At 42.5% G+C, this 57,671-nt stretch carries 51 protein-coding genes (2 of these 51 running past the window's edge); 24 read left to right on the top strand and 27 right to left on the bottom strand.

Annotation, left to right across the window (positions count from 1 at the left end; all coding sequences use genetic code 11):
- On the top strand, nucleotides 1–188 hold the end of the coding sequence (gene clpA, locus EXT48_RS08545; RefSeq protein WP_017219467.1) for an ATP-dependent Clp protease ATP-binding subunit ClpA. Its footprint begins 2,077 nt before the window's first position; 188 of the gene's 2,265 nt are visible here — the last part of the coding sequence; its start codon lies beyond the left edge, outside the window; its stop codon occupies nucleotides 186–188.
- A gap of 482 nt (nucleotides 189–670) precedes the next feature.
- Here clpA and infA read toward each other — a convergent pair whose 3' ends face one another.
- The 4 genes from infA to trxB form a co-directional block, all read right to left on the bottom strand.
- Complete coding sequence (infA, locus tag EXT48_RS08540; RefSeq protein ID WP_002962494.1) at nucleotides 671–889, bottom strand: translation initiation factor IF-1; 219 nt, start codon at nucleotides 887–889, stop codon at nucleotides 671–673.
- A 304-nt stretch (nucleotides 890–1,193) separates the two neighbouring features.
- Nucleotides 1,194–1,925 carry an arginyltransferase gene (locus EXT48_RS08535; RefSeq protein WP_130126462.1) on the bottom strand — a complete coding sequence of 244 codons (732 nt, stop codon included), beginning with the start codon at nucleotides 1,923–1,925 and terminating at the stop codon, nucleotides 1,194–1,196.
- Nucleotides 1,918–2,634, bottom strand: a complete 717-nt coding sequence (gene aat, locus EXT48_RS08530; RefSeq protein WP_130164205.1) for a leucyl/phenylalanyl-tRNA--protein transferase — start codon at nucleotides 2,632–2,634, stop codon at nucleotides 1,918–1,920. The genes EXT48_RS08535 and aat overlap by 8 nt, the downstream gene beginning before the upstream one ends.
- 89 nt (nucleotides 2,635–2,723) lie before the next feature.
- Nucleotides 2,724–3,677 (bottom strand): thioredoxin-disulfide reductase, encoded by a 954-nt coding sequence (gene trxB / locus EXT48_RS08525; RefSeq protein WP_017217521.1) that lies wholly within the window; start codon nucleotides 3,675–3,677, stop codon nucleotides 2,724–2,726.
- 286 nt (nucleotides 3,678–3,963) lie between these two features.
- Between trxB and pssA the strand changes: the two genes are divergently transcribed.
- Nucleotides 3,964–5,289, top strand: a complete 1,326-nt coding sequence (pssA, locus tag EXT48_RS08520; protein WP_045988084.1) for a CDP-diacylglycerol--serine O-phosphatidyltransferase — start codon at nucleotides 3,964–3,966, stop codon at nucleotides 5,287–5,289.
- 52 nt (nucleotides 5,290–5,341) lie between these two features.
- Here the strand turns inward: pssA and asnB are convergent, their stop codons facing one another.
- The 8 genes from asnB to EXT48_RS08480 form a co-directional block, all read right to left on the bottom strand.
- Nucleotides 5,342–7,012 carry an asparagine synthase B gene (gene asnB / locus EXT48_RS08515; RefSeq protein ID WP_130164204.1) on the bottom strand — a complete coding sequence of 557 codons (1,671 nt, stop codon included), beginning with the start codon at nucleotides 7,010–7,012 and terminating at the stop codon, nucleotides 5,342–5,344.
- Nucleotides 7,013–7,200: 188 nt separating this feature from the next.
- Nucleotides 7,201–7,863: a pyroglutamyl-peptidase I gene (gene pcp, locus EXT48_RS08510; protein ID WP_130164203.1), complete on the bottom strand. Its 663-nt coding sequence runs from the start codon at nucleotides 7,861–7,863 to the stop codon at nucleotides 7,201–7,203.
- A complete protein-coding gene (locus EXT48_RS08505; RefSeq protein ID WP_045988082.1) occupies nucleotides 7,863–8,873 on the bottom strand; it encodes a DUF979 domain-containing protein in 1,011 nt (336 codons plus the stop codon). The genes pcp and EXT48_RS08505 overlap by 1 nt, the downstream gene beginning before the upstream one ends.
- Nucleotides 8,870–9,628, bottom strand: coding sequence for a DUF969 domain-containing protein (locus tag EXT48_RS08500; RefSeq protein ID WP_010372454.1), 759 nt, complete (start codon nucleotides 9,626–9,628; stop codon nucleotides 8,870–8,872). Before EXT48_RS08500 ends, EXT48_RS08505 begins: the two co-directional genes overlap by 4 nt.
- The gene (locus EXT48_RS08495) at nucleotides 9,621–10,559 is read right to left on the bottom strand and encodes a biotin-dependent carboxyltransferase family protein (RefSeq protein WP_130164202.1); all 939 of its coding nucleotides are present in this window, start codon (nucleotides 10,557–10,559) and stop codon (nucleotides 9,621–9,623) included. The genes EXT48_RS08500 and EXT48_RS08495 overlap by 8 nt, the downstream gene beginning before the upstream one ends.
- Entirely contained in the window at nucleotides 10,553–11,203 is a 651-nt protein-coding gene (gene pxpB / locus EXT48_RS08490; protein WP_130164201.1) for a 5-oxoprolinase subunit PxpB, read from the bottom strand. Before pxpB ends, EXT48_RS08495 begins: the two co-directional genes overlap by 7 nt.
- Before the next feature lie 142 nt (nucleotides 11,204–11,345).
- Complete coding sequence (locus tag EXT48_RS08485) at nucleotides 11,346–12,860, bottom strand: leucyl aminopeptidase (RefSeq protein WP_130164200.1); 1,515 nt, start codon at nucleotides 12,858–12,860, stop codon at nucleotides 11,346–11,348.
- An 86-nt stretch (nucleotides 12,861–12,946) separates the two neighbouring features.
- Nucleotides 12,947–14,257 (bottom strand): MFS transporter, encoded by a 1,311-nt coding sequence (locus EXT48_RS08480; RefSeq protein ID WP_130164199.1) that lies wholly within the window; start codon nucleotides 14,255–14,257, stop codon nucleotides 12,947–12,949.
- Nucleotides 14,258–14,476: 219 nt separating this feature from the next.
- Here EXT48_RS08480 and msrA point away from each other — a divergent pair, with 219 nt between their 5' ends.
- Complete coding sequence (gene msrA, locus EXT48_RS08475) at nucleotides 14,477–15,730, top strand: peptide-methionine (S)-S-oxide reductase MsrA (RefSeq protein WP_130164198.1); 1,254 nt, start codon at nucleotides 14,477–14,479, stop codon at nucleotides 15,728–15,730.
- A 261-nt stretch (nucleotides 15,731–15,991) separates the two neighbouring features.
- Nucleotides 15,992–16,948, top strand: a complete 957-nt coding sequence (locus tag EXT48_RS08470; RefSeq protein ID WP_130164197.1) for an MBL fold metallo-hydrolase — start codon at nucleotides 15,992–15,994, stop codon at nucleotides 16,946–16,948.
- Nucleotides 16,949–17,269: 321 nt separating this feature from the next.
- On the opposite strand, the gene EXT48_RS08460 is transcribed toward EXT48_RS08470, so the two are convergent.
- Nucleotides 17,270–17,878 (bottom strand): hypothetical protein, encoded by a 609-nt coding sequence (locus EXT48_RS08460; RefSeq protein WP_130164196.1) that lies wholly within the window; start codon nucleotides 17,876–17,878, stop codon nucleotides 17,270–17,272.
- A gap of 161 nt (nucleotides 17,879–18,039) precedes the next feature.
- Between EXT48_RS08460 and EXT48_RS08455 the strand changes: the two genes are divergently transcribed.
- On the top strand, nucleotides 18,040–19,344 hold the full coding sequence (locus EXT48_RS08455) for a hemolysin family protein (protein ID WP_010372478.1): 1,305 nt from the start codon (nucleotides 18,040–18,042) through the stop codon (nucleotides 19,342–19,344).
- Here the strand turns inward: EXT48_RS08455 and EXT48_RS08450 are convergent.
- The 8 genes from EXT48_RS08450 to dapE all read right to left on the bottom strand — a co-directional run bounded on the left by EXT48_RS08450 (nucleotide 19,339) and on the right by dapE (nucleotide 37,142).
- Nucleotides 19,339–20,130 carry a thioesterase II family protein gene (locus EXT48_RS08450; protein WP_130164195.1) on the bottom strand — a complete coding sequence of 264 codons (792 nt, stop codon included), beginning with the start codon at nucleotides 20,128–20,130 and terminating at the stop codon, nucleotides 19,339–19,341. The genes EXT48_RS08455 and EXT48_RS08450 overlap by 6 nt on opposite strands.
- Nucleotides 20,127–21,500, bottom strand: a complete 1,374-nt coding sequence (locus EXT48_RS08445) for an MATE family efflux transporter (protein ID WP_239359447.1) — start codon at nucleotides 21,498–21,500, stop codon at nucleotides 20,127–20,129. The genes EXT48_RS08450 and EXT48_RS08445 overlap by 4 nt, the downstream gene beginning before the upstream one ends.
- A 4-nt stretch (nucleotides 21,501–21,504) precedes the next feature.
- On the bottom strand, nucleotides 21,505–22,461 hold the full coding sequence (locus EXT48_RS08440) for a sterol desaturase family protein (RefSeq protein ID WP_130164193.1): 957 nt from the start codon (nucleotides 22,459–22,461) through the stop codon (nucleotides 21,505–21,507).
- The gene (locus tag EXT48_RS08435) at nucleotides 22,454–24,118 is read right to left on the bottom strand and encodes an NAD(P)/FAD-dependent oxidoreductase (protein WP_130164192.1); all 1,665 of its coding nucleotides are present in this window, start codon (nucleotides 24,116–24,118) and stop codon (nucleotides 22,454–22,456) included. The genes EXT48_RS08440 and EXT48_RS08435 overlap by 8 nt, the downstream gene beginning before the upstream one ends.
- A 70-nt stretch (nucleotides 24,119–24,188) precedes the next feature.
- Nucleotides 24,189–24,725, bottom strand: coding sequence for a flavodoxin FldB (gene fldB / locus EXT48_RS08430; RefSeq protein WP_130164191.1), 537 nt, complete (start codon nucleotides 24,723–24,725; stop codon nucleotides 24,189–24,191).
- 24 nt (nucleotides 24,726–24,749) lie between these two features.
- A complete protein-coding gene (locus EXT48_RS08425) occupies nucleotides 24,750–26,405 on the bottom strand; it encodes an NAD(P)/FAD-dependent oxidoreductase (protein ID WP_130164190.1) in 1,656 nt (551 codons plus the stop codon).
- Nucleotides 26,406–26,461: 56 nt separating this feature from the next.
- Complete coding sequence (locus tag EXT48_RS08420) at nucleotides 26,462–35,803, bottom strand: hybrid non-ribosomal peptide synthetase/type I polyketide synthase (RefSeq protein WP_130164189.1); 9,342 nt, start codon at nucleotides 35,801–35,803, stop codon at nucleotides 26,462–26,464.
- A 34-nt stretch (nucleotides 35,804–35,837) separates the two neighbouring features.
- The gene (gene dapE / locus EXT48_RS08415) at nucleotides 35,838–37,142 is read right to left on the bottom strand and encodes a succinyl-diaminopimelate desuccinylase (RefSeq protein ID WP_130164188.1); all 1,305 of its coding nucleotides are present in this window, start codon (nucleotides 37,140–37,142) and stop codon (nucleotides 35,838–35,840) included.
- 727 nt (nucleotides 37,143–37,869) lie between these two features.
- Between dapE and EXT48_RS08410 the strand changes: the two genes are divergently transcribed.
- Nucleotides 37,870–38,184, top strand: coding sequence for a hypothetical protein (locus EXT48_RS08410; RefSeq protein WP_130164187.1), 315 nt, complete (start codon nucleotides 37,870–37,872; stop codon nucleotides 38,182–38,184).
- Nucleotides 38,185–38,267: 83 nt separating this feature from the next.
- Here EXT48_RS08410 and EXT48_RS08405 read toward each other — a convergent pair whose 3' ends face one another.
- Complete coding sequence (locus EXT48_RS08405; RefSeq protein WP_130164186.1) at nucleotides 38,268–39,194, bottom strand: DMT family transporter; 927 nt, start codon at nucleotides 39,192–39,194, stop codon at nucleotides 38,268–38,270.
- Nucleotides 39,195–39,308: 114 nt separating this feature from the next.
- On the opposite strand from EXT48_RS08405, the gene EXT48_RS08400 reads away from it, so the two are divergent.
- The 4 genes from EXT48_RS08400 (at nucleotide 39,309) to EXT48_RS08385 (ending at nucleotide 43,050) form a co-directional block, all read left to right on the top strand.
- On the top strand, nucleotides 39,309–39,788 hold the full coding sequence (locus tag EXT48_RS08400; RefSeq protein WP_069022524.1) for an Lrp/AsnC family transcriptional regulator: 480 nt from the start codon (nucleotides 39,309–39,311) through the stop codon (nucleotides 39,786–39,788).
- A gap of 158 nt (nucleotides 39,789–39,946) precedes the next feature.
- The gene (locus tag EXT48_RS08395; RefSeq protein WP_130164185.1) at nucleotides 39,947–41,146 is read left to right on the top strand and encodes a lipoprotein-releasing ABC transporter permease subunit; all 1,200 of its coding nucleotides are present in this window, start codon (nucleotides 39,947–39,949) and stop codon (nucleotides 41,144–41,146) included.
- Complete coding sequence (lolD, locus tag EXT48_RS08390) at nucleotides 41,139–41,828, top strand: lipoprotein-releasing ABC transporter ATP-binding protein LolD (protein ID WP_130164184.1); 690 nt, start codon at nucleotides 41,139–41,141, stop codon at nucleotides 41,826–41,828. The genes EXT48_RS08395 and lolD overlap by 8 nt, the downstream gene beginning before the upstream one ends.
- The gene (locus tag EXT48_RS08385) at nucleotides 41,821–43,050 is read left to right on the top strand and encodes a lipoprotein-releasing ABC transporter permease subunit (protein WP_130164183.1); all 1,230 of its coding nucleotides are present in this window, start codon (nucleotides 41,821–41,823) and stop codon (nucleotides 43,048–43,050) included. The genes lolD and EXT48_RS08385 overlap by 8 nt, the downstream gene beginning before the upstream one ends.
- A 162-nt stretch (nucleotides 43,051–43,212) precedes the next feature.
- Here EXT48_RS08385 and sbcB read toward each other — a convergent pair whose 3' ends face one another.
- Complete coding sequence (sbcB, locus tag EXT48_RS08380; RefSeq protein ID WP_130164182.1) at nucleotides 43,213–44,682, bottom strand: exodeoxyribonuclease I; 1,470 nt, start codon at nucleotides 44,680–44,682, stop codon at nucleotides 43,213–43,215.
- Between the two features lie 122 nt (nucleotides 44,683–44,804).
- Here sbcB and EXT48_RS08375 point away from each other — a divergent pair, with 122 nt between their 5' ends.
- Together EXT48_RS08375 and EXT48_RS08370 are read left to right on the top strand one after the other, a co-directional pair.
- A complete protein-coding gene (locus EXT48_RS08375; RefSeq protein ID WP_130164181.1) occupies nucleotides 44,805–46,004 on the top strand; it encodes a site-specific integrase in 1,200 nt (399 codons plus the stop codon).
- A gap of 103 nt (nucleotides 46,005–46,107) precedes the next feature.
- Nucleotides 46,108–47,598, top strand: a complete 1,491-nt coding sequence (locus EXT48_RS08370) for a P-loop NTPase fold protein (protein ID WP_130164180.1) — start codon at nucleotides 46,108–46,110, stop codon at nucleotides 47,596–47,598.
- An 18-nt stretch (nucleotides 47,599–47,616) separates the two neighbouring features.
- Here EXT48_RS08370 and EXT48_RS08365 read toward each other — a convergent pair whose 3' ends face one another.
- Nucleotides 47,617–47,946, bottom strand: a complete 330-nt coding sequence (locus tag EXT48_RS08365) for a hypothetical protein (RefSeq protein ID WP_130164179.1) — start codon at nucleotides 47,944–47,946, stop codon at nucleotides 47,617–47,619.
- A gap of 270 nt (nucleotides 47,947–48,216) precedes the next feature.
- Between EXT48_RS08365 and EXT48_RS08360 the strand changes: the two genes are divergently transcribed.
- The 4 genes from EXT48_RS08360 to EXT48_RS08345 all read left to right on the top strand — a co-directional run bounded on the left by EXT48_RS08360 (nucleotide 48,217) and on the right by EXT48_RS08345 (nucleotide 49,930).
- On the top strand, nucleotides 48,217–48,477 hold the full coding sequence (locus EXT48_RS08360; RefSeq protein WP_130164178.1) for a hypothetical protein: 261 nt from the start codon (nucleotides 48,217–48,219) through the stop codon (nucleotides 48,475–48,477).
- A 206-nt stretch (nucleotides 48,478–48,683) separates the two neighbouring features.
- Complete coding sequence (locus tag EXT48_RS08355) at nucleotides 48,684–48,980, top strand: hypothetical protein (protein WP_130164177.1); 297 nt, start codon at nucleotides 48,684–48,686, stop codon at nucleotides 48,978–48,980.
- Nucleotides 48,981–49,023: 43 nt separating this feature from the next.
- Complete coding sequence (locus tag EXT48_RS08350; protein WP_099029193.1) at nucleotides 49,024–49,578, top strand: hypothetical protein; 555 nt, start codon at nucleotides 49,024–49,026, stop codon at nucleotides 49,576–49,578.
- Nucleotide 49,579: 1 nt separating this feature from the next.
- The gene (locus tag EXT48_RS08345) at nucleotides 49,580–49,930 is read left to right on the top strand and encodes a hypothetical protein (RefSeq protein WP_099029192.1); all 351 of its coding nucleotides are present in this window, start codon (nucleotides 49,580–49,582) and stop codon (nucleotides 49,928–49,930) included.
- A gap of 420 nt (nucleotides 49,931–50,350) precedes the next feature.
- Here EXT48_RS08345 and EXT48_RS08340 read toward each other — a convergent pair whose 3' ends face one another.
- From EXT48_RS08340 to EXT48_RS08330, 3 genes are all read right to left on the bottom strand, one after another.
- Nucleotides 50,351–51,772: an ATP-dependent endonuclease gene (locus EXT48_RS08340; protein WP_130164176.1), complete on the bottom strand. Its 1,422-nt coding sequence runs from the start codon at nucleotides 51,770–51,772 to the stop codon at nucleotides 50,351–50,353.
- Nucleotides 51,773–52,945 carry a DUF262 domain-containing protein gene (locus tag EXT48_RS08335; RefSeq protein WP_130164175.1) on the bottom strand — a complete coding sequence of 391 codons (1,173 nt, stop codon included), beginning with the start codon at nucleotides 52,943–52,945 and terminating at the stop codon, nucleotides 51,773–51,775.
- Between the two features lie 378 nt (nucleotides 52,946–53,323).
- On the bottom strand, nucleotides 53,324–53,791 hold the full coding sequence (locus EXT48_RS08330; protein ID WP_165384101.1) for a DNA-binding transcriptional regulator: 468 nt from the start codon (nucleotides 53,789–53,791) through the stop codon (nucleotides 53,324–53,326).
- Between the two features lie 172 nt (nucleotides 53,792–53,963).
- Here EXT48_RS08330 and EXT48_RS08325 point away from each other — a divergent pair, with 172 nt between their 5' ends.
- The 8 genes in view from EXT48_RS08325 to EXT48_RS08290 are tightly spaced (at most 47 nt apart) and all read left to right on the top strand, a layout consistent with a single transcriptional unit that may run on beyond the window.
- Nucleotides 53,964–54,242 carry an AlpA family transcriptional regulator gene (locus EXT48_RS08325; RefSeq protein ID WP_130164173.1) on the top strand — a complete coding sequence of 93 codons (279 nt, stop codon included), beginning with the start codon at nucleotides 53,964–53,966 and terminating at the stop codon, nucleotides 54,240–54,242.
- Nucleotides 54,239–54,541: an AlpA family transcriptional regulator gene (locus EXT48_RS08320; protein ID WP_130164172.1), complete on the top strand. Its 303-nt coding sequence runs from the start codon at nucleotides 54,239–54,241 to the stop codon at nucleotides 54,539–54,541. Before EXT48_RS08325 ends, EXT48_RS08320 begins: the two co-directional genes overlap by 4 nt.
- Before the next feature lies 1 nt (nucleotide 54,542).
- Nucleotides 54,543–54,884 (top strand): hypothetical protein, encoded by a 342-nt coding sequence (locus EXT48_RS08315; RefSeq protein WP_130164171.1) that lies wholly within the window; start codon nucleotides 54,543–54,545, stop codon nucleotides 54,882–54,884.
- Between the two features lie 8 nt (nucleotides 54,885–54,892).
- Nucleotides 54,893–55,111, top strand: a complete 219-nt coding sequence (locus EXT48_RS08310; protein ID WP_130164170.1) for a hypothetical protein — start codon at nucleotides 54,893–54,895, stop codon at nucleotides 55,109–55,111.
- The gene (locus EXT48_RS08305; protein ID WP_130164169.1) at nucleotides 55,108–55,695 is read left to right on the top strand and encodes an SAM-dependent methyltransferase; all 588 of its coding nucleotides are present in this window, start codon (nucleotides 55,108–55,110) and stop codon (nucleotides 55,693–55,695) included. The genes EXT48_RS08310 and EXT48_RS08305 overlap by 4 nt, the downstream gene beginning before the upstream one ends.
- Before the next feature lie 26 nt (nucleotides 55,696–55,721).
- Nucleotides 55,722–56,015 (top strand): hypothetical protein, encoded by a 294-nt coding sequence (locus tag EXT48_RS08300; RefSeq protein WP_130164168.1) that lies wholly within the window; start codon nucleotides 55,722–55,724, stop codon nucleotides 56,013–56,015.
- Complete coding sequence (locus tag EXT48_RS08295; RefSeq protein ID WP_130164167.1) at nucleotides 56,012–56,563, top strand: 3'-5' exonuclease; 552 nt, start codon at nucleotides 56,012–56,014, stop codon at nucleotides 56,561–56,563. The genes EXT48_RS08300 and EXT48_RS08295 overlap by 4 nt, the downstream gene beginning before the upstream one ends.
- Nucleotides 56,564–56,610: 47 nt before the next feature.
- Nucleotides 56,611–57,671, top strand: partial view of a replication endonuclease gene (locus EXT48_RS08290; protein WP_240703366.1) — the 5' end (the start) only. The gene runs 2,089 nt beyond the window's last position; only the first 1,061 of its 3,150 coding nucleotides appear in the window; its start codon is at nucleotides 56,611–56,613; its stop codon lies off the right edge, out of view.

Here is a 57,671-nt window from a genome sequence, read left to right as displayed (position 1 = left end):
TGGCAGATCTGGGTTACGACAAGGCAATGGGGGCTCGTCCAATGGCGAGGGTTATTCAGGACAACCTGAAAAAGCCACTTGCCAATGAAATCTTGTTTGGTCATTTGTCTGATGGTGGGACAGTGAAAGTTACAGTGAAAGACAACAAGTTATCCTTTGATTACCAAACGGAAGCGGTGTCAGCATAAAACCTCTGAAGTATTTATAAAAGGCCCAGCGTTGCTGGGCTTTTTGTTATCACTCAGTTTGATGCGGCATTACCGTCTTTTAAACTCAGTGTTAGTCGTTCGTGTATACTAATTGCTTGAATGAACTTGGTATACCTAAGTAACATCAGTATGTTGAAGTCGCTTGGGTATCAACGAGTTTACGGCATCAACTTAGTATAAATCTACACACGCAGATTAACGAGCACGGAAGACGATGATGCTCCCTTTGAACGTTGGGATTAGAATAAAAAGTTTCACACGACAAAAAGCCCAGAATAGCTGGGCTTTTTGTTATCACTCAGTTTGATGCGGTATTATCGTCTCTCAAACTAAGTGCTAGTCGTTCGTGTATACTAATTGCTTGAATGAACTTGGTATACCTAAGTAACATCAGTATGTTGAAGTCGCTTGGGTATCAACGAGTTTACGGCATCAACTTAGTATAAATCTACACACGCAGATTAACGAGCACGGAAGACAATACGTCCCTTTGATAGGTCGTAAGGCGTCATTTCAACAGTAACTTTGTCACCAGTCAAAATACGGATGTAGTTTTTGCGCATTTTTCCAGAAATATGTGCAACAACCACGTGACCATTTTCTAGTTCAACACGGAACATTGTGTTTGGTAGCGTGTCAAGGACCGTGCCTTGCATTTCAATTACGTCTTCTTTCGCCATGTGTAGCGTATCACCTCTTGGTTAAATTAAACGATGCAGATTTTGCCCAAAAGCGGGGAATAAGTAAAGTTACAAGCTGATTTTTTGTTAATTTGGTCGTTTATTCAGCCAGTTTTACCAAAGTTTTTTGCTTCTATTCCTAACGCATCTCAAAATCTGGAGCCTTGTTGATAGGCAAGGGCGCTATTCTAGCATAGGAAAGTCTGCTAGTAACGCATGTTTTTTGTCCATGCTATAGGATAGTTGTGGTGTAAAAGGAGGTGTATTCCTGCATTTGAGCAAACGTATGCAGGAAAGCTAGGTATTAAGCACAAGGTTGTGAGACATCCGGATCAATATCTTGCCAAATATCTTTAACTAGCTTTTGTGCTGGAACAAATTGGGTTTTGTAACGCATTTTCTTGCAGTCGTCGATTTGATAACCCAAGTACAAATACGGTTTATTCTGTTTCGCTGCCTGTTCGAGCTGAGCCATGATCATGATAGTGCCGATACTTAGTGATTCATACTCAGGATCGAAAAAGGTATAAATAGCAGACAATGAATAAGGCATTGAATCAGTGACGGCTACTGCAATTAACTTATCTTTGTGCCATAGCTCGATAAAGACGATGTTCATCCAACGACAAAATAAGAAGCTTTCGTACTGGAGACGGTTAGGTGGGTACATAGAGCCATCGCTGTGACGTAGGCTGATATATTTTTCGTATAGCGGATAGTATTCAGGACGCTCCTGGTGGCTAATAATTAGCTGATAATCTTGCTTTAATTTATTGCGTTTGCGTTTTTGAGATTTACTCGGTTTAAATTCTTGAGTTAATACTCTTACTGATTGACAAGCTGAGCATGCGGGACAGTGTGGACGATAAATCTGGTCTCCACTGCGGCGAAACCCTAATGCTAACAATTGTTCAAATCTATCTGGGCTGTAACAATTTGGGTCTAGAATAACCAGTAACTGTTCCTTCTGCTCAGGTAAATAACTACAACTAAATTGTTGGCTCAGTCCGATTTTAGAAGGAAAGTGTTCATTCATAGATAGCTTTCAACTCCTGAGGCTGCCACATTGATGATGGGATCTCAAATCGATCCGCCAATTTAAGTCTAGTCAAAAACTCGCTCCTTGGTACAACTTTTAATCCCAAACTTGTTAAATAAGGATTTTCAAGTTGGCAATCAATAAAATGTGCCTGATGGGCTTTGAGCCAATTTACCAGTGCCCACATCGCCATTTTGGACGTATTAGGTAAGGTGTGGAACATAGATTCACCACAAAATACACCAGACTGCATGATGCCATATAGCCCGCCAACTAGGTTACCTTGATCCCATATCTCCACACTATGTGCTAACCCCTGAATGTGCGCTTGCTGATACGCAGCCAACATCGCATTTGTGATCCAAGTTCCTTCAGCGGCCATTCGTTGATTTCTACAAGCTTCAATCACTTGTGAAAAGGCGGTATTGATAGTGACGGTTGGACTGAGTTTACGTTGCGCTTTTCTTAGTGTTTTACCACAATGAAAATCTTGAAGCTCCAAAATCCCACGTTCGCTCGGGCTCCACCACATGATTGGTTCACCTTCATTGAACCAAGGAAAGATCCCATTGGCATAAGCGTTTTTCAGACGTTTTACTTGTAAACAACCACCAATAGCAAGCAGTCCATCTGGTTCAGACAAGGCATAGTGATTTGGTGGAAAACGAAAGTCATCGCAAGCGAGGTGGAACAGTTGTTGGATCATTGAACAAACTACAAGATTGTTATTTATTTCAATATAGCAAATTAAGGCAAGGAGGGAAGAGGGTCAGTCTAGACCGACCCATTTATCTATTATTTTTGGCTATCTAAGAAGCGCTCTGCGTCTAGTGCTGCCATACAGCCTGTACCTGCAGAAGTAATTGCTTGACGATAAATGTGGTCAGACACATCACCTGCTGCAAATACACCTTCAACACTGGTCTGTGTTGCGTTACCATTTAGGCCCGACTGCACGACCAAATAACCATCTTTCATCTCTAGCTGGCCCTCAAACATATCTGTGTTTGGTTTGTGACCAATCGCGATGAAAACACCAGCAAGATCAAGTTGCTCTGTCGCTTCGGAATCAGTATCTTTGATACGAATACCAGTAACACCCATATCATCACCTAGCACTTCATCAAGTGTGCGATTTAGGTGTAACACAACATTACCGTTCGCTGCTTTATCCATTAGGCGATCGGCAAGAATTTTCTCACTGCGGAAAGAATCGCGGCGGTGAATAACATGTACTTCTTCAGCGATGTTTGATAGATAAAGTGCTTCTTCAACCGCGGTATTACCACCGCCAACAACCGCAACCTTTTGACCACGATAGAAAAATCCATCACAAGTCGCACAAGCAGATACGCCACGGCCTTGGAACGCTGTTTCAGATTCAAGACCAAGGTATTTTGCTGATGCACCTGTTGCGATGATTAACGCATCACAAGTATAAGTACCTTGATCGCCAGTAAGTGTGAAAGGGCGCTTCGTCACGTCAACTTTGTTGATGTGATCGAAAATGATTTCAGTTTCAAAGCGCTCTGCATGCTCTTTCATACGGTCCATAAGTGCTGGACCCGTTAAACCATGTGCATCACCAGGCCAGTTTTCGACTTCAGTTGTTGTAGTCAGCTGACCACCTTGCTGCATACCTGTGATTAATACTGGGTTTAAATTTGCCCGTGCTGCGTATACCGCGGCAGTGTAACCCGCAGGACCCGAACCTAAAATCAACAGTTTGCAGTGTTTTGCATCGCTCATGTAATTTTCCTAACTAAATTCTAAAAAATGCTATTAAGCAAAAGTTTGTTCGATTCTATGTAATTCAATAGGGAAGTAAATAAAAAACCGTAATCCGATTTGGTATAAATTGGCAAGTTGTCAAAAAATTTGTACTGTTTTGTTTTAAATCGACTACAGATTGAGCAATCTTGTTCTGGACTAGCAAAAAACAGCAGTATTTCATGACCTCAGGTTTTTTTTTTGATATGTTTTAGAGAATTTTGTTTTGCTATCAAGAGTTGATAGCCTAATTGAAAAGGTACATATGGCATTTTGGCAGAATACCCCAGGCTTTGGGTTAAGTGCACAAGATTGTGAGGTGTTAACTGATGCTAAGCAATATCATCAGACGCTTTTACAACTGATCTCACAGGCAAAAACGCGTATTTATATCACCGCACTTTATCTTCAAGATGATGAGGCGGGTCGCGAGATATTGCACGCATTGCACGAGGCTGCACAGCAAAATCCAGACTTAACGGTAAAAGTGTTGGTTGATTTTCACCGTGCGCAACGTGGCCTCATTGGTGCTGAAAAGTCAGAAGGCAATGCCAAGCTATATTGTGATTTAAAAGAGCAGCTGGGCACTCAAGTTGAAGTGTATGGTGTGCCGGTAAAAGCAAAAGAGCTTTTTGGCGTGTTGCATTTAAAAGGCTTTGTTATTGACGACATCCTGCTTTATAGCGGTGCTAGTTTAAATAATGTCTATTTGCATCAAGATGAAAAATACCGCCTAGACCGCTATTTCGTGATTAAACAAGCACAGCTCGCGGATAGCTTTTGCCACTTTACCGATCATGTGCTGATAGCGTCTGACGCAGTACCTAGACTCGACATCCGCCCATTACCTACTTTACTCGACATTCGTACTGAGCAAAAACAGCTGATGAAACAGTTGAAAAAGGCCAGCTATGATATTTCAAAGGCGAACAGTCGAGAAGGTCTAACGGTTCGTCCATTTTTAGGTTTTGGTCGTAGAACTAATAAGCTAAACCGTCTTATTAAGGCGCTTTTCGATACCACAGAACAAGAGTTAGTACTTTACACTCCTTACTTCAATTTTCCGGCTCCTCTACTGCGCTCGCTACGTCGTTTACTGAAAACAGGTAAAAAGGTGACAATAGTGGTGGGGGATAAAACGGCAAATGATTTCTATATCAGTCCAGAGCAGCCATTTAGCCGAATTGGTGCGCTTCCTTATTTGTACGAAACCATTTTGTATAAATTTATCAAGTCGCAACGCCGCTTCATAACTGCCGGATTGCTGGATGTGTATCTGTGGCAAGATGGCAATAACTCGTTTCACTTGAAGGGAGTGAGCAAAGATGGCGATACGCATTTAATGAGTGGTCATAACCTCAACCCAAGGGCGTGGGGGTTAGATATTGAAAATGGCATTCTAATAGAAGATCCCGACAAAGTATTGTTGCCTCAAATTGAGTTAGAAAAGCAAGAGATCTTAAAACATTGCCGTCGCATCGAAAGCCACGATGATCTCGAGACACTAGCGGATTATCCAGCACCGGTGAAAAAACTCCTTGGTCAGGCCAAGCGTGTGAAAGTCGACTTTATCATCAAGCGTTTTATTTAACGCAAGAACTGATAATTTTAAAAAAGGGACGAGCGTCCCTTTTTTTACTTTCTTATTTTTGATTATATGCTTCGTTGTGTGAGCTCGCTGCGCGACCTGATGGATCGGCATTGCGCTGGAAAGACTCGTCCCAAGCAAGCGCTTCGGGCGTTGAACACGCCACAGACTTGCCGTGAGGAACACACTTAGCTGCCGCTTCTCCTGGGAAATGCGACTCAAAAATGGTGCGATAATAATAGGCTTCTTTGCTATCCGGTGTATTGATTGGATAGCGGTAGTGGGCGTTTTCAAGATCCGAGTCGCTCACTTGCTGACTAACATACTCTTTTAGTGAATCGATCCAGCTATAGCCTACGCCATCAGAAAATTGCTCTTTTTGGCGCCACAAGACGTCATCGGGTAAATAGCCATCAAACGCCTCACGGATAATGTGTTTTTCGATACGGCCATCTTTACACATTTTGTAGTCCGGGTTAGTACGCATGGCAATATCGACAAATTCTTTATCTAAGAAGGGCACACGTGCTTCAACCCCCCAAGCTGCCATCGACTTATTTGCACGTAAGCAATCAAACATATGCAGTTTCGAGACCTTTCGGTTTAGCTCGTTGTGAAACTCCTCAGCATTTGGTGCTTTGTGGAAATACAAATAGCCGCCAAATAGTTCATCGGCCCCTTCACCCGATAGCACCATTTTAATGCCCATTGCTTTAATGTAGCGTGCCATGAGGTACATAGGAGTAGAAGCGCGAATGGTTGTGACATCGTAGGTCTCTAGGTGATAGACCACTTCTTTAAGGGCATCAATCCCTTGTTGTACGGTAAAGTGAATGGGATGGTGAACTGTGCCGATTTTATCTGCTACCTTTTGTGCTGCAGCGAGATCGGGTGAACCTTCCAAGCCAATGGAAAATGAGTGAAGTTTTGGCCACCAAGCATCGGAAGCATCATCATCTTCGATACGCTTTGCTGCAAACTTTTGTGTGATAGCGGAAATCACAGAAGAGTCGAGACCACCAGACAACAACACGCCATATGGCACATCGCACATCAATTGGCGTTTTACTGCGGCTTCTAGCCCATTTTTAACCGCTTCGGGGCTGGCCTCATTGTCCTTTACTGCACTAAATGCTTGCCAGTCGCGTTGGTAATACTCTCTTGGACCACCTTCTTTTGAATACCAATAATGGCCGGGAGGAAACTCTTCAATTTGTGTACAAATAGGTGTGAGCGCCTTCATTTCGCTGGCGACATAGAGGTTACCGCTTTGATCACGGCCAGTGTAAAGTGGAATGATACCGATATGATCACGACCAATTAAAAAGGCATCTTCCGTTTCATCGTACAAACAAAATGCAAAAATTCCATTGAGATCATCTAAAAACTCAGGGCCTTTTTGCTTGTATAGCGCCAAGATCACTTCACAGTCTGACTCTGTTTGAAATTCAAATGGAACGGTCAGTGCTTTTGCAAGCTCTTTATGATTATAAATTTCACCATTTACCGCCAAAATATGTGTTTCTTCAGGGTTAAATAATGGTTGTGCGCCGCTAGAAACGCCAACAATAGCTAAACGCTCATGAACTAAAATGGCTTTTTCACTTGAATAGACCCCTGACCAGTCGGGGCCTCGGTGTCTTAGTTTTTTTGACATTTCGATCGCTTGCTCGCGAAGTGCAAGGGGATCGGTCTTGATGTCAAGTACGCCGAAAATTGAACACATATTTCCTCATTCCTATTGATGTGTTGATAATATCAACAAATTATTATTGCTCACGGAAGCATAGCTACCATGAGATAGTTTAAGTTCTACCAAAAATAATTTGATAAGTCACACAATGAAATAGAGAAAATGTGAATTTTTTGTGATGTGCAATGGTGCAAACTTGCACCATTGTGGGGCATTTTTTATTAGTGTGTCGTTCCAGCGACAAGCTTAATATCTTGCTTTTGTGTAATGGCACTGGTTAATAGGATTTTTATTCCTTTAACTAGGGTGTCAATGTCCATACTGGGTGCACCAGAGTGGTGCGCCGCTTGGGAGGGCAAGTATGGGATATGTACAAAGCCACCACGGCACGCTAAGTCATGTGTACTAAGATAGTGCAGTAATCCATACATCACATGGTTGCACACGTAAGTGCCCGCAGTATTAGAGATACTTGCAGGAACTCCCGCTTGAAGCGCACTACTTAGCATACTTTTTATTGGTAAAGAGGCAAAGTAAGCATCGGGTCCGTGTGTAACGACTGGTGTATCTATCGGCTGGTTTCCTGCGTTGTCGGCTATTCTGGCATCGTTAACGTTAATCGCGATACGTTCGATGGAGATATCACAGCGTCCACCAGCTTGGCCTAAACAGATCACGATGCTTGGGTGATACTTATCTATCGCTTGTGTTAAAGACTCAATACTTTTGTCAAATTCACAAGGTAACTCTTTTGTGTGGATCAGGTGGCCTTCAATGGTTTCACCTTCTAATAGCTGAGCTAATTGCCATGAAGGGTTGATGGACTCACCACCAAATGGGGTGAACCCAGTAACGAGGACACAAGGTTTACTGTAACTGGACATTAAAAAACGACTCCGTACATAAGAAAAATATTAATCACCAATAACGTTATAGCGGTTGGTATTTGCACTTTAATGACTTGGTATTTATCTTTTAAATCTAACAGTGCCGCTGGCACTATGTTGAAATTAGCGGCCATCGGTGTCATCAGTGTTCCACAATAACCCGAATACATGCCAATTGCGACGAGCGGCGCAGGATCAGCGCCATGCCCCTGGATCAAAAATGGTAGCGCAATACCCGCCGTCATTACCGGAAATGCGGCAAAAGCATTGCCCATTATCATGGTAAAGAGTGCCATGCCCACACAGTACAGTACAACGAGCATAAAACGGTTATCTGGCGAAATAAATAATGTCACTAAGTCTTGGATTGCAGTGCCTGTGTTAGCGACGATAAATACGCCGCCAAGCATTGCAAGCATCTGTGGCAATATCGCTGCCCAGCCTATTGAGTCGACCAAGCGACGAGACTCAGAAAGTGCTTGTAGTGGACTGCCTTTGGTTATTTTCCAGCTCACCAGCAATGCGATGGTGCAAGCGAGTGTCAGTGCTGAAAGCGTCACGTGATCTTGATCGAATAGATAAAAGTCGCCGAGCTGGATCTCACTTAAGATGATAGTACAGATCACGGTAACTATTGGAATAAGTACAGCAGGAACAAACAATTTATTACCAAACCGATTTGCGTCTTCTGTTTTGGCTCGTTCGCACGGCATTTCGTAATTTCCCATGGAAACCATATTCATACCTGCAAGCAGTGCGATGATCACCACGTTGATGCCAATCCATAAATATGTATTTCGCTCACCAATCAATGCGATAGAAGCATCGCCAAAGATAAAAACAGTGCCAAATAAAAACCAAAATAGTGCCGTCGTGAAACGCTTAGGATGGGCCTTATCTTGTAGCGTTTTTACCACCAGAAACATCACGATAAAACCAATCAATAAATAGATGTTGTCAATTGAAAGTAGGCTAGATTGCGCGTCAGAAGTGTTCATTAAGCTCATAATGACTCCTCCTTAAGCGCTGAATTTGTGTTGCTAGGTGTTTGCTCTTCTTCGCTTTGTTGCTGCTGACAGCGCGCAATTTCTGCCCGGATTTTTGCTTCAAATCGCGCTAAACGGAAGAGATGAACAATGAGCGCGGCAATTGCAGTTGGTATTGCCCAAAGTCCGATATGTAGCGGTTCAATCCCGGCAATGCCGTTTTCTTTTAGAAATGCATCCATCAGTAGTACAGCACCAAAGGCGATAAAAATATCCTCGCCAAAGAACACGGCAATGTTATCGCAGGCGGCAGCATGTGCGCCTATCATGTCTTTTACATCTTGTGGCAGGTCGCCGTATTGGTTTGCCGCAGCGCCGATCGCCATCGGAGCAAGCAGTGGTCTAACGGTTTGCGCTTGGCCCGCTAAATTGATTAACCCCAGCGCAGCGGAGCACTCACGGACCACAAAATACATACTTAAAATTCGAGAAGTGGTCGCCCCTTTTATGCCCGCAACCCAAGCTTTAGCGCGTTGCTGTAAACCGTAACGCTCTAAAATTGCAATCACGGGTAAGATAAGTAAAAAGCTCGCAAGCTGGCGAGAGTTCATAAACTTTTCGCCAAAGGTGGCAATTAAGTCGACAAAGTCTATTCCAACGGCAAAACCAGTAACTAGACCTGCCGAGGTGACAACCAATAAGGGATTAAACCTCAGAGCAAAGCCAATAACAATCACGGCAATGCCCGAAAGGGGAAGGAGATTTAGCTCAGTCATTTTGTTGTTCTTTATTTTTAAGCGCTAACCTTAGCTGATTGAGATGCGCCTGTGCTCGGTGAGATTCCTTTGCTGCATCTATAAGGGATGTTGATTTTAAATGGATACAATCACCCGCGCCCAATTGGCTCAAGTGGCGCATATCGGCTTGAATGATGGTACCAATAATTGGATAACCGCCTGTGGTTTGGCAGTCATTCAATAGGATAATGGGCTCGCCACTGGGGGGCAGCTGAATGATTCCAGGGTGGACAGCTTGGGTTGCAATATTGTGTGCATGCACTAGGCTGCTATGGCCACTTAGGCGAATACCCATACGATTACTGCTGGGATTTACTTTCCAAATGGTGTCGTTTAATACACTCAGTGTCTGTTTGGAAATTAACTCGAGATGCGGGCCTGGGATAAAGTGAATGAGCTTTTCATAACTGGGCTGTAGACCACCAACGGCGCTTTTGGCAGTGCTCGGCGTGTAGCTTAGTTTGTCCCCTTGTTTAAGAGCTCGGCCGCATATTCCCCCAAAGCCTGCCATGAGATCGGTTGAATAACTCCCAAGCAGCTTGTCTATGTTGGTAAATCCACCTTCGACCACCAAATAAGCGCGTAAACCATCGCGATTTTGTTTAAATGTCAGCTTATCTCCAGCTTTAGCGCTGTAGCGCCAGCAAGGGTATATCGCTTCATCGTTTAAAGCGGCATTGAGATCTGCCCCCGCGATAACAAAGTTAGTGGGGGCGTGGAAGTGAAACTCACATAAGCCAATGGTCACTTCAATAGCTGCATTATCATCGTCATTTGACAAGAGTGTATTTGCAAGTTTAAGCGCAACAGGGTCGATGACACCTGCTTGACTTACTCCTAAGTGGCGAAGTCCTTGACGGCCAATGTCTTGAATAGTTGAAAGTGGCCCAGGTTTAATAACTTCTAGCATGATTTCTCCACAAAACGCACGATATCTCCCGGTTGCAGCAAGCTTGCTGATGCAGAATTTGGGTCAAATAGCGTAGTGTTAGTTTGTCCAATTAAATGCCAGCCACCAGGAGATTGACTCGGGTAAATTGCACTGTAGCTGTCTGCGATGGCAATGCTGCCCTTGGGGACTTTGGTAGTTGGTGTGGATTTTCTGGGTAATTGAAGCGCAGCTGGTAACCCTGACAAGTAAGCAAAACCGGGTAAGAAGCCAATAAATTGTACTTGATAATCAACGCTTGAGTGCAGCTCGATAAGCTGTTTTGGTGTCAGTTGTAATCCGTCCGCTATGCGTTCAAAATCCTGTCCGAATTCTTTGCCATAAAACACCTCAATATGATGGTGTGTTGGCTTTACCTCTGCTATTTCTAGGTCTTGCCAATGTGCTTGGATTTTATGTTGCCACGCATCGGCGTTACGGGGGTCTTTTAGATAGGCAGTAACAGAAGACTTGGCAGGCACCACATCAATAAAATCACCGCTACTATCAAGCCATTTCTTGAGGGCGAACAATTGTTGATTAATTGGACTTTTGCTATCAGGCAAACATGTTGTATTTACAACAATTGCTTGCTCACCTAATAGATAACAACTCACATCGGACATAGGCAATAACAGTTGGTTGCTTTGGTAAACGTTATAATTCTTATAACACACCTCGCAATTGAAACGAAGTTATTGCTATCAGTTGCCGTTTTGTTGCAGTTACAAAAAAGCCGTGCTTAAACACGGCTTAAAATCTGAGGATTTATTTAGCAGTTAATAGCCATTGACTTAGAAGGCGAACGCCATAGCCTGTACCACCAGTTGGTACTTCGTCTTTGGCTGAGCTTGAAAGTGCGTTACCGGCAATATCGATATGAACCCAACGGGTGTCACCAGCAAATTGTTGCAGGAAAGTCGCAGCAGTTGTTGCACCAGGACCACCTGAACCTACGTTTTGGAAATCGGCGATGTCTGATTTTAGCTTGTCTTTATAGCCAAGCGGTAGACGCCATACGTTTTCGTTCACAACTTTACCGGCGTTGGTAAATTCTGTAATTAAGCTATCATCTTCTGAGAAAATTGCAGAATACTCGTTACCAACAGCACCAATTTTAGAGCCAGTTAATGTCGCAACGTCAATCATGATCTCAGGGCTATAATGTTTACGTGCATACCACATCGCATCAGACAGCACCAAACGGCCTTCAGCATCTGTGTTGACAACTTCTACGCTAATGCCTTCTGCGGTGCGCAGTACATCCCCCGGTGCGATTGAATACTGAGACACCATATTTGCTGCCATCCCCATCACAGCGACCACGTTTACGTCTGCTTTGCTCAGTGCCATTGCTTTTACTGTACCAAGCACGGCAGCCGCGCCCGCCATGTCAGATTTCATGCGTGCAATCGAAGCACCGGTTTTGATGCTATAGCCACCAGAATCAAACGTAATACCTTTACCGATCAGGGCAATTGGTGTCTCGCTGTTGCCTTTATAGTGTGCAACAACTAAACGAGAGCCGTGCTCACTACCACGGCCAACGCCCTCAAGTGCGCCCATGCCAAGCTCTTTAAGTTCAGCTGGTGCTAATACTTTTACTTCAACGCCATATTGTTCAAGTTCCTTTGCTGCTTTTGCAAAGTCAACCGGGGTCATTTCTGTTGCGACTTCAGAGGTTAAGTCACGCGCTAAAAACACGCCAGCTTGAATGTGTTGTAGTGCTTTATACTGAGCCTGTGTTGCTTGCTTATCGGCAACATCGAAGTGATAGCTTACGTTAAAAGTATTTGGTTCTTTTTTGTATACTTCGAAGGTGTGGTCACGAAGGTTTGCACCGTGTGCAAATTGTGCTGCTAGTTCTGCATTTGAGAGCGCTCCCTCAACGTCTTCGAATGCAACTGCAACATTCTCCAGCTTTTTACCTTCAAATTTAGCGTGTAAGTTACCGCCAAGTTTGGTCATTTTGCTCGCATTGAGTGCGCCTGTTTCACCTAAACCAACAATGAAGATACGCTTATAATCAGAGTCTACTGGCGCTAATACTTCAACTGTTTTGCCATATGCTCCTTTAAAGTCTTCAGCAGCAATTGCGCGCTCCAATTGTTTGCGAGTGTCTTTATCAAGGAACTTTAGGTTACTTTGGCTTTCACCAGCTTGAAAAATTACCAGTGCATCAGCGTCAGCAAGCTTGGTATTGAACTCAAAGTCAGCGGCATTTGCAGAAGTCATGCTGGCAACCGCCAGCGCTAAAGCAGAAAAACGCGTAGTCAATGACATAATCTTATCCTCAGATAACTAAAATTGCGGCGTTTTTACCTTAATCAGAGAAATTTAGACACAATTTGTCGGTGAAGTAACAGGTTTTACCGTTCAGTGACATTAGGTAAGCGGCTTGTCAGCACAATGCCTAATATCGTGATCATAATGTAGAGTGCAAGTAACACTGTAATTGAAAATGCCGAGGCAATGACACCAAGTGCACTTGTTAATAAAAGCACAATACCGATAATTGTGTTACTGAGCGTGACGTAACTGGTGCGTTTGTTTCCTTCAGCCATATCGACCACGTAGGTTTTGCGGCCCACGCGCACGCCTTGATGGGCGATAGCAATAACAAAATAGCAAAGTGGAATGAACCAGATTCTTTCTAGCAGTGAAGAATAAAATAAAGAAGTTGCCAGTAGTATTGCAGTGATAGCAACGGTGATTGTAGCGCCATACATCATCACGCGTTTACTTGATTGGTCGGCAAGACGACCCCAAAAAGCCCCACTGACTAAACTGGCAAGCCCAGACACCGCTAACAAAGCTGCCAGCACCCATGCTCCGTTGCCGATACTCTGCTGCGCCAGCACGGTGAAATAGGGCGGAATAAGCGCGGAACTTAACAAAAACCCACGCGCAAAAATAAACTTTTTCAGTGTTGGGTCTGTTTTTAACAGCGCGAAATCTTGCTTTATTTTATCTAATCCGTTTTCTCCGCCTTCGGTGGCGCCTTCATATTCTTTGATTTGTGAGAACGTTAGCGCACCAATCAACCAAAAGGTTGCAGCTAGTACCAGTGTGATCACAAAGTTGACATTGTTTACTTGAGTGGCAGCGATAAAAAGCCCAACACCAAATGTAACGGTTATAAGTCCACTGACAGAGGCGGCTTGGCCGCTAAGCTGGCCGCGCTTTTGTTTAGGAATAGTTTTACCGATGACATCTTTTGACGACACGGAACTTAAGCTGCGGGCTATGCTAAAAATCGCCAGTAATCCAAGTACCAACCAAGCGTACAATTGATTTTCAGTTTGTTGCCATGCAAGTAGCGCCATAAGCAGTACACAAATAGCTTGAGTGAGTGCGCCGAGAGACCAAAGGTGCTTTCGTTTAGCATGCTTACGCACCCATTGACCAATAAACAATTGTGGGATCAGTGAACCAGACTCGCGAATGGGGACTAGAGCCGATATCAAATAAGCAGGAGCACCGAGTGATTGCATCAGCCAAGGTAGCGTGATCTTTGGGTTGAGTAGGGCATCTCCCAATTTACTAAATAGTTGACTCAATAAAATAAGCACGTAGTTACCGGGAACTTCTTTACACGCCTTATCGTCAATTGCCTTACAGGCACGCGCTTCGTCATCATTGGTTAGCTTTTGATAGAGATTCTCACTTATTTTACTCACACCTATTCCTTTATTTTGCAGTTTTGCAGACAGCACTACTTCACTATCATGAACGACTTTAGATGAAATGATAATTAACCTTAGACGGTCTCATTTAATACGCAGTAAATCATATTAAGTTCAATAAGTATGAAGTGATAATCATACTTAGTTGTGACGTACAGCATTGAGAGGGTAGTGATGAGAACATTACAGGTAGCCGCATCGATAGGATTTATCATGATGTTAGGTGTAGGCGTATCGGCGCTCGCGGGGACAGATATGCCCAAGCCTAAAGTTGATGGTGCTAGTAACCATATTAAAACGTTAGTGTTAGGCTCCGGTTGTTTCTGGGGTCCCGAAAAACGCTACGAGAAAATGACGGGCGTGATAGATGCTGAGTCTGGCTATGCCGACGGTAAAGGGTTTAAGCCAAGTTATAGAGAAATTATTAAATCGAGCCGACGCTTTGATGAAGACAACTATGCGGAAGTGGTAAAGGTAACTTACAACGCAAATCTTATCACCACCGATGCGCTGCTAAAGTACTACTTTGAAAGTCATGATCCAACCCAAAAAAACCGTCAGGGTAATGACGTTGGAACGCAGTATCGTTCGATCATTCTCTATACTGACGATCAACAAAGTGACAAGGCCCACACATTAAAAGCGCAGTATCAACATTTATTATCTGAGCAAGGCTATGGCGACATTCAAACCAAGATCAAGCCACTTAGAAAATTCTATCCAGCGGAAGAGTATCATCAAAACTACTTAACCAAGAACCCTAAGGGATACTGCCCAGATCACAGCACGGGAGTGACCTTTGAAAAGGTGGCGAAAGATAAAGCTGATAACACTATGCTAGCCCAAGGTAAGCATATTGTGATTGTTGATGCTAAAAGCTATTGCCCTTATTGTGAAAAGCTAAAAAAAGAGGTGTTAAACGACTATCAAGGTGATATCCCACTTCATTTTCGCTATGCAGATCAACTCGAGGGGCTAATGATAAAAACCGCGACTTGGGCGACGCCAACAATCTTATTTATTGAAAATGGTGTTGAGTCCCTTGGCTTTCAAGGTTTTATGGCGAGAGAAGAGTTTTATAAGGCACTCGGTGCTTTTAAGCTGGGTCGTTCAGAAGCTTTTGACATTGCCTTTCAAAAAGGCACAGAAAGACCATTTTGCAAGCAGTATGATATCTTTAAAAACACACCAGATGGCGTATTTATCGATAAATTAAGCGGCAAGATTCTTTTTGACACCCGAGATAGATTTAACTCAGGCACTGGGTGGCTGTCGTTTACTCACCCAGTAAAAGACAGCGTGACCTATCACAAAGATTTAAGCCACGGAATGGTAAGAACCGAAATACGCTCAAAAAGCAGCGGCATTCATTTAGGCCATGTATTTAAAAATGAAGGGCCAAAGGGTCAAGACCGCTATTGTATCAATGCCCAAGTACTTGAGTTTAAAGCGAGAGAGGCGCTTTAGGTATTACGCCTAAAGTCACTTTTTGCTAAGGAGGCAGACATAAACCAAAGTCGAAGTTACTTTTGTGTATTAAGAGAACAGATTTACTTGTTAACTTTTCAAAGTGGTGCTTTGGTTGCTTCCTCCTAAAATTTGATCTGCCGTTCATGTGGCCATTTATACTAATTTGGCTCTAGACTAATATGGTAACAGGTTGATTTTTATTAAATATCCAGTTAGCTTCGGCAATATTTATATATAAAATACGCAAAAGGAATTCTTATGCACCGTATACATATTCTGTGTCTAATTTGTTTGTGGCGGTTCATTACGTCACCGACAGCGGCTGCCAATGAAACTCCTCACCAAGTCAAAGCACTCAAAATCACTACGCTGTCGACCATGCTTGCGGATAGTGGCATTGGCGAGTGGGGATATGCAGCACTAGTTGAAGTGGACGGCCGAAAAATTCTTTTTGATACTGGTAATCGGCCGCAAACAGTACTGCAAAATGCGCGAGACTTGCGAATCGATTTGTCTGATGTAGAAGATGTAATTTTAAGTCATAATCATGGCGACCACACCGGTGGACTAGAAACGTTAAGGACCGAGCTGAGTAAAAAGAATGCAAAAGCGATGTCTCGCGTTCATGTTGGTCACGGTATTTTCGCAAAACGTGCAGGTAGAGAAAACCGCATGCACGCGATGAAGCTCGCGCTTGAAAAACAAGGTGTGGTTTTCAAACAATACAGTGAGGCGCAGGAAATTTACCCAGGTGTTTGGTTAACAGGCAATGTTGAGCGCATTCACCCCGAACATAATTGGAGTGGAAATAGCAAAATTGAAGGTAAGCACGGCGATAGAGAAGATAACATTCCAGAAGATATGTCACTGGTGATAAATACCAAAGATGGCTTTGTATTAATAGCTGGTTGCGGGCACGCGGGTATCATCAACACGATGGAACACATAGTAAAAACGATCCACCCCGCAGATATTACGACGGCGATAGGCGGATTCCATTTAATAAATGCGGATGATAAACACTTGGCATGGACAGCAGGTAAATTACAGCAGTTTGGCTTAAAGAATATGATGGGTGCACATTGTACTGGTATTAACTCGCTATACGTGCTGCGTGAATTGATGAAGTCAAACCGCAAGCAAATGGTGGTGGGCTCTGTGGGGGACAGCTTTACTTTAAGTGAGGGCGTAAAGGCTGGCTATATCGCTCGTTGAGCCATTTGGATTTATTCCGCTATTTGGCTTTTTCAGCTACTGGCGTTGGTGATTTTGGTTATCACTTTCGTTAAACATAGGAAAGTTAAGTACACGGACAAGTGAAGCGAATTTAGTCCAATCAGTAATGTAATCACTGACATTGCGGGATTACACCGACAGAGATCGATGAGCTTGACCTGAATTATTATCATGGAAATATCTTTCAGAGTGGTTTTTTATCGCACTATATTTTTGTACTTTGTCAAAGATATTGGTGATTTAGTTAGGGTATTCAGCGAAAAGGTAATGTGAAGGCTGAATTTAGCCTTCGTAAAGTGTTTAGTGTAGGCACCTTTTTTCACCCATGCATAATATTGCAATGACAGGGACAGCTAATAAAAAAATAGCGCCTTCTGCGATATCTCTTAGTGGTGTCGTAATCGCTGCTGATGCCTTTTCTGAAAAACTTTGTGCAACGCTAAAGTGGATTACGAGTGGGTGCTCAAATTGTTTGAAGTGAGCAAAGTTCAGGTCCCGATTATCATATCTATCACCAACAAGTTTGACAGAAACACGACCAGACTTAAAACCATAGTCTTGGGCTTTTGCTTCTATATCGTTCGGTGTATTAGGACTTAAAAGAATATCAACCTTTCCTTCTACGCTTCGCATTGAACTGATGTGAAAGTCATTTCTCTCAAGAGAGATAAATGCCAAAAGCGGGCTATCGAGTAGCTTGGCTAAGGTGGGATCAGTCCGCAGTATGTAATGATGCTCTTTTCCAACAAAGATGAGATGTTTACCGTCTTCAGTTTTTAAAAAGGTCGAGATTTCATCTTGATAAGACGTGGTTTTAGTGATCTCATGATAGGTTGAACATGCCGTTGAAAAGCAGAACAATATCATTGTGAGTAGGGCTAATTTGAGGGTGTGTATCAGTTTTGTCATTTTCCTTCCTTGACGTACTTTTTTATTCGTCGCGAACAGTACGATAATCGGTACGAGATTGGCAACAAAAATTTAATTATTTGACGCGAATTACATTGCTAAAGTCATAAAATAGGCGTATACATCGCGTCGAATTCTCGCTTTCTTTTTTAGGTGTATCTGTGGACTTTTTTTGGGTGTTGTTACTCATTAGCTTGAGTGCAGTTTTCGCGCTGTGTGAAATATCATTGGCAGCGGCACGCAAAGTTAAATTACAAACCTTATTTGATCTTGGTGACGTTAGAGCCAAGAAAGTATTGTATTTGCAGGCCAATGCGCATCAGTTTTTTGCTGCGGTACAGGTGGTACTCAATGCTTTGGCGATTGTCGCGGGTATGATAGGCGAGTCGGTGTTTACCCCTTATGTATTGCAACTACTAAACTGGGTTGCAAGTTTTATGTTTGCCGATGTTGCGGCACATGCCTCGATGTTATTGCAAATATCCACTGTGGTGTCGTTTTTACTGATCACATCGTTATTTGTATTGTTTGCTGATCTATTGCCAAAACGAATAGCCATGGTTATCCCTGAAACTATCGCGATGCGATTTATCCATCTAATGCTCGCCAGTGTATGGATTTTTAAGCCTATTATCTGGCTATTTAACGTGTTCGCTGATTGGATAATAAAGCTATTCAATTTACCAAATGAACGTGACGAACAGGTAACCCGTGATGATATTTATGCGGTGGTTGATCAAAGTGCTGAGCAGGGTGAGCTGTGCGAGCATGAGTACAATATCATTGGCAATGTGCTCGACCTTAACCAGACTAATATTACCCAAGCGATGATCAATCGCGATGCAATCGTGTGGTTAGACATTCAAGAATCAGAAGAAAACCTGAGCACGTTAATTCAAGCGCACAGTTTTCAACAATATTTGCTGTGTGACGGCTCGCTCGACAAAGTGATAGCTGCACCTGAAGCCAAACAACTGCTTAGTAATATTTTGGCTAAAAAGCCGTTACTGGATGGTCAACAACAAGAATTCCATAAGCCGGTAATTTTACTTGATACTCTAAGCCTTTCCGATGCGCTAGATGGGCTGAAAAGTCATGAAAGCAACTGTGCGGTGGTGATCAATGAATTCTCAACAGTGGTTGGGATGGTAACGTTATCCAGTATCTTGAATTTAATTGCACTGAAAGACGACCAAGCAATAGAAGCCCAATTTAGACAAAAGGATAATACCCGATGGCTAGTGCAGGGCGATATGTCGATTAAGGACTTTCAAGCTTCGGTGATTGAGTACGAGTTTGAACCGATTGAAGCCATAGAAACCTTAGCCGGTTTTGTGATCCACAGGCTAAAGCATTTTCCTGCCGAGGGAGAGTCGTTAGAAGTTGATGGCTTTAAGTTTAAAGTCATAGAAATTCAAGGATTAGCCATTAGGCAAATTGAAGTAACTAAAGAGCCCCAACTATAAGGGGCTCAGTGTTTCTAACACCGCGTTAATTTCTTTTAGCACCAAAGCCGAGGAATCCTGCATAAAAAAGTGCCGACCAGGTATCGCTTTAGGCGTGATACCTTGTTTAAAGCAACTTTCCCAATGGTGCATATCCGTCCCCGTAGCTGCTTTATCCCGTGTACCATATAACACGGTTGCAGGCACGTCGAGTTTACAAGCCGAGTCGTATTGATAGGTCTCTCCCAGCTTAAAGTCCGCTTTTAACGTTGGCAACATCAGTTGTTGCAGTTCGATATCATTGAGCAAAGCCGGTGGTAAACCGCCCATTAAATTTACCGCCGCAATGAACTTCTTATCGTCAAGAGTATGGTAGGGGGATTTTCTTATCGCATATTGTGGTGCCTTCCTTGCTGCAATAAACAGGTGTTTAACGATATTGCAGCTGCTGTGTTGAAGTGCTAAGGCAAGCTCATACGCAATATAAGCGCCATTGCTATGACCGTAAAAAACGCTAGGTAATGGTGTTGCTTTGCTCAAAATAGATGCTATTGCTGCGACCAAGGTATGAATATTATCAATGGCAGCTTCATGACTTCGCTCCTTTCGCCCGGGTGCTTGGAGAGCATATAAAGCGACATCTTCAGGCAGTTTTCCTGCCCAGTTTTGATAAACAGCTGCATCTGCGCCAGCAAAAGGAAAGCAAATGAGTTGTTTGCGAATGGTGTTAGGCTTATTGAGTAAGGAAAACCATTTGGAAGTAGAAAGCTGGTGGTTTATGCGCTCTTCTATTTTATTGGTAATCACGATACCTCCTTCACGGAGTAATCGGTAGCACTTATTTTGCTAGCAATGAGCCCTAAATGATTTCTAGCTAAATACAAGCTTAAAGCTGCTTGAATAAGCACAGTTATCACAGACAGATGCCATAGTAACTCTACGGAAACTCGTTGTGTAAGTACGAGCCAGATAACAGGTAAAACAAAAGTGAATAGTCTGGAAGCATTGCTTATAAGAGAGGGGAAAGTATTACCTGTAGCCTGAAATATTCCCGAGCAACTATAAACGATACCAGTGGCGATGAAGTTAAATGCAACAATCTCCAGAAAGTACTGCGTTTGATCGATGACATTTGCATCATTTGAGAAAGGAGTGGCAAGCAGGGAGCCGCAGTTTATTGCGATAACAGACATGAGCAACATAATGATTGAAACACAGCACATTACCCAAAAAAAAGCATATTTAAATCGTGCTAAGTTATTTGCACCAAAGTTTTGCCCTGCAACTGCAGGAAGCGAAAAGACAACAGCCATCATGGGGAGAGAAAGTCCTTGAATTATCTTTGAACCGATACTGAGTGCTGCTTGGACATCCGTTGTGAGATCTTTGATTGCCCAAAACGTCAGCGAAATGTAGCAGAAGGTTAGCGTTAACTCGAGCCCAACGGGTCCGCCTATAACGAGTAGTTTTTTGATGGTAGAACGATCAATTTTCCATGCTTTTAGATCAATTCTTAGATAACCATCTGCTTTTCTGAAATATAAAAGGGTAACGACAATAGCTAATATCATGGAAATTGAACTTGCAAGTCCAGCCCCCGAGATCCCCATGGAAGGGATGAAACCCCAACCGGTTATAAGTAAAGGGGATAGCAAGATATTGAGAAGGAGAGATCCGAGCTGAGCAAACATCATAGGTTTAACTATTCCTATACCTCGCATCGCTGCTCCCAAAGTAATAAATAAAAATTGCATTGCGAGACAAGGAATAAACCATTTAGTGTAAATCATAGCCGCTTCTCGAACTGCCAAGTCTGTAGTGGTATGTTGAAGGTAAAATTGGATCACAAATAGCCCAAAAAATAGCACCACCAATCCTAATATGCAGGACAATAAAATCGCTTGATTGAAGATTGAGTTTGATTCAGCTTGGTTTTTCTTGCCCACGGAGTTCGCAATTAACGTAGCGGTTCCAACGTTTAAAATCTGGCTAATCGCAAAAATAAAAAAGAGTACATTGCCAACTAAGCTGAGAGCCGTCGTTTCTGCATCACCTAGCTGAGATACAAAATAGAGGTCGGTAAACATATAAAGTGTATGGACAAGCATACCGATAGCCAGTGGCAAGGCCATTGATATGATATGTTTTGGAATTGAGCCTTGAGTTAAATCTTTCACACTATCATCCAATATCATGGGTTGTTGATGGCACTTTTTTCGGCCTATTTGCCGTGCGTTTATCAATATTGCTGTAATTTGGACGTTTGCCTTTTGAACTTATAAACCACTTAAAAGGGTGCAAAATACCAAGTCCAATGGCTGAAGGGGCAGGGAACAAATGTGGTTTAGTAACACCAATTTCCTGAGGTGAGCGCTCGGGGTGGTACTGGAAACTGTTAAAGGCTTTATCCCAAATGCTTAGTTCAGAGCCGTAGTTTCCAGCTTCTTGTAAGTTGGTGCTGTGGTGAAACCGGTGCAACTCGGGGGTTGCAATAAGATGATTTAGCCATCCCATTTTGACATTGATATTGGCGTGTATGAAGTACCCTTGCAATACCGTAAATTGACCGGCAATAAATACGCTTTCGGCAGAAAAGCCCAAGAGTAGAAAGATAAGTTGAATAGTAACTGCGCTTATAATTACTTCAAATAGATGTACAACAACATTATTACTTGTTGTGACCTTGTTCGGAGTATGGTGAATACCATGAAAGCTCCACAAAGATAGGTACTTGTGTTGCAATCTATGAAGCCAATATCCCGTAAATGAACTAACGAGAATTGCTAGTAACACATTTTGTGACAGTGTTAGTGCATTTTCCTGAGGTGCCAAATAAATGGAGATGGTGCGAATGATGCCCGCGCCAATCGCGCCATAAATCATCACTAAAATGAAATAACGTCCATCTCTTTGCCATTCCTTTTTGCTTGGATGCCAGCTATGTCGAAAAGGATTTATTCTTTCCATCACAACGAAGTAAAAAATAACGAATAAAACGGTGAAAAAAGTAGTGATACCAAGTTCAAGTTTTTCTGTAATCGCAAGTAAACTAATTGCACTAACTATTAAGAAAATGATTGGGTAGCAGAGTATACTCATAGCTTGAGTGACCCTATTTTTTGTCGCTAAGTTATGCATATTGCTCATTCTCTTTTGGTTGCGTTGCAGTGTTGGCATGGCTTAAAAAGGGCGTAACTCGAAACCTTTTGCTATCTTGTAGACAAAGATATTGGGCTATATGTCTGCCGCTAGCCACGGCCTGAGCTACACCATTTGATGTTCCCCAGTGACCGGAAAAATAGAAATTATCTAAGTGAGGTAAAGTGGGTCCATGTCTGTTGATGTATTTTTCAAACTCTTCAGAGTAAGGAGAGAATGGGTCCCAACCTAATACTGTGCCATTGTAGTTTTTGGTATATCGTTCACAAGTAAGCGGTGTGACAACATCTATAAACTCAACGTTGTTCTCTAATTCCTCAAAGTGCTGAGAAAGAAATTGTAGTATCTTGGAGCCAACGTCTTTCTTGGCGACTTTATATTCTACAGAGCGTCTTCGACGGGTGTGACTATTTCGTCCAATACTGATATGTTCGGATTGAACACTGTTTGCGTTTAAACTTTGCCATGGTTGACTGTCAGTAAGGTAAGTAATGTAGAGCACTGACTTACCTTCAGGAGCCTGCTTTGGTAATAGAGTGCTTCTAACTTGTACAGCTATTCCGCCGTGGTTAATACCTATCAACTCTGATTTCAGTTTATCGTCTATTAGATAGGTTGAATAAGGATCATGATCAGTGTAATCCTTATTAACGGCAATAAATACGGCAACTAAGCTAGGAAAAATGATGCCCTTTGGATCGTTATGCAGTTGGCTATACATTTTATCCATTACAGGGTGAGGGTAAGCACTCTTTAATAAGTGTTGTGTTGTGTTGTAACTATCGCTTGCGCTGATCACGTAATCTGCAAAGTGTTCTTGTCCGTTGCTTAGTCGTACCCCAATAGCTTTATTGTTTTCAACCAAAATTTGGTCGACTTTCGCTTTATAGTGGATTTTTCCACCTAGTTTTTCCACTCTGCTAGCCAACTTTTTAGCCAATCCTAATGAGCCGACATCCGGAACTCCTATCGTTTTATCAGCGGCATTAGCAATATTAAAAGCGAAGGGCATAACTGGAAAGTTCCCAAGTCTGTCATAAATTATCCAGTTAAGAGATTCAGCTAAAATAGGATTATTAAAGCGTTTTGAGTAGTCATCTATACTGATAGACATTGTGTTCATCAATGTTTTCATGTAGGGAAGCAACTTCCACATCATTTTAGCTTTTTCCCACCATGTCATGAGTCCAGTATTTTTTAGAAATGGAAAGTGGGGACTACAACCAGCTAGTTTTCTAATATAGCCGCAAAACTCTTTAATATGCTTGGTATCTTCAGGAAATTGTTCGATTAAACTTAACTCGAGCTTATCGGGATCTGCGTGGAAAGTAACTTTTTGTCCATCTGGAAAAATTACGGTGTTGAATGTTTTAATATGGTAGATTGAAACGTCATCGAGGCAACCAAGTTCATTCCAAATTAATGACATCTCATCTTTGTGACCTGTACCTTTTAACCAACTCAAGCACCAATCAAAAGTAAAGTCCTTTCGCTGCCAAGAAGTACAGCATCCTCCGGGAGTTTCATGTAGCTCAAATATTGTCGTTTCGTAACCATTCATCTGGCTGTATGCTGCGGTGCTTAGACCTGACATGCCAGCTCCGATAATAATGACTGATTTTGTATTTTTTGACATTGTTATTCCTTGTCATATTCGGCGTGCATGTAATACAACTAAGCATCGCCGAATAGTTATCTTGATGGCCTTAAGCTGTTTCGCAGGTAAGTTCTTGAAGCACGGCTGCAATCTCTTGGCACCAGTCGTTGATGCGCTGCTCGGTGAGTTCTGGTTGGTTATCATCATCAAGCGACAAGCCGAGAAACTCACTGCCGTCTTCATTTAGCCCTTTAGACTTGGTGAAGTGATAACCTGAATTTGGCCAGTAACCAATTGCTGTGGCGCCTTGTTCGGTTAGTTTATCGTGTAAGATACCGATACCGTCTTGAAACCACTCGTCATAACCAACTTGATCGCCCTGACCGAAGATAGCCACGATTTTTCCGCTGAAATCCTGTTGTGCTAGGCTTTCCCAACGTGATTCCCAATCATCCTGTAAACCACCGTATTCCCACGTTGAAATACCAAAAATCAAAAATTCATAGTTCTCGGTTAAGGTTAATTCAGTATCTGCTATATCAAAGAGATCGATGGTAAACTGGTTTAGGTGTGCTTTTATTAATTCTGCTGCGGCTTCAGTGTTACCTGTTGTGCTGCCATAAAATAGGCCAATACGAGTATTCATAATATTTCCTTTTAATTCTCTTGGTTAAGCAACATGCTGCTTTTGTTCGCTATAAGATTGAGGTTGGTGTAGTGGGTTTTCACCGATCCAAGCCTGAAACGGCTTGTCATCATCACGGCATACAAAGTGCAGAACATGTCTGCCTGTAGCTGCAGCGCGGATCAACCCGCCGGTTGTCACCCAGTGACCAGCCATATAAAAGTTACTAAGGCCGGGTAGTCCCGTTGTCCCGTTGGCATTTATTTCGTCTTCTAGACTTTCACCACTTTCCAAAAAAGGCTGCCACGCCAATACCGTTCCTTTGCTGTTACGGGTATAGCGAACTTGGGTCAAAGGGGTTGCGATGTCGATATATTCGATATGCTCTTTTAGTCCCTCAAAATGAGTGGAGAGCTTATCGATTATAAATTCACCTAAGGTCTTTTTAGCGAGGCGATATTGAACGCTACGCTTGACCCTAGTGTGATGGCGTTTAGTCGCCGTTGTTTCTTGGAAATTATTTAATTCAGCCCATGGCTCATAAGTTGAGAAGTAAGTGATATAAAGCACGGATTTGCCCTCTGGGGCGATATGCGGGTAGTGTACATTGCGCACCTGCACATTGATCCCCGGGTGCGTCATACCAGGGCAGTGGACAAGATCTTGTTGGTCTAACAAGTGGGTGCGGCAATGGGGATGATGGGTATAGTCTTTGTTTACCCCCAAAAATACAGAGACGTATCCTGGGAACATTTGACCATCTGTCTCTCTTAACTCGTCGTATAGCTTGTCTAACACAGGACTGGAATACTGGCCATCAAGCATGTTTTTTATCACATCCGTACCGTCACATGCTGAGATCACGATATCGGCATACATTTTTTGGCCGTCGCTGAGCTCGACACCGATGGCTTTGTTGTCTTCGACCAAGATTTTGTGTACTCGGGTGTTGTATATGACGTCACCCCCCAACTTTTTATATCTTGCTTCCATCGATTGTGCGAGACCTAACGAGCCACCTTCGGGCACACCTGCATTTTTTTTCGCCGCGCAGGCCAAATTAAAGTAGAAAGGTAATAGTGGGAAACTGGGATGTTGCTCATAAAAGATAACGTTAAATGCTTTTTGCAGCAGCGGATGTGAAAACTTAGCGGCAAAGTCTGACATCAATGTCGCCATGGATTTGCGGATTAAATTAAATTTTTTGATGAACGGCCACATCATCTTTAGCTTTTGCCAGCGTGACATAATGCCAACTGGCACCAGAAAGGGATAAGCGTCTATCATTTTGACGAATTCACGAATGCCATCGCAAAATTGTGTGATGAGTTTCTTGTCTGCGGGAGAAATACTTAAGAGGTGGGCTTCGAGTTTATCTGGATCTGCGTAGAAATGTACTTCTCCTAATTCTTCATCAATAACTGAATTGAAGATTTCAAAGTCTCTAATTTCTTTATCATCCAGCGCACCTAACTCTTGCCAGATTTGATTCATGCCGTTGCCTGTGCCACTACCCAGTAGCCAGCTAATACACCAATCAAAAATATAATCTCTGCGTTCCCACGATGTGCAGCAGCCGCCGGGAATATCGTGCAGTTCTAAGATCACGCTCTTGTAGCCGTTCATTTGTGCATAGCTACCGGTTGAGAGTCCACCCATGCCGGCACCTATGATGATCATAGATTGTCTTTGTGTGGTCATAATTCTGTCCTTAAAGTCGTTAGAAAGCCCCAAAGCGAAGGCTTTGGGGCAAGCTGTTACTCCACGTTTGTTGCTATTACCGCTTGGCTTTGGGTATCCTGCAGAATACTATGCATAATTGCGCCGTTGCCTGCCTGCATCATATCTGGCATCAACATCTCCTCATGTTTACCAAAACCTTGATAGGTAATGACTTCGGCGTCTGATGCTGCATCCCAACTGGTTAGACGAGCAGCTTCTGCATGTGCATTTTGCTCGACGATAAAGTGCAGTTTGGCGTGAACCTGACCTAGGTTTTTCACTTCATAACACCAATCGATATAGTCTCTCGCTTGTGCCAGTGTATGCTGGTGTACCGTATTTGAGCCGGTGTGGCGGGCGAAATGTGCTTTTAACTCTTGCTCAAAGTGCGCGAAGTCTTGCTCCCGCATTTTGATTGTTTCAGTGATCCTGAATGAGTCTAAGATCACCACATCCCCGACACGTTGACCTCGGCCTTCCAGCTCCTTAGCAATCTCAAAGGCTAAATTACCGCCAAGGGAGTATCCAAATAGGGTATAGGGACCATGAGGTTGAATTTGCATAATTTGGTCGGCATAGTCGCTAACTTTAGTGTCATTTTCGAGGTAGTTAAAAGAGATCACTTCAGTGTTAGGCAATGCGTCGGCAAATGCCTTGTAAACGATGCTGTAACCCCCCGCTGGTGGCAGCGCAAATAAACGAGTAGATTGACCCGCATTGAAGATAAGGTAAGGGGACGCGCCCGTTTCTTTTCCTGTTACTACATCTTCAATTGCACTCGCCATGCCATGTAAGGTTGTAAATCTAAATAGCTGATTAACTTCCATTTTGATGCTGAAGGCTGATTGGATCCTGACCATTAGCTCAATCAAATATAAAGAGTTACCGCCAAGGGCAAAAAAGTCATCATGAAGACTAATGGATTTTTGCCCTAGCATATTGGACCAAATCTCAGCGAGTTGCTGCTCAAATAAGGTGGCGGGCGCTACGAATGCTCTTACCAACTCGGCGAGTTCAACCCGTGGTAATGCCGCTGCATCGATTTTACCGTTACTCAGTAATGGAAATTGATCAATAGCAACCAGCTTACTAGGTACCATATAGCTTGGTAGCTGGTTCTCTAACTGCTCGAGGACAAACTCAGTACCGACCGCAAGATCCGACTCAAAGTAGGCAATTAATTGGGTTTGCCCGTGTACTTCTATCCCTTTTACATAGCTTCGCTTAATTCCTGGGATCTGGTTGATGCTAGACTCAATTTCTCCAAGCTCAACGCGGTGACCTCGTATTTTTACTTGGTTGTCGATGCGTTGCAGAATATGTAGGTTGCCGTGTTTGTCCCACTTACCTAAATCACCCGTTTTATATATCCGTAGGGTGCAATTTTCTGACACGGGAAGTTGGATAAATTGGCTGGCATTTTTCTCTGGATTATTGAGATAGCCAAGACTTACGCCTTGCCCCGCAATTGCAATTTCGCCGACTGCATTACTCGATACTAACTGGTTTTGCTTATCGAGCAAGATAAGTTGCGTTGCATTGAAAGGCTTGCCGATAGGCACCGTTGCACTGGTTTCTAAGTACTGCTCTGATTCCTCAAAGAAACTACTGTCTATGGTTGCTTCAGATGTACCGTAGGAGCTAAATAGTCGAGCATCTTCTTGTAGCAATCCTTTGAGTGCGCGGTATTCAGCGATTTGCCATTGCTCAGAGCCAACAATCACTCTACGTAAGCTGGTAAATCCAACCTGACTTTGCTTTGCGAATAAGATGAGATTACGAACCACAGAGGGCACAAACTCAACCGTATCAATCTGCTGTGTCTCAATGAGGTCATACAACACCGGCATGTTCAGCATCATATTTTTAGGACACAACACTAAGTGCTTCGCATTGTAAAATGCGCGCGCGAGATCGCCACAAAACACATCAAAGGTTGGGCTGGCCAATTGTAAATGATGAGAAGTAGGTGCTAAATCAAATTGGGCTAACCAGTCCACAGCGATCGTAGCCCAGTTTTGCTGGCTAACCTGGACAGCTTTTGGCGTACCTGTAGAGCCAGAAGTAAAGACAATATACGCGATATCATTTGGCTGATGATTTAACGCCAAATTGTGCTCGCTGATTTCATCTCGTTGGCTTTGGAAGCTTTCCCAAAGTAGTGTCGGATGATCTGATGTTAGCGCTTCGTCGCAAAGTAGTAACGCGCAGCGACTTTGCTCAAGCAACAGCTGCTTGCGCTCATTGGGTTGCTGCGGGTCAATTACCACAAAATGATGACCTGCTTTTAACGTAGCGATACAAGCAACAACTAACGCGATAGATTTTTCAAAATGTAAGGCAATCGTTTGACTAGATTGATTATCTAGCTGCGAATTGATTAGTCGCGCCAACTGATTTGCCTGATTGTTGAGTTCACGATAGCTTAAAGTAGCAGCCAGTTCTCCTGCATTTGTTTCACAGGCAATGCTGAGGGCAGGAAGCTCAGGGCTATGTTGCGCCGCATTTTCTATTTGACTGACCAAAGTTGGTAATGCTGGTGCGTTTTGTTGATTTTCAGCAAATTTCGCCAAGGCATCTATTGCGTCTGGACTTGTTAAGGCAAGCTCTGAAAGTGGCCGATTTGGACTATCAACGACCATTCGCGTTAGTGCGATATAGTCCCGAGCCAGCTGCGCTATCGTTTCGGTTTCGAATAGGTCGGTATTATATTTTAATGTGCCTTTGAACACGCCATTTTCTTCATAGGTCGAAAGCGTAATGTCAAATTGACCTTCTTCTTCAGGCAGTTCCATGAATTGCATAGGAAAGCCCTTATAGTACGCGACATTATTTTCATCCATATGTGATTGCTCAACGCGGTGATTGAGCATCACAAACATGACCTGAAATACCGTAGAGCGGCTGGCATCATGTTCAATACCAAGCTTATCCACTAACAGCGCAAACGGATATTCTTGGTGATCTAGTGCGTTGAGGGTAATGTCTTTCACCTGCGCTAAAAGCGAAGTAAAGTGCGTTTCAGGAGCAAATCTTGCGCATAGCGGTAGGGGATTCACAAAGTAACCATAGACATTTGAAAACTCGGGATTTGTACGACCGGCCACGGGACTGCCAATAATGATTTCATCCTGCTGAGTATATTTATGCATGACTGCGTAATAGATGCTAAGCAACGCCATAAACATGGTGGAACCTTGTGCCTTTGCAAGGGCATTCAACGAGGACGTAAGGGCTTTATCCAACTCAAAATGATATGAATCACCAACGTTGGTGAGTACCGCAGGTCTAGGTTTGTCGGTTGCAAGGTCTAATACGGGGATCTCAGCAGGTAAGTGATTCTGCCAAAACTTATAGTTTGCCGCGCCGCGTGGAGAGTGAACAAAGCGTGTTTCCCAATCGACAAATTTTTCATAGCTTGACGTTATCTCGCTGAGTGCTAACGGTTCACTTTTTGCGAAATGCGCATACAGTGACTGCATTTCATCGATAAACATGTAATTTGACCATGCATCTGAGATGATGTGATAAATCGTCACTGCAAAGTAGTAGCTTTGATCATTTTGCTTATATAAATACAGTCTAAATAGCGGGTCGTGCTCAAGGTCGAAAGGCTGTTCATTGTCTGCAATCATCATAGGTTGAATATCTTCCCAAGACTTACCTTTTACATCAATGATTTGTAGTGCATCCTCACGATGAGTCCAGACTCTTTGATAGGGTTCGCCATCTTTAAAGAAGAAGTTTGTTCTTAACATTGGGTGGCGAGCAACTACAGCACTAAGGGCTTTTTTCAGCGCGTCAATATTCAGGGCACTAGGAATGTGCATCGCGCCGCCGATATTGTAGGAAGCGCTAGTTGGGTTGAGTTGATTGATAAACCAAATCGCTTTTTGTCCATAGGAAAGTGGGAACTCAGCTTCCACATTGGCATCAGATACGATAATAGAGTTAACCTTAGTTTCGGAAACTGGCTGAACCTGTGATGTTTCTGTGGTTATGACTTCAAAGCCAAGCGATTCCACGAGTTTGTCATTAAGCTCTATACTTAATTCGTTGATAGATGCACCACTTAGAAGACGCACAATCGTTAGGGTTTCGCCAAAATGGGTGGTGATCTTATTTCTCAGCTCTGTCGCCATAATAGAGTCAATACCGAGATTACCGAGCGATAGATTTAATTCCACTTGCTCTCGTTTACAGCGTAATACTTGGCTGACAGCATTAGCGAGATGATCGGCAACAAGCGGTAATCGAAGCGCGCTGTCTGTTTGCTGGTATAAAGGAGCAAATTCTTGCTCTTGGTGGCTTTGCTTATCGTTTTCTTGGGTAGTCAAGTGACTAAATAAACTCGGCTTTCCTGCATACCAATTGGTTACTTTGGACCAATCGGCGTCACACACTAAGAGTTGAGGTTGCTCTTGGTCTAGAATACGTTCAAGCACGGCCATCCCCGCACTTGGTGAAATGCAGTTCATACCCCTTTGGTTCTTGTAATGTTCGGCAAGACCAAGCTCTTCAATCATACCAATAGCCCAAGGGCCCCAGTTGATGCTTAGCGCCGGAAGACCTTGATTGCGACGGTAGTGGGCGAGGGCATCTAAGAAAGCATTGCCAGAAGCATAGTTTGTTTGCCCTGCGGTAGTGACTTGAGCCGCGACAGAGGAGAAGAGCACAAAATGTTCAAGGTCAACTTTACTAAGGGCTTTGTGAAGCATCAACGCACCGACCGCTTTGGTGTCAAACACACCGTCAAATGCTCTGGTATCCATATTGCCAAGTAAGGTGTCATTCACGATACCAGCACAGAAAAATAATCCGTTGATCGGTGCTTGTGCACTTAGATGATAAGACTCAAGGGCCGCGTTAAGTTCACGCTCTCGAGTTAAGTCTGTCTGCCATAACGAGACATTAACGCCCTGACTCTCAAGGTGTTGAATAAACTGAACGCGATCATAGTTACGGTCGCTTAAGGTAAGTTCTGACCAACTCTTACGCTCAGGTAATTGACTCCTACCAAGCAAAATGAGGTTTCGTGCACCTCTATCAACGAGTAGCTGACAAACTAACTGTCCGATTGAACCAAATGCCCCCGTGATCAACTGTGCTTTATGGCTTTGCACGCGAGTCGGGAAGGCGGGTTGGAGTGACGTTGCCAGCTCTAAACGAGCAACATAAGCCTGATTTTCCCTAAAGGCAACTTCCCCTTCTTGGCGGTCACTTAATAATCTGGCTGTGATATGTTCGGCATCATTTTGACCATCAATATCGATGAGGCCACCCCAATTATCAACCAGTTCTTGCTGTGCGAGCACTCGGCTAAATCCAGTTAACGAAGCGGACATCACCGCGGTAAGTTGCTCGCTATTAACGAGGCTAGCGTTGCGTGTTACCACGTAAAGCGGGAATTTACAGTCTTGTTCAATTACGGTTTTGGACAGGTTCAACAATGAATGCAGCGACTGACGTTTTTCTTTTTGCAGCTGAGCAAGAGTTAGTGATTCTATCGCGCTGTTATCTAGACTAAAGCAATGTACAACGCCACGAATTTCTTGTTTGCCCAAAGTCTCGATAAGTTGTGACAGGTGATCCCGTGAATCGGGAACCAGCCATGCATGACAATGGTCTCTGTCGATATCAAAATATTCTCCAGATTTAACGATACAGCTAGAGTGGCCAAGCTGAGCTAAACGGTCAGCTACCTGTTCGGCTGTTCCTGATTGATCTGCGAGGAGCACCCAACGTCCCGATGTGTCAGTTTTTTGTATTTCCTGCTCAGGCTCTGCAAGCCAATTAACTTGGTAAAGCCAGCTATCTATGGTTCTGGTGGTGATCCCACTTGCAGCTGAGTCAACGCTTTGTGCAATAAAGTTTTTGATAACACCAAAGACTTGACCAGACTCATCACAGAGGTATAAATCACCGACCGTTTTTTCGTCGTCACGATGAGTGATTTGGGTATAACACCAAAAATCAGTATTGTTCTGCTCGCAAAGCAAGATCTGCTCAAGCATCACAGGTAAGCGGATAGAAAATTGCTGAGCATTAGCACATGCAAGTTCCGTAAATACTAACGTCTGGAAGCATGCATCTAATAGACTTGGGTGTAGGGTAAATTGTGCTGTTCGCTCAAGTTGAGTAGGCCAAGAGATCTTGGCAAGCACGCCGTTGTCTGTTGCCCAGATCTGCTCAATAGCTCTAAAACATGGACCATATTCGTAACCAAACTCTTTTAGGTGTGCATAAAACTCATCGTGCTGCTGCGCGCTGGTGGCAGCACTACGAATAGCATTGAGATCAATAGGCTCAGCAAGGTTGGCGCTTTGTACTCGGCGGATTGTCCCTTGAACATGGCGGGTCATTTTGCCATCTTCAAGGCTTACCACTTTAAAATTCGGTTCATCACGGTGCAAAATGAATTGCACATTGGGTGCATGTTCATTATTCAAAAATAACGCTTTATCGATGACAAACTGGTCGAGTGCATAGCTGCCATTGCCCCAAGTCTCTTTGGCTGCAGCATACGCCATTTCGATAAAGCCAGCAGCAGGGAAGAGGGTATTCCCTTGGATTTGGTGACAGCTTAAAAAACTATCGCGATTTGTGTCGGTTACCGCGTTCCAAACATGTTCAGCTTCACTGCGTTTACGGCCCAAGAATGCATGGTTACTTTGCCCTAAACGCACTTGATTAAAGTACTCAGGCTCGGTCCAAAAGCGCTCTTGCAAGAACGGGTAATTTGGCAACGTAGTGAACTTACCTCGCCCGTTTATGGCTGACCAATTTAATTCAAAGCCTAAACCAAATAGTTGAGCTACAGCGTGGTAATAGGTGTGTTGCTCGTCGGATTTACGGCGCATACTCGAGACGACAACACTTGAGCAACTTTGTTCTTCTGCGGTTTCGGCAATAGATGCGCCAAGCACAGGGTGTGGACCCAGTTCCAAAAATGCTTGATAACCTTGTTGTAATATTGCGCGGGTGGCATCAACAAAGCGCACGGCTTGACGGACGTTGAGCCACCAATAGTTAGCATCAAGTTCAGGCCCCTCAGCAAGTGTTCCTGTTACCGTTGAATACAATGGAGTATGTGCGGTGTTAGCTTGAATACCAGCTAAACACTCGAGCAATTCGGTCTTAATCGGTTCCATAAACTGGCTGTGATAGGGCACTTCAACGCGGAGAAACTTGCAAAACACACCAGCTTCGCTCAGTTGTGTTTCGATACTGTGTAACGCATTTTCTTCACCAGCTAGGGTGACAGAGTTTGGACTGTTTACCGCTGCGATTTCAACTTGGTCGTTGAGATAAGGCGTGACATCACTGTCAGAGAGTCCTACCGCCATCATTTTACCTGTGTTGCGGCATTGATGTTGTAAACGGCTACGATGGACTACGATGGTGCAAGCATCTTTTAATGAGTAGACCCCGGCTTCATAAAATGCTGCTGCTTCACCGGTACTGTGGCCAACAATGACATCAGGCGAAATGCCGTGTTGACGCCACATTGCTGCAAGTGCGACTTGCACGGCAAAGTTTGCCGTTTGAGCAAGCCAAGTATATTGCATGTTTGACGCTGATTCATCGGCAAGCATTTCATCAACCAATGACCAATCTGTAAGCGCTGACATGTAGCTATCACACTCATCGATCATCGCTTTAAAAGTTGGCTCTGATTGGTACAACTCACGGCCCATTGCCCACCATTGTGGCCCCATACCGGTGAAGACCCAGACGAGTTTTTGCTCATCTTTTTTCAGTGTGCGCAGTGTGTTGGCCACAGCAAATTCAGCATCATGACTTAATGTTTGTAGTTGCTGTTGCAGATCCTCTGCATTTTTAAAACAAATTGCATGACGATATTGGTGATGTTCACGGCGCTCACCCAGTGTATAAATAATATCACTGAGTGATGCATCGCTATCTTGTAAAAACTCATTATGCGCTTTGGCAAAGCGATGGATCCCGTATTGATCTCTTGCACTCAGTGGATAAAGCTTTAAGCCATTCTCATTTGCTGGAGGCATTGATGGCACTTCTGGTGCAACGTATTCTTGAATAACAGCGTGGGAATTGGTTCCACCGAAACCAAAGGAGTTTACCCCCGCAACGGCTAAACCTTCATGTTTAGGCCAAGGTGTAAGTTTTGTGGGGATCTCATACGGCGCATTGGCGTAATCAATCTTAGGATTAATTGATTTTAAGTGTAAATGCGGTGGGATCTGTTTGTTTTGAATGGCTTTGACCGCTTTGAACAAACCAGCCATACCAGCGGCTGCCTCGGTATGGCCAATATTGGTTTTTACCGAGCCAATGTAGCATTTATCGGCTTGATCACGGTTGATCCCAAGGAGTGTTCCAACAGACTTTGCTTCAATAGGGTCGCCAACTGGTGTGCCTGTGCCGTGCATTTCAATGTACTGCACTTTACCAGGGTTAATATTTGCTTTGGCATAGGTTTCCTTCATCAAGCGCAATTGGGCATCCCCATTCGGTACCGTGATCCCTTGTGTTTTACCGTCTTGGTTTACACCGGTGGCTAAGATCACCGCATGAATTGGGTCGCCATCCTTAATCGCATCATCTAAGCGCTTGAGCACAACGACGCCAGCGCCTTCAGCACGGACATAGCCGTTTGCGGAGTCGTCAAAAGCATGAGAAAAACCTGTCGGAGATAAGAAACCGCCTTTAGACTCGGATACTGTATATTGTGGTGCCAAATGTAATAGCACACCACCTGCGAGTGCCATATTACTTGCCCCGGTCTGTAGGCTTTTACAGGCCATATCTAATGCGACAATAGAGGAGCTACAAGCAGTATCGATGGACATGCTGGGGCCATTAAAATCAAAAGTATGTGAGATGCGATTTGAAAGCATCGTCATCATGACACCCGTCGCAGTGTGGGCATCAATGTTGTCAAAATCAGGGTTAGTGAATTGCATGATTTTATAATCAAGCGTAAACCCACCCATAAAAACACCGACCGACTCTCCTGCGAGTTCAGATGGCTTTTGCCCACCATCTTCCAAGGCTTCCCAAGTTACCTCCAGCAATTTACGTTGTTGAGGGTCCATAAACTCGGCTTCACGAGGCGTGATCCCAAAAAATGCTGGATCAAACTTATCGATACCATCGATATAGCCACCCCATTTTGAGCTCAATTTGCCTTTATTCGCCTTTACAGACGAATAATGAGTATCAATATTCCATCTCGATTCTGGGGTTTCTATGATGCAATCGACACCATGTTTAATATTTTCCCAAAACAATTCAGGACTATTCGCGTGACCTGGGAAACGACAACCCATGCCAATAATTGCTATCGGTAGCGTGTCGTTTGCGGGGTGAACAGAGCGTTCATTTTCGATTGCCATAATGCATTCCTTGAAGTTATCTATTTTCTATTAATTAGCGAAGTTGCAGCAGTTCATCTTGAGCGGTTGAGTGAACATGAAGCGTAGGGTAGAGCAGGCGTTTATAGATGCCGTAGTAAAGCTGTTGAAGCTGGATTAAGTCGGATGTTGTTGTGTGTTCATCTATTTGATGAATGGTTTTGTTCACCAGTCCGAGTTCTAGTACTGAGGTCGATATTTCAGCAATAAAGCGGCCATCCGACGTTCCCCCTGCGGTCGATAGTTTTGGTGTGAAATGACATTGACTGTTGATTTCATCGCAGACGATAGCGAGGGATGGAGAAGAGATCTCATCATTATTTACGCAGTAATAGGGTTGGCAGGGGTTGCTGGTCGTTAATGCATAATTGAGCGTATGTTCTTCGATGGTTTCTCTTACCAGCTCGACCAATTCATATTCGTCGTATGCGGGTGTATAACGGATATTAAAATTTAGCTGACATTGGCTTGGAATGATGTTGTCGACAAAATTTCCTGAATTTACATGGGTGAATTGCAGCGTGGTCGAGTCAAAGTTATCACAGTGCTTTGGCCAATCCTGCGACAATAGTGCTTGCATAATATTTTGCGCCAAATGGATGGCATTGGTCGCTTTTTGAGGGTAAGCCACATGTCCACTTTTACCATGTAAATTGACGGTAAAAGACAAAGCGCCACGACGACCGACTTTCAGTGTGTCTGCTACATACGCTTCTGAGCTTGGCTCTCCGACCAAGGTAAAATCAAATGCAATACGCTGCTGTTTTAAAAAATGAGCGATCCGCTTGGTTCCGTGTTCCGCTTCGCCTTCCTCGTCGCTGGTGAGTAGCAACCAAAGCTCTTTTTCCGGTACTCCAAACTCTGTCACTAGAGCCTCAATTGCACAGAAAAAGGCGGCAATAGCGCCTTTCATATCAACAATACCTCTAGCGAAGAGACAGCCATTGTGTTCTGTCAGCTTAAAAGGGTTAAACTGCCAATCTTGTGCACTTCCTGCCGGTACTACATCGGTATGACCAAGAAAAGCAAACCTAGCGTCACTATTGTTACCTATACTTGCGACTAAGTTACTCACATCACGAACAGGCAAGTGCTTGATTGAAAAACCCAAAGTCCGTAGTTCTTGTGCTAACCACAGTTGACACCCAACATCATCCGGCGTGATTGATTTGAATGCGACTAACTGCCGTGCAATGTCAACAACGCGGTGGCTGGCATGTTCATCCTCTTCAACACCTTGAAACTCCTCATGTAGAGCCTCGATATCCTCTAGCGCTTCAGAGACAAGTTCGTAACAAGTGTTTGAAGAAAAGCCATTCATCTCAAAAAACCTTAATGCAGAAGTATGATAAATAGGCAATCAAAAGTGATGTTGTACACATTTTAATTACACCCCGTTCACAAGTTGCGTATTCAAACATTGAAATTATTTTGATGCTAATGATTTTATTTTGACTAAATTAACCTAAATAATTTCATTGTTGTTTTTTGTGGATTAATTATTTTTGTTATTTGCAATGTTTTTTATCTGGTTTTTATATTTGAGTTTTATTGAATTAAGTTTAGGGTAAGTGCTCTATGTGCTAATATTTTAAATGTATGAAAAATAATTTCCCTTAATAATCAGTGTTGGATTTTTATTGTTTGAGTTATGTCTTGTGTTATTCGGAATTAAGAAAATCATGGTGTTTAGGTTAATGGAATTGTGAATTTTTAAACTGTGCGAGTTTGTTGTGTAAAGTGCGCTATTAAGATAAATGGAATTAATTTCACTTATTTCTTTTTGTTATTTAATTTGCGTCTAATATGCTTATTTAATCTAGATGAGAAGGGAGCCAAAGTATGTGCCTTGACGTATTAAGGTGAGTTTTCTTGATGAGGCTTTAATGTTGAAATTGTTTTTATAAATTTAATAAATTTATTCTTGAGTTGTCATATTTAATGAATAAAATAGCAAGCGCTATAGAGTTTTTATTCAATATTTTGATTTCTGTTACAGTATTTTGCTGTTTTTTATCTATAGCGCTGACTTAAATTAAGGATGAAAAATGAAAAAGCTAATCACCGCACTCGTTGCATTCACTGTATTGTCTGTATCTGCTCAAGAAGTAGAAGAGGCGAAAGCACTCGTTACTCAACAAAACATTAAAATTGTTGCTATTGGCCAAAGCGGCTGGGATCCAATTTGGAGAGAGCCTACCTGTAGCATTCGAAAAACGGATGAAGATGCTGTAGGTAATGCTTACATGATCAGTCATTACGACATGTGTTTATGCCAAAACAGTAAAAAAGCGAGCTATCTGATTGAAGATACACAAAGCAACCCTAAGCAAGCAGCGGTTATTTGTTACCTAGAGCAGTAAGCTAGTCGACAGCAGCAGAGCAAAGTACTTGCACTTTACTCTGCTTTTATCACGCTATTTCCTTTAAGTTCAAATTAGCTAAATTAACTGACTTTTTGCTTTGGCGTGCTAAATAATTTGCCTAACTTCCAATCGAACTTTACAGCGCTGACGGCTGTTAAGATTAAAACAATCCCAAGCGTTTGTAGCATCGAAATCGTGTGTTCGAATGCAATAAAATCTACAAACAGTGCCACGACCGGATAAATAAAAGAAAGAATAGCAATTAATGTGGTGCTTAAGCGTTGAAACGCATCATACATGATCACATACATAAACCCTGTGTTGACGACGCCTAAGAATAAGATATTACCCCAGCTCGATGAAGTCTCTGGGAAGTGTGCAAAATCAACCCAAGGTAACAAAAATAAGCCACCAAAAAAGATTTGGATCACAGCAACTACACCGGATGGCACTTGGCTTACCTTTTTCGTCATCAGCGTTGTAATGGTATACAGAAATGCAGCTCCAAGTGCTAGTAGCAGACCAAAAACGGCTTGGTTACTCTCTTGTGCAAAAATCACCGCGACTATTTCTTGATACGGGATCCCAACAACCAACCATAATCCCACCACGGCGATGGCCAACCATAAAAGGATTGCCTTACTTGGATACTGACGATAAAGCACCGCGCTTAATAATACCAACATCAAAGGTTGTAGATGGTATGCGATGATTGAAATTGAAAAAGGAATATAGTCAAACGAGGCGAATAATAGCACCCAGTTTCCGACCAGCGCGATACCGCCGAGCAAGATGGTCATAAAAACGGGACCTTTAAACACCTCTTTTGTCAGTTGCTTTGTTACGAGCACGTATCCAAGAAGGCACAATGCGCCAATAACACAACGTAAAAATACCACATTCCAATAGGATTGTTCTGCACTGACGACAAAGTATCCTATGGTGCCGGACAGCACCATAGCTATTATCATCTCTATTGAACCTTTCTCTTTATCTGAGCCAAACATTGTTCACACCTTGCCATATTCAATTCTATACTTGCATATTACTTAGGGTTTGCCGTATTACTAATAGACAATAAAAGGCTAATTTTTCTAATTTCCTAAAAATGAAAGGCAAAAATGCGAAAACTAATTAATAATGAAAAATGGTCGCTTGATGCGATAGATAGCAAGCTTATAAAGCTGTTAGAAAACAATAGCCGAGTGTCCGTTGCTGAAATGGCCCGGGCAGTGAATATGTCTTCACCGAGTGTGAATGAACGCATGAAACGTATGGAAGAGTATGGGGTAATTAGTAAATACAGTATTGAATTAGACCCAGAAAGCTTTGATTACCCGCTGACAGCGATTGTGCGTATTCGTCAGCATCCCGGTAAACTAAAACAACTTGAAGCGATGATCCAAAACATTCCTGAAGTGATTGAATGTGACAAAGTGACGGGAGAGGATTGTTTTTATGTGAGGTTGTGTTTTGAGAGTATGCCTAAGCTAGACGAAATTTTGGATAAAGTCTCGACACTAGGTGATACCCACACATCGGTGGTGAAATCAACAATAGTCAAACGTAGAAACGTGCCATATCAGATCCGCAAAAGGTAATCGTTAAGTATGGCGAGCAGTAAAGTTTTGACGGGATAAGCAATGCGCACCTAAACGTCAACAAATTTATAGTTTGTCACACTTTTTATAGCAATCCTGCCATCAATCTGGTTTTGAGTATGTTAGTATCCGTGCAGCAGTTTTTTACGAGATAGATTATGTTTCAACCAGTTAGCCTCTTTGTTGGGTTAAGATATAGCCGTGCTGCGAAAGGCAATGCATTTATATCGTTTATCTCATTTTTCTCAATTGCGGGTATCGCCCTTGGCTTAATGAGTTTGATCACCGTCAGCTCAGTGATGAATGGCTTTGAGCAAACCTTAAAAGCCGCCATGCTTGATTTGATCCCGCATGTGCAAATTAAGGAAAATGAGCAACTTGATCAAAATAAATTACAAGCCATTGAAAATCATCCGTTGGTTAAACAAGTTTCGCCATATGTTGCAAGTGACGTAATTCTACAAACCAATCAAGATTTGGTGGGCGTGCAACTTCAAGGGCTATTTCAAGGGTATGAAACAGCGTTAGATGATGCAGTGCGTGCCGGCAGTTTAACTCGATTGTACGAGCAAAAATACCAAGTGGCGCTGAGTCGCTATTTAGCCAATAAACTTGGCGTAAGCGTTGGTCAGCAACTCCGCGTGATCATGCCTGAATTCACCACATACACACCGCTTGGCCGCACACCGACGCAGCGCTTATTCACCGTAGCTGCCATATATGATGGCCAAAGCGAAGCTGACACTTATTTGGCATTTGCCGATGGGAAAAGCTTGCAGCGGTTAATGCGCAAGAAGCCAGAGCAATACGACCTTAACATTCATTTATATGATGCTTTTAGCTTGCTAGATTTTTATCAGCAAGCGGACAGCTTGTTGCAGGGGCTCGAGACACAGGATTGGAAAACTCAGCAAGGTACATTGTTTGCGGCCGTTGCAATGGAAAAGCGCATTATGTCGCTATTACTTGGCCTTATTGTGATAGTGGCTGTATTTAATATCATTTCAGCGCTATCTATGATGGTGAGTGAGAAGCAAGGGGAAGTAGCTATTTTGCAAACGCTTGGCTTTACACCACAAATGATAGCAAAAGTGTTTATGGCGCAAGGGATGTATAACGGCGTTTTTGGCACACTCATTGGTGTTGCTGGTGGATTATTGCTGTCGAACAATATTAATGAGGTGCTCCACCTCGCAGGCCTTCAGTTGCTTGGTGGCGCTGAACTTCCGGTCAAAATAGAACTAACAGATTTAACGATTATGGCAGTGGGCAGCATATTGCTAAGCTTTTTAGCAACCTTGTATCCAGCTAAACGCGCGTCGAGTGTGCTGCCAGCAGAGGTATTAAGATATGAGTGATTTAGTCATTGACTGCCAAAATTTGGTCAAAAGCTACCAAGATGGTAAAGCCGAAGTAACGGTATTAAAAGGCGTTGATTTATCTGTAACCCAAGGTGAGATGCTTGCGATTGTGGGTAGCTCGGGCTCAGGTAAAAGTACTTTACTGCATATTCTCGGTACCTTGGATAAAGCATCCACTGGCAGTGTAAAAATTAAAGGTGTGGAAGTTGGCAAGCTGTCACGTAAAAAGCAGGCGGAATTTAGAAATAAGCATTTGGGTTTTATCTATCAGTTTCATCATCTGTTGATGGAGTTTAGCGCGGTTGAAAATGTGGCGATGCCGTTATTAATTGCCGGTAATAAAGCAAAAAAAGCCCGAGAAAAAGCATTACTCATGCTTGATAAAGTAGGCTTGAGTCATCGTGCTGATCATAAGCCTTCAGAGCTTTCTGGGGGGGAGAGACAGCGTGTTGCGATTGCAAGAGCGTTAGTAACAGAACCTGATTTGGTGCTAGCTGATGAACCAACCGGCAATCTTGATAAGCATAATGCTCTGAGAATTTATGACTTGCTGGCTGAACTCAATCAACAGCTAAAAACCAGCTTTGTTGTTGTAACACACGACTTAGAGTTGGCAGATAAGCTTGGTCGTGCAGTGCAACTGGACGATGGCAAAGTAGGTGTGTATCAGCATGCTTAGTTATTTTTTAAGCAAACGCTTTAGAGAGTCTAAACGTCAGCTTGGTTTTATTGGTTTTTTAACCCGTGCTTCTACGCTTGGTGTAATGCTGGGTATGGCAGTATTGATAGTCGCACTTTCTGTGATTAATGGTTTTGAAGAACAATTAGAGCAGCGGCTGTTGTCGGTGGTGCCGCAAGTGAGTTATCAAGCACCTTACGACCCTATTCAAGCGTGGCAGCAAAAAGTAGAGATCTTGGAGAGTCAACGTGGCGTCGTAAGCGCGACGGCTGAAATTAACTTAACAGCTATGCTGCAATACAAAGGCACCTTAAAAGCGGCGCAGTTAAAAGGGATCGCACCGAATAGGCATCATATGGTGTCGAGCATAGGTGAATTTATAAAAGGTGCGGAACTAAAAGCATTAAAACCGGGTGAAGTGATCATCGGCAAAGGGATAGCTGACAAGCTTGGTGTCGTGGCTGGCGATAATATTCAACTCTTGGTTGCTAACAAACATTCGGATAATCCACTCGCTGCGCCAAAGCGATTAACGGCGACTGTGGTGGGACTTATCGATATGGGTGGGCCACTTGACCAAACATTAGCCTTAGTGCCGCTTAATGCATTGCAAGAAGCGATGGACTTTAGAGAAGACCAAGTAACGGACTTGCGTGCCAAGGTGAGTGATGTGTTTCAGGCACAGCAAATTGCGACATCAGCGGGTAGGGCATTACCCGATTTAGTGTACGTATCGTCTTGGTTTCGTACGCAAGGCGGACTGTATCAAGATATTCAGATGGTGCGCACTATCGTCTATCTCGTGGTATTTCTGATCATCGCTGTCGCGAGCTTTAATATCGTTTCTTCTATGGTGATGGAAGTAAAAGAAAAGCGGGCGGATATCGCCATTTTGAAAACCATGGGCGCACAGGACAGTACGATTTTTTCGACTTTTGCGCTACAAGGTGTGACGTATGCAGGGATAGGTGCACTGCTGGGCACTGGGATCGGCATTTTTATTGCTATTAATATTCCCGATATTTTTAAAGCCTGGATCAATATGAGTGATAGCAATCCGCTTGAAGGCGTCTACTTTATTGAATACTTACCGAGCAAAATTATTTGGACAGACATTTATATCAGTTTAGTCACGACTTTTGTTATGGCAGTCGTCGCAAGCTTATATCCCGCTTGGCAAGCTACCAAAACGGATCCTGCCAAGGTCCTGGGAAATGGGTAACACCTAAACCGTAGGTCGGCCTTTAGGCCGACACCTAGGCCATTTATCATTGCATGGTCTTATCCCATTTTCCATGACACACGCACCGTAGGTCGGCCTTTAGGTCGACATCTTTAGACCGACCTCCAACGGGCCGACACCCATAGGCCGAAAACCTGCGAATTACAAGCTTTGAGCGTAATGATAAAGCGCTTTTAAGATTTGCATATTGCGCTCATTACCTTCATTTTCTGCGACTAAATTTTCAAGCTCCAGCATAAAATCTTCGGCTGAAATTGAAGGGTTATCTTCATTATGCATCAACTTGTTTTGGCAATATTTACGCCATTTATCAAGCTCTACAGGTGAGAGCGACTGCGGCCAGTTTCTTGCCCGATAGCGAAACAGCAAAGTGTTAAATTTACTGTCTTCAAAATCCAGTTCAATGGTTGCCAACTCTTCGGGCGATGCATTGCGAATGATTGCAAATTTGGCTTTATCGGCCTTGCTGGTGAAACCATCGTAGAGTTGATAATCCGGATTACTTGGTTTCTCGAATCCCTTTTCATCGCTAAAGACTTCTGCAACCTTATCCCTTAGCTCTGGGCGTGCTTTAAGGTACTTTAAGTTTTCAAGGCATTGCTCGCGGTCAATTCCAAGCCTTGCTGCGTTTTCGGGCAAGAGGGTCTTAGCTGGTGCTACCAGCGGGCATTTATTGATATGTACTAGTTTTAATCCAACCGGTAGCTCATCATCACCCAATTCACTGCGTTTTGTATAAAGCCGTTGTTTGAGTGCCTCAACGTCAAGGTCATTCAATACCTCCGGTGCCTGTGTTAAATCAAAGCAGATCACTGCATTGCTATTGATCGGGTGAAAGCTCATCGGCGCGATCCAAGTGGTGCAACCTTGTTGTGCTGGAAACATAGAAGAAACGTGTACTAAAGGCTGCATATTGAAAACGTCGATTAGGCTCGACACCGCTTTTTTATGTCTGTGATTAAAGTAGAACTCATACAGTTTTGGCTGTTTGGTTTTTATCAGTTTTGCCAGCGCAATCGTTGCGGTAACATCACTCAATGCATCGTGCGCGGCGCCGTGCTCAATGCCATTGGCGACGGTTAAGTGTTCCAGCTTAAAACTCGGATTGCCATCTTCACGGGTTGGCCATTCAATCCCTTCTGGACGAAGCGCATAACAGGCTCTTACCAGATCTATGATGTCCCAGCGGCTATTGCCATTTTGCCATTCACGCTCATAGGGGTCATAAAAGTTACGATAAAGGCTATAACGGGTTAGCTCATCATCAAACCGAATACTGTTATATCCGGCAACGCAGGTTTGTGGTTTGGCAAATTCAGCGTGGATTTTTGCCATAAACTCGGCTTCGGTCAGGCCTTTTTTTAGTGCTAATTGTGGTGTGATCCCAGTAACTAAACAGGCTTGAGGATGCGGGAGATAATCTGGAGCAGGCTGACAATACTCAATCAGTGGCTCACCAATAATATTGAGATCCAGATCCGTTCTGATCCCAGCAAACTGGCTTGGCCTGTCTTTTTGCGGCGTCGCCCCCCAACTCTCGTAGTCGTGCCAATAGATAGTGGGTGTATTCTGGTCGTTTCCTGATGTTTCTGATTGGCTCATATTTTTCATAAAATCAATGGCTTATTGCTATTTTTGTTTTCTCTTTGTTTTTCCATGTTTCTTGCAATTATGCACAAGTGTGTATATAAGTGTGTATATCAAAACTACCAAGTGTGTATATCGTGGTAACTATGGCAATAACAGACGCGAAGCTGCGAAAGCTAGTAAACAAGAAAAAAGATCCTATCGTATTATCGCATAGAGACGGACTAAGAGTAAGACGTAATAGCAACGGAACGGTAGCCTGGCAATATCGTTTTAGATACCTTAGAAGTCAGCAGATCGTCACGATTGGTTATTACCCAGACTTATCTGTAAAAGACGCACAAGATTTAGTGTCACTCTTAAAAGCTTGGATTGCGGCAGGGGAAGATCCGCGAGTAAAACTTAAGGAACGTAGGCAAGGAGATGTAGCTAGACGGACGCCAGCTCAGATAACCGCAGCATGGTTTGACGCTGAGAAATCTAAATTCAAAGAAAAGACGCAAATATTATACGCAAACAACATCAAGAAATGGATCTTGCCGCACTTAACAGAAAAACCAGCGGAAGACATGTCACCTGTAGACTGGCACAAGTTTTTTGATTTTGTAAGAAGTGAAGGCTCAGCCAAGCTAGCGCCGATCATTTTAATACGATTAAAGTCCGCAATAAGGTGGGCTGCTATGCGTGGCGAAATACCCAATAATAATCCTATTTTAGATTTAAAAACTAAGCATGTTGGTGAGCCAAGTACTCAAGGGCAACGCTGGCTAACATTTAAAGAGATTGCATTACTCTGGCGCCAAATTGAGCAGTCGAAAGCAACACCAACAACCAAAGCATGTTTACAAGCTATATTTATTACCGGAGCAAGGCAGTCAGAGGTGAGGTTAATGCGGTGGGAGCACATAGATCTAGAAAGTGGCACATGGACAGTTCCCCCTGAAAACTCCAAGACGAATAAAGCAATTAGAAGACCGCTCACAAAAAAACTGCTATCAATAATAAACAATCAAGGTTTAGTTTATGGCCGCCAAGGAGTTGTGTTCCCTGGTGCAAACCTTTCAAAATCAACCACAGTCCATTCAATTAACCAGTTCTGTGACAGAATGTGGAACCACCTAAATACAAAATATAAAATACCGAAGTTTGTGCCACACGATGCACGACGATCGTTAAGTACGCTATTAAGTGAGCAAGGCGTTTTGCCGCATGTAACTGAAAAAATGCTGGGGCATGCAATGCGTGGTGTAATGGCCGTATATAACAAGCATGACTATATCAATGATCAGCGAGAAGCATACGAGCTCTATTGGCAATGTATTGAACAAGAGATTAATAACTTGTAGTGGGGCGTATACTTAGGAGCAAATATAGCAGCTAATTAGCTATAAATCTTTAAGAATAAAAGATAGCATAAGTTGTAGAATTTTAGCTTTTAAGGTCTTTTGAATGGATATCTCTAGTTTCGCAAGTAAATACAAATCGTGGGTGGAACAGTACAACTGGGACACATGTCTAAATGGTCGTCGGGAGTATGGAGAGTTCCTTAGCTCATTTCTTACAAGCCATAGCAGAGTTATAAATTTAGATGGAGTATATGGCTCTGGTAAAACTGAATTTATTAGGCGTTTATACGTTGAGCTCGCTGAAAAAAAGCACCCCGTAGTTTATATAGATATTTGGGAAAGTGATTTCTCTAACAACCCCTTAGCAGTTATCTGTAGTGAATTTTTACAGCAAATAGAGTTTGCTTTAAAAGAAAAGGCTCCAAATGGCAAGGCAAAGCCAAAATCAGATGCAAAGAAAAAGATTAATGAACTAAAGTCCAAATTTGGTTGTTTTCTTAAATATATGGAAGTTGGAGCTATTTTAGCAGGGGAGCCAGAAGCAGCCACTGTTACTAAGGCTGCATCAGCTGCTGTTACAGCAACACCAGATTTTGATCTAAATACAAAAGCAGACAAGTTAGTCGACTTAGTAAAGCAAAATCACCTTGAAGCGGTGCAGGCGCTCAAAGATATAAGGGAGTTAATTACATACATATCAGGCATTTTAAAAATTATTTACGAATTGAATATGCCCATAGTGGTGCTGATCGATGAGTTAGATAGGTGTAGACCTAACTATGCAATTGAAGTTTTAGAAGTAATAAAGCATTTTTTTGAGACTGAAGGGTGTACTTTTCTCGTAGCTACAAATACCGATGTGCTTGAACACTCTGTAAGATCTGTTTATGGCCAAAGCTTTGACGCTAAACTCTATTTACGTAGATTTTTTAGTAGAAAAGTTAATTTACCTCGTGTCTCTGTAAATAAATATCTCGCTGCCAAACAGTTGGATTTTGATAAATACGAGGAACAAGGTTTAAAACTTTATCCATTTGTTGGAGAGCAACAAAAGAACAATTATTTTTTTGCAGAAGTATTTGAACATAACAATCTAGCACTAAGAGATATAGAGCAAATATTAGATAGATTTCAGATCAGCCTGGACTATGCGGTTAACTATTCAAAAGTGAAATTGACTCACATTAACACCGTGGTTCTTATACTCGGCTTGTTGGAGCAACACCTTGAAAGCGATTCGTTGTATGAGCGATTAAATGAAAATCCAATTTCATTTAGTGTTGCAGAGAACCTACCAACGCCAAATAGAATTCGATTGCATGATTTCGCGGAGACTATGCAGCGATGTGTTACGTTTTTGAAGCCGACAACTGCGGAGATTATTAAAAATAATGCTATAATGCCCTCAGCCGATAGAAAGTTAGCTATTTCATCTTCAACTCCTTTTGATGAAGGCACATTTGGTGAACATTTGAAATTTGATTTTCATCAAGTATTTTCTGATATGCAGAAAGGTTTCGAACGTCCCTATGAAAATTATTGGATGTGGGATGACTATAAGAAAGTTATCCTCCTATCAGGTAATATTGAGTAGGTAATATAAAGCTGCGACTTAATAAGCTACAGGTAAGCCTTTGTCGTCTAACACCAAGTAGACGCAAGATTTATAAATTACGGCGAGATGTGGTCGCTTTGGCAGCTCAATCCAGCCACTCATGGCCATGGGATCATAAGTAATCGCAGTCACACCATCTAATGCCACGTGCGGTAAATTGCTATGATCTCTACTTGCTTTTGTAAAACCTCTAAAGGGCAGTATATGAACACCCTCATCATAAGTAAATCTAACACGGTCTTGTATCAACGCAGAAGTTCGTTCTGCTAGTCCTCCGCGTTTCAAGTAAGTGTTACCGTAATGATAGCGATATCGAATAATTGGCATAACAAAACTGTTTAAATATACAGTCTTTATTGTAGTAAGCGAATAAAGAAACCTCAATAGTGTGGTAATAAAAGTAACTGTGTACAAAGTTCATATTTGGTTAAATACGATAAGGAAAGTTCACATGTCTCAATCCCTAGTTGAAGCGGCAATAGCAAAAAATCAATTACTAGAAATAATGAACTAACTCCCTTGAACAGTGGAAAGTAACATTCCTTGAACTAGTATTATGGTGAGCGCACTGGAGTGCGTTCTCCAACCCAAGGATGAATGATGAAATACTTACAAAACCTACTTTCCCTAGTCAGTAAATCTAGTAGCAATAGACTTCTGCCTAACCAAGAGTACGCATTTTTAATTCAACAAACAGAGAAGCGGCCAATCGCCATAATTTTATTGGCGTTGAAAACGGGTGTGCCTTGTAAAAAGTTAGTGCAAATTGCCAAGCGGTATCCATACAAATTTAAGCTTGCTAGATATATGGGCTTAAATGCGTTGGTTCGTATTGATGGATATAAGGGTAGGCGATAGATATTCATTTCTATTTACCGAGTAATGCAATTAAGATGAGAGTGGCTACAGCTAAAATCACACTGTTTTTTTAAACAGTGTTTGGCTTGTAGCCCGCCTATTGATTGCGATAAACTAACTTTGCTTGTTGTCATGCAGTGTTAATTATATTAACATAACGTGAACAAGTGTAAGGATTAATCAACTTTAATAAATAAGGATTTAAAATGAACTCCAAATCACTTGATGTGAAAGAATTGAAAGGCATAACAGGTGGTAATGGTGGCGGTGGCGACGGTATAGTGCCGCCAAGCTACACTAACCAAAGCACAATAACTCGCGCAGAAATCGCTAAGGTTGCTGAGTCGAAAACGGTTATTGAACACTCAATGCTCTCAAAAGTAACGGGTGGCAATGGCGGTGGTGGTGATGGCATTGAGCCGCCAAAAGTCGAGAGACAAAATTATACTGCTACTAGTTATGGTAGTGGTGGAGGCGATGGCATAGAGCCGCCAAAGTTCTAAGCTAGCCTACCGCAACATTTGATAAAGAAGTTTAAGGAAAAGCATGACAGACTTTTTTGTGTTCACTGGGGGAGCAATTAGAGTTTTAGAAATCCTAATTGTTTTATACCTACTATTTAAATTTAAAAATAGAAAGTGGAGCTTGTTTTTTGGCGGAAAAAGTAGCCTAAAAACTATTCAGGATCACGAATTGCACTCATGCTTTTTATCTGCACTAACAGTAATGGTATTTCACTTTATCAGCTCCAATTTGGCGCAACATATAGTCACAATTGAAGGAATGGAGAAACTAGAGCTTAGGCAGTTTTTCTATTTTAGTATGTTCATCTGTTCGATGTTATTTGCTGTTACTCTCTTTGGGCTCCATAAGATAAGGGGTTGTAGCTTTTCACCAACGGCCAGAAGATGTTTGTACATTACATTTTTAATGACCTCGTTGCAGCTAATGCAGTTTGTATCAAGAGGAATGTTAGACTCAGACCTGTTATCTCCACTCTATAAGTATGGCGTTGTCGTGCTTAATCTAATGACATTAGCAGTTGTTGCTGTTTACCCAATCAGTAAATTGGCAAATCTAAAAAGAATTAAGGAAGTATAAAATGGAATTGTTAGTAGCAATGTTAATTTGCAAAGTGTTCTTGGTTTTTGGCACAGCCTTAACGTTAGCAGAGGGACATGGTAATCAAGGTATTGAACAAAAAGCAGGGCTGCAAGTTAGTTTGTTACTAGAAACGTTTGAGGAGAAAGTAGAGCCAGAAAGTATAGCTTTTACCTCACATAACATCCTACTTGAAGTACACGATGCTATTACAGAACCTAACAAATTACTTTCTTACGAAAAAACAGTAGTGGCACATCATAAAGTTAAAAACTACGTGTTAACTACGGCTGGTAAGCCGATTGAGCTGCGGCCTAAAGCAGAACGGCCAATGCTTAAAGCTGTAAAATAGAATCGTATTAAATGTAGTAGCTTAGCCACGAATGGTCGTTAAGCTAACTCATTCCTGCCGGAAACCCCGTTAAACAGAAAACCCTAAAGATCCAGAAGCGTGCATTTCCCTTACTAAATCTAATGTATTCGTGGGTGTTACAAATTTGGACAAAAAGAGTCAACTATGAGTAAGTAATTAACTGCAATCTTCTTAGCGGAGTAAACTGTACTTGCTACTTATTTGATTCCGAAATCAATTCTATCTCTAACCTAATAGATGGTAAGGAAATGCAGTAGTTGTGTAATATTAGGGTTTTGAATTGGTAAAGCACCGTTCTAAATGCCAATGGTTACCTCCTTGCTTCGTTTGGGCTAAATAAACTCAACATGGGAGGTAACCCAACAATTTAGTTTTTAATAACTATTGTGCCTACCAACGTTATAGAGATTCAACAAACTCTTTGACTTGCTCTGGGTTATGGTCACACCAATGGCGGCACACTTTGGCAAAAAGAGTAGACTCATCTATCGGCAATGTTTTCACAAACTCTCTAAAATAGTCGTGAAAATCTACACCTTGTGAGGATTCTTTTGCTGCATCAACTCGAAAAGCTGCAACATTAAGTACTGCTGCAATAATTTCACTATCTAAACCAATAAAGTAATCGCGTATAAGTTCGTCTGGAGCAAGCAGGGACGGCAAGTATCTATCTACACTACCATCGTTGAATTTAGCTGTGAACTTTCCTCTGGAGTCTCCGTCGAAAACAGCTCGAAACTTGTAGTCATCTACGTTATCGCAAAAGACATGACAACGCTTGATTAACTCCCCTTCAGAACCAGCGATTTCAAAAGAGTAAAGGTCAGATAAATCTCCGAGAATTTCTTTAATTAGGATTAATGCAGCCTCATCCTCTACACTCAATAATCCTTTTTTTGAAGTGGTCTTTTGAAGTCCTAGTTCTAAAATCTCCCCAACTGCTTCAAAATCTCTATAAAATCGCTTTTCTTGCCCAGAATCCATCATCAAGTTGATCCGTTCGGGATCTATAAAAGATAGTATATGTTCCGAGTGTGTAGATAGAACAACGCTAACGCCTTTTTCACCTACAAGCCATGCAAGGCAATTCATCAAACGTTTTTGTGTCTTAGGAGGTAAATAGCTTTCAGCTTCCTCAATAAAAAGTAACGCATACTCGTCAATGCTCGAGATACGTTCAATTAACCAGAAAAAGTATAGCAATGAGATTTCACCGATACCCATAGTCGAACTTTGGTACGTTACGCCATTCCTTTCTACTTCGAAGATAGGAATTATAGGATGTTCATCATACTCTTGCTCAATGTTCCATACTTTCACAGAACTGTAGATAGTATTGGTCAGGTAATTAATATTAAGTATTTGTTCATTTGAGTATTTTTTATAGCCTATCTGTTCTAATTGTTCATTAAGATTGTCTTGACTACGAATAAAAGATAAGTAGGTAGGAATATACGAACATGGATCAAACAAATATGGTGTTACCTCTTCCTCTTGCAGTTCAGAGGAGTCGATAGCGACAAGCTGCCCATTTCTCTTTACCGATACGGTAACTTGAACGTTATTTAGGTCAATAAGAGTGTCAATTTTACACCTGTTACTGTTGTAGTTTATTAGGCTATTATATAGTGAAGCAATTAATGTACTTTTACCGACACCGTTTTTACCTGCGATGGAGGTTAGGCCTTTGCTCAAGTTTAATATTGAACCCGCTAAAATGTCTCCGTTGTTAACTTTGAACTTGCTAATATGGCAGTCGAAGTCTCTCTTACTGCTCTTTCTCCAGTAGTCATTAAACTTGGCTTGCTTAAAGTTAATCATTTACAACGGTCTCCAATCTAAGCTCTTCGCTAATACAAGGAGCTCGTCTTCAGATATCAATGCCCTATTTGCTAAATGAGAAAATTGTTCTGTCAATTTTTTAATTCGAGGCTCTTCTATATAGGCATCCGAATAAAGATAGAAAAGCCCATGTAGAACGATGTCTCTTAATATAATGGAGGAAGTATCTGCAACTCTTGACGTTGAACGATCGGTGAATATTTTTAGTGACTGTTTAACTCCTTCACTAGTAGCTCTGAATCTTGGGTTGGAAAATAAATCTATCTCATCGTTATTGCGACTGTGCTCGAAATCGTAAATGAAATTAGCTAGTTTTTTCATCGGTAAGTCAGAGCTTGCTAAACTAATTATAAACAGTATCCATGAGTGAAAACTGGCTTTGTTGAACCTAACGTTAGCACCGCTTTTATTTAGTGCTATTGAAAAGTTCATCAGTGCATTTTTTAAAATAGTTACACTTTCTTTAGAAAAGCCTTGTTCGGAACGGTATTTATCAGTAATTATAGATGATGTGATCTTCCTTCCTAAAACACCATTCTCCATTGTTGTTAAGAGCTTAGCTACGATATCGTCATATGCCATTCTAGAGTTAGTAAAACCAATGGTAGATTTGTCAAAACCCAACTCCTCGGTCATATATAATGCTACTGATTTTACTTGTTGCCTTGACTCTCCAAAGAAAGCATTTCTTTGCTCTGCTGATGTTAGGCTTGTTGGGTGGTTCAACCGATGGAACAACTCTCCAGGCTCCCCGATCTTATAGTCGTTAATAGTTATAAAGCGTATTGTAAACAACTCAATTTTATCTTGATAAACTGGCGGTAAGTCACTCCAGTACAACCTATCCAAAGAGCCTAATTCATCATCTTTCGGTTCTAAAGTACCATTGATTGGAAATTCACCAGCAATAAAGTCCCTGATCGAAACAAGTCGCTGCTGACCATCCAATACCTCAATCTTATTCGTCAAAGGCGAGGAAATAAGGTGAATAGGGGGAATATGCCACCCTCTCAAAATACTATCTATCAGTCGTTGCTTTTTAAGGGTGTTCCAAACCTCACCTCTTTGGAAGTCAGGCTGTAAATCAATAAGACCACGATTGATACGATTTACAATCGATAATATGTCAGGATCAGATGTTTTAATGTGCATTGTTTTGGCCGATAGTAATGATTTTATTACAGTAACTTATTGATTATGAGATGTATAGAACTGTCATCTTTGTTGATGGAGTTCTTTGGTACAATACCTAGCATTACAGGTCGCCCTCCCAATGCTTGAAAGGAAGAAATGTGATACCTCATATAATCCGTCAAATGCTAACTTAGCAAAGTCGCTGATATGTTTTTATCCAAATACAGGTTAGGCGATCGTGCGTTATAGCAGTTGGATTTAAGATATTGAGTTTCTGTTGAGCAGCCAAGTCTGGCACATATGCAACTTTCCGATTTGAATAAATCCTAACAATCAAATCTGAAAGATAAAGTTAAGACTTATTAAACTAGAAAGCCCGCTGCGTAGCGGGCTTTTTTATGCTGTTTTACTTGTATTTTCTTCGTCTGCATACCTTGCGGCTAGCAAAGGTTTAACATCTTTTAGAATTAACTTTCCACAGTCATCAAAGTCGACCTGCTTTTCAACGTTCGGTTTAAACCAGTCTAAATGACAGAACATTAAAAGTGATTGAGCTACCTTATCTACAAATTGATCCTCAAATTCAGACTCAGAAATCGTCGCATCATGTTTACTCTGGTTATCACCTGGAGAAACCTGTCCAATTTGTGGGTGCGTTTTCCCAGTCAACAACCACATAGTGTAAATGCTGGTTGCCTTATTATTTGCCAGTTTCTCGATGACTGAGTAGCCAGGTTCAGAACTTCCAAGCTCATATTTTTTAAGCCCTCCAATTCCTATATCAAGTAATTCGCAAAACTTTGCTTGTGATAACCCAAGAGTGGTTCGTATTAATTTTATTTTTTCACCGACATGGCTTGACATGGTACTCATAACGACCTAAATTACACAAATGGTATCTATAGTTACTATTTTGGTTTTTAAAGCTACTAAATTTTCAGTTTCGGGAGCTTTAAAGCACTTTTATAAGAGCTTAGCACATGGATAGGTAACTTAGAAACCACGTTAGTTCACTAAATTGTTGACGAGGTTATGTATGGATAAACAAAAGTTTAGGAAGAATCTGCTTGGCGAAGTTGTTGGACCTAATGAAGGTTTCTTAAGGCTTGAGAGAGTAATGGAGATGTGTGGCATGTCGCAGTCTCACATCTATAAACTAATGAGTGAAGGTAAGTTCCCTAGATCTCAAAAGCTAACGCATAGATGCTCGGTGTGGTTAGAGACAGACATTAATTTGTGGCGCTCAATGACTACGGAGTCTTTCTACTCTCAGTACGGCGAGCAATTGCTGCAAGCCAAGGAGCTAGCAGCATGAATACTCAAGCTATAACTCGGCTAAATATCTCTCCTGATGCACAAGCCATTCTTATGACATTGCTTAACGAGAACGTACAGCTTAAGCAGCAACTAGCTCAACAGGAGTCTGAGCTAAAAGACGAACTATTACCCACAATAGATGCGATGAAGCTCCTTGGGTGTGGCCGCAAGAAATTTTGGGAACTTGCAAAAAAAGATGGATTTCCACCGGCTATTCCATTTGGTAGATCAAATCATTATCGACGTGCCCAACTTATAAAATTTAGAGACAGCTACATAGAAAGTAAGGAGGCTTAACATGGCAAATGCAGAGCCTCAAGGCTTACGCGAAATACGAGCAATGATTGGCGACCACCGCAAAAAGCCTGGCTACATTTTTACAAATGTACTTAGCCAAAAGCAACGCCAACTGTTGCTGTTTACAGCAGGATTTAGCCGTTTAGACCTAGAAAAGCACTGGAATGATATGACCCTAGATGAGCGCGACAAAGTGCGTAATGGCTTGATGTTTTTGAACAACATTGTGATTGAGTTTATCGACGCGAACGCCATGCAGCCAGAGTGTTTTTATCACGACGCTAAGCCAAACACGCCACGCTACAGTGCCGACAGCGTAGTTACACCAATTAAGCAACATTAGGAGTGATTATGTGTGTAACTATACCAGCGCCAAAAGCACCAGTTAGAACCTTTATGTCTTCGCCTAGACAGTTGGGCAGACTAAACCGTTTGTACCAAGAGCAGCTAGAGCTTAACACTAAGCTAACCCGTGCGATTGAACAAACCATTGGTTGGGTTGAGTCTACTGGCGGTTGCGACGAGTCTATCCGTATGCTGCGTGTAGCATTAGGTGAGGTGAAATCATGAGCTCAACAGGCCGCGGATATACACGTCACGAAGATGACTATTACGTTACGCCACATTGGATGATTAACGACTTTTTGCATGCGTTTGAGCAAGACGGAATTAGCGACTTTGAATCGTACAATCAGATTTTAGACCCAAGTGCAGGCGGGTGTGAAAAGTACGAAATGAGTTACCCAACGGTGCTAGCTCATCACGGCCTTGTAGCCGAGAGTTGGGATATAAGAGCTGACTCTCGCGCAGAACGTAAGGGGGTTGACTTTTTACAGCAACCAGCAGGGCCTGAGTATAACCAGTATGACATGATCATCACTAATCCACCTTTTAGGCTCTCACAAGAGTTTGTATATCACTCATTAAAAATGGTTAGAGGTGGCGGTGTGGTTATCATGTTGCAGCGCCTCAATTGGTTAGGAAGTATAAAGCGAAAACCCATGTGGCAATCCGTGCCGCTTGCCTCGGTATATGTGCATAGCAAACGTGGTGCTTTTAACCCTGAAAAACCAAATAAAACCGACTCCATCGAATACGCCCACTTTGTATTTTGCAAGGGGTTTAGGCTCCCAGCAGAGCTAGCCGTAATCTAATTCAATTACCCAAAGGAATAGTAAAAATGCTCCCTATCAAAGACCAAGATCTATCTAAAACACAGCGCCTAATAAGCAATATTGTTCATCATGCGGTTGAACAGGCCAATTTTACAATCCGTTTGCTCAATCAAAGAAGCACAGTACATATGCTAATGCAGTGCGAAGACACGCTAACTGATTTACTCCCAATCATTGAAATGGTCAGCGAAGAGCATGCCGAGTTTTCCCCCATTTACGACCAAATGAAAACAGCGCTAAACGCCGCCCAAATGGGTGGAGAGCCGTTACCAATTGAACAAGTGGAGGAAGCAAAATGAACCACGTAATGCTTGATTTAGAGACTATGGGACAGGGCAGTAACGCTGCAATAGTTGCAATTGGCGCCGTATTTTTTGAACCAACAACAGGCGCCATTGGCGCTTCATTCTACCAACAAATTGACCTAGAAGACGCTGTGAAATATGGCGAAATGGATGCAAGCACGGTGCTTTGGTGGCTTGAACAAAATGAACAGGCACGCAAAGAAATCACAAATGGTGAAGCCTGCAAGCTTAGCGATACCTTATACGACTTTACAGATTGGATTGAGCAAATAGAAGAGTACAAAGACAGAGTTGTGTGGGGCAATGGCGCAGGATTTGACAATGTGATCTTAGGCAACACTTACAGACGAATGCATGGCTCGCAGCCTTGGCCGTTCCAAAATGACCGTGACGTTAGAACCGTTGTTGAGCTAGGTAGAACCTTAAAAGGCACAGATCCAAAATACGATATTCCATTTGAAGGCGCCAAACATAACGCATTGGATGACGCCATCCATCAGGCCAAATATGTATCAGCAATTTATAAAGCACTAGCCGGCTAATAAAAATCTCCATGTATTGGGGCGGAAGCCCCTTTTTTAAGGAAAAAATGCCAGTGAGCATATGGCCAATAAAAACATTTGAGGTTTGCAAAGCCGCAGCAACCATCACAAAGCAAGTACAGGACAATGCGCACAGAGCGACATTGTTAAAAGGCTTGCAGCGATTTACCGTTTATATCCAGTACAAATTAGCCAAACAATACATCTCTAAAATAACACCTGAGCCAGAAGCTTGGTATCAAGACGAGCCTACAAACCCAAGCGAACCTGCTAACGCTTGGTTTTGTAACGTGCTTGCAACTACACCTCATAGAATAGATTTAACCAGTTTAGGTTTGAGTAAACTGGCTGTTGCGGCCTTAAATAAAGTACACAACAACCGCCATCATAATTATATTGCTGCCGACATAGTAGCCAGTAAGCGTGCCAGAAGTATTCAGGCTAGCTTTGTGAGGCAAACTGAGGAAACGCTAAAAGCAGCAGAGGTAGCAAAAGCAAAGCGTGTTGAGCTGTTTGAGCGTGACCGTTCACAAACAGAATTAGACGCAGAGAAAGTCATTGCAAAACAATCTGGCGGTTTGGTAACTAGCAGTGCAATGGCCCTAGTTAATGCCTTGGGAGACCAAGCTGAGATTGACTTTGTATATGACTGTTTAAGCAAAGTACCAAAGCCACTACAGCTACGTTTTGCTAAGCGTTTTATAGTTAAGTATGACTCATCACTTGAAAGCCTAGCAAGCGCTGGTAAGGATGAGCTACTAGAGATCAGTAAGCGGTTATATGAGTTTGGTAAGCACACGCAACAGGGCGTGCCAGAAGATTTTAAAAACCACTTAAAATGCCAATACCAAGCCAACGCTTGGCTTAGACGTGCTGTAAATACCCTTAAGCCCCGCCTAAAAACACTCAAGAAGATTACAGATAGTATGCCATTGCCTTGGCACATTTTAGCCAATGCAGAAAAAACCAAGAAGCACGCCAGCGAACTCGCGGCCAAAGTGACTGAAGTATTAACTGACTTAGCCGCTGAGCAATCAAACTGGGGTATGGTTGATTTTTATAACGCCATTGCTGAGTTTACTGAGCAGTATGGCGTTACGCTACCTTT

It is taken from the genome of Pseudoalteromonas sp. CO348, from assembly GCF_004208845.1.
Taxonomy (GTDB): domain Bacteria; phylum Pseudomonadota; class Gammaproteobacteria; order Enterobacterales; family Alteromonadaceae; genus Pseudoalteromonas; species Pseudoalteromonas maricaloris.
This window is presented reverse-complemented; position numbering and strand designations above follow the sequence as displayed.

What these genes read in the sequence shown, in the direction of transcription:
- EXT48_RS08395 (WP_130164185.1), top strand. Translation starts at nt 39,947, where the DNA reads ATGTTTCAACCAGTTAGCCTCTTTGTTGGGTTAAGATATAGCCGTGCT.
- lolD (WP_130164184.1), top strand. Translation starts at nt 41,139, where the DNA reads ATGAGTGATTTAGTCATTGACTGCCAAAATTTGGTCAAAAGCTACCAA.
- EXT48_RS08355 (WP_130164177.1), top strand. Translation starts at nt 48,684, where the DNA reads ATGAACTCCAAATCACTTGATGTGAAAGAATTGAAAGGCATAACAGGT.
- EXT48_RS08495 (WP_130164202.1), bottom strand. Translation starts at nt 10,559, where the DNA reads ATGCTAGAAGTTATTAAACCTGGGCCACTTTCAACTATTCAAGACATT.
- EXT48_RS08365 (WP_130164179.1), bottom strand. Translation starts at nt 47,946, where the DNA reads ATGCCAATTATTCGATATCGCTATCATTACGGTAACACTTACTTGAAA.
- EXT48_RS08505 (WP_045988082.1), bottom strand. Translation starts at nt 8,873, where the DNA reads ATGAGCTTAATGAACACTTCTGACGCGCAATCTAGCCTACTTTCAATT.
- fldB (WP_130164191.1), bottom strand. Translation starts at nt 24,725, where the DNA reads ATGAATACTCGTATTGGCCTATTTTATGGCAGCACAACAGGTAACACT.
- EXT48_RS08535 (WP_130126462.1), bottom strand. Translation starts at nt 1,925, where the DNA reads ATGAATGAACACTTTCCTTCTAAAATCGGACTGAGCCAACAATTTAGT.
- EXT48_RS08340 (WP_130164176.1), bottom strand. Translation starts at nt 51,772, where the DNA reads ATGATTAACTTTAAGCAAGCCAAGTTTAATGACTACTGGAGAAAGAGC.
- EXT48_RS08485 (WP_130164200.1), bottom strand. Translation starts at nt 12,860, where the DNA reads ATGTCATTGACTACGCGTTTTTCTGCTTTAGCGCTGGCGGTTGCCAGC.
- EXT48_RS08385 (WP_130164183.1), top strand. Translation starts at nt 41,821, where the DNA reads ATGCTTAGTTATTTTTTAAGCAAACGCTTTAGAGAGTCTAAACGTCAG.
- EXT48_RS08325 (WP_130164173.1), top strand. Translation starts at nt 53,964, where the DNA reads ATGGATAAACAAAAGTTTAGGAAGAATCTGCTTGGCGAAGTTGTTGGA.
- EXT48_RS08500 (WP_010372454.1), bottom strand. Translation starts at nt 9,628, where the DNA reads ATGACTGAGCTAAATCTCCTTCCCCTTTCGGGCATTGCCGTGATTGTT.
- EXT48_RS08425 (WP_130164190.1), bottom strand. Translation starts at nt 26,405, where the DNA reads ATGACCACACAAAGACAATCTATGATCATCATAGGTGCCGGCATGGGT.
- EXT48_RS08470 (WP_130164197.1), top strand. Translation starts at nt 15,992, where the DNA reads ATGCACCGTATACATATTCTGTGTCTAATTTGTTTGTGGCGGTTCATT.
- EXT48_RS08320 (WP_130164172.1), top strand. Translation starts at nt 54,239, where the DNA reads ATGAATACTCAAGCTATAACTCGGCTAAATATCTCTCCTGATGCACAA.
- EXT48_RS08375 (WP_130164181.1), top strand. Translation starts at nt 44,805, where the DNA reads ATGGCAATAACAGACGCGAAGCTGCGAAAGCTAGTAAACAAGAAAAAA.
- EXT48_RS08370 (WP_130164180.1), top strand. Translation starts at nt 46,108, where the DNA reads ATGGATATCTCTAGTTTCGCAAGTAAATACAAATCGTGGGTGGAACAG.
- EXT48_RS08345 (WP_099029192.1), top strand. Translation starts at nt 49,580, where the DNA reads ATGGAATTGTTAGTAGCAATGTTAATTTGCAAAGTGTTCTTGGTTTTT.
- aat (WP_130164205.1), bottom strand. Translation starts at nt 2,634, where the DNA reads ATGATCCAACAACTGTTCCACCTCGCTTGCGATGACTTTCGTTTTCCA.
- pssA (WP_045988084.1), top strand. Translation starts at nt 3,964, where the DNA reads ATGGCATTTTGGCAGAATACCCCAGGCTTTGGGTTAAGTGCACAAGAT.
- EXT48_RS08360 (WP_130164178.1), top strand. Translation starts at nt 48,217, where the DNA reads ATGATGAAATACTTACAAAACCTACTTTCCCTAGTCAGTAAATCTAGT.
- EXT48_RS08330 (WP_165384101.1), bottom strand. Translation starts at nt 53,791, where the DNA reads ATGTCAAGCCATGTCGGTGAAAAAATAAAATTAATACGAACCACTCTT.
- EXT48_RS08440 (WP_130164193.1), bottom strand. Translation starts at nt 22,461, where the DNA reads ATGCATAACTTAGCGACAAAAAATAGGGTCACTCAAGCTATGAGTATA.
- dapE (WP_130164188.1), bottom strand. Translation starts at nt 37,142, where the DNA reads ATGAATGGCTTTTCTTCAAACACTTGTTACGAACTTGTCTCTGAAGCG.
- EXT48_RS08300 (WP_130164168.1), top strand. Translation starts at nt 55,722, where the DNA reads ATGCTCCCTATCAAAGACCAAGATCTATCTAAAACACAGCGCCTAATA.
- EXT48_RS08400 (WP_069022524.1), top strand. Translation starts at nt 39,309, where the DNA reads ATGCGAAAACTAATTAATAATGAAAAATGGTCGCTTGATGCGATAGAT.
- sbcB (WP_130164182.1), bottom strand. Translation starts at nt 44,682, where the DNA reads ATGAAAAATATGAGCCAATCAGAAACATCAGGAAACGACCAGAATACA.
- EXT48_RS08420 (WP_130164189.1), bottom strand. Translation starts at nt 35,803, where the DNA reads ATGGCAATCGAAAATGAACGCTCTGTTCACCCCGCAAACGACACGCTA.
- EXT48_RS08405 (WP_130164186.1), bottom strand. Translation starts at nt 39,194, where the DNA reads ATGTTTGGCTCAGATAAAGAGAAAGGTTCAATAGAGATGATAATAGCT.
- trxB (WP_017217521.1), bottom strand. Translation starts at nt 3,677, where the DNA reads ATGAGCGATGCAAAACACTGCAAACTGTTGATTTTAGGTTCGGGTCCT.
- EXT48_RS08305 (WP_130164169.1), top strand. Translation starts at nt 55,108, where the DNA reads ATGAGCTCAACAGGCCGCGGATATACACGTCACGAAGATGACTATTAC.
- pcp (WP_130164203.1), bottom strand. Translation starts at nt 7,863, where the DNA reads ATGTCCAGTTACAGTAAACCTTGTGTCCTCGTTACTGGGTTCACCCCA.
- EXT48_RS08350 (WP_099029193.1), top strand. Translation starts at nt 49,024, where the DNA reads ATGACAGACTTTTTTGTGTTCACTGGGGGAGCAATTAGAGTTTTAGAA.
- EXT48_RS08310 (WP_130164170.1), top strand. Translation starts at nt 54,893, where the DNA reads ATGTGTGTAACTATACCAGCGCCAAAAGCACCAGTTAGAACCTTTATG.
- EXT48_RS08335 (WP_130164175.1), bottom strand. Translation starts at nt 52,945, where the DNA reads ATGCACATTAAAACATCTGATCCTGACATATTATCGATTGTAAATCGT.
- EXT48_RS08460 (WP_130164196.1), bottom strand. Translation starts at nt 17,878, where the DNA reads ATGACAAAACTGATACACACCCTCAAATTAGCCCTACTCACAATGATA.
- EXT48_RS08410 (WP_130164187.1), top strand. Translation starts at nt 37,870, where the DNA reads ATGAAAAAGCTAATCACCGCACTCGTTGCATTCACTGTATTGTCTGTA.
- EXT48_RS08435 (WP_130164192.1), bottom strand. Translation starts at nt 24,118, where the DNA reads ATGTCAAAAAATACAAAATCAGTCATTATTATCGGAGCTGGCATGTCA.
- pxpB (WP_130164201.1), bottom strand. Translation starts at nt 11,203, where the DNA reads ATGTCCGATGTGAGTTGTTATCTATTAGGTGAGCAAGCAATTGTTGTA.
- infA (WP_002962494.1), bottom strand. Translation starts at nt 889, where the DNA reads ATGGCGAAAGAAGACGTAATTGAAATGCAAGGCACGGTCCTTGACACG.
- msrA (WP_130164198.1), top strand. Translation starts at nt 14,477, where the DNA reads ATGATGTTAGGTGTAGGCGTATCGGCGCTCGCGGGGACAGATATGCCC.
- EXT48_RS08295 (WP_130164167.1), top strand. Translation starts at nt 56,012, where the DNA reads ATGAACCACGTAATGCTTGATTTAGAGACTATGGGACAGGGCAGTAAC.
- asnB (WP_130164204.1), bottom strand. Translation starts at nt 7,012, where the DNA reads ATGTGTTCAATTTTCGGCGTACTTGACATCAAGACCGATCCCCTTGCA.
- EXT48_RS08315 (WP_130164171.1), top strand. Translation starts at nt 54,543, where the DNA reads ATGGCAAATGCAGAGCCTCAAGGCTTACGCGAAATACGAGCAATGATT.